Here is a 55,757-nt window from a genome sequence, read left to right as displayed (position 1 = left end):
GCTGCGTTATCGGTCGGGTACACATTGTCACCAGTCTGCATCCAGGGACCAGAACTGCCTCCGGCATCCTGCCAGAGGGTACCATTCCACACCTGCACCCGGTCCTGGGTGGTGTTGTAGATCAGCATACCGCGCTCGGTGGCGGTAAGGCTCATGCCGTCGCGGGCGGCTTCGTTCATGCGCGGCAGCAGCAGGCCTCGGGCGGTGGTGCCTATGTTTAGCTCCAGCAAGGCCTTGGCATTGGGCGTAGTGGTACCTATGCCCACCTGGGCCTGAGCCGAATGAAACAGGAACACCAAGAGCACAAGAAAGAGCACGCGGGCAAACAGAGCTGAACATCCGTGGCGGGCAAAGTGCTTTACCATATACACATCGGTTGGTTTGGATTGGTTGGCGTTAATCGAAAAAAAGGCATACTCCGCCACGTCTACCAGTATACGCACCAGCTAGCCGGATTGGTTGCCTTACAAAGGTAGTTATGAAAAAAATACCGTCGTACGATCCGGCACCGCCCCAAATTGACTCAATAAGTAAAAAGTGTGCGCGCGGCCCATACCTATAGCAGCTCCCGGAGGATCATGACACAGGCCATGCAGAGAATAAACCAGGCAAACCAAACTTTTAGTCGCTTGCCGGATATGCGGTGCGAAAGCCGGGTGCCCAGGTACACGCCCAAGAGTGCAAAGAGCGTGAATGCCACCAAAAAGGGCCAGTCTATGGCCAGATCGGGCCGCAATACGTCGCCAGTAAAGCCCAGGATGGACTTGAAGGCGATGATGAGCAGACTGGTGCCTATGGCCTGCTTCATGGGGATGCGGGCCAGCAGGAAAAGTGCGGGCACAATCAAAAAACCACCGCCGGCACCCACGATGCCAGTAATGCAACCCTCTACCAGCCCTACCAGGATAATGAGCAAGGATGAGTAGGGGCGAATAGGTGCCACATCTATATGGCCCGTGCGCGAGGCGAGCATGCGCAGGGCGCTGAGCAGCATGATGAGCGAAAAGAAAACCAGAATAGCCGTATCCTTGGGGATGACCACCGTGGGAGAGAGGTACAGCTGGGCTGGCACAGCGGGCATTACCCACCTGCGTATGCTGAAAACAGCCACAAGCGAGGGCAGGGCAAACAGGACGGCAACCCGTATGGGGATCCGCTCAACCCTGAGGTAGCGAAGCCCCCCCACAAACGAGGCCCAGCCCACCACAAAGAGGGAATAGGCGGTGGCCACCTCGGCCCCTATACCCAGTAGGTAAACCAGAATGGGCACAGTGAGTATACTGCCCCCACCCCCAAGCATACCCAGCGTGATGCCCACCAGGATGGCACCTATGTATCCGATTATCTCCATTTACCTCGAAACATCAACCTTGGGGCATGAATATATGAAAAATAATTCATATCCCCTGAGATGGGGAGGCAAAGATAGATTATTTGTTTATGCATGCCTGTATGCAGGGAATAATGGCGGTAATCCTCCGCTCGGCCAGCGTATAGCGCACATGCTGGCCCTCCCGCCGGGTTTTCACAATCCGTTGTTCGCGCAGTTTGGCTAGGTGGTGGCTCAGCAGGCTCTGCTCTACCGAAAGGATGCCGCACAGCTCGCCCACCGATATGCTATCGCGCTGGTCCAGCACGTCTATAATGGCAAGACGAATGGGGTGCGAAACCGCGCGGAGCACATACGCCACATCGTCCAGGCGTTCCAAGCGGAGGCGGGGTTCTGGTTTTAGGTCTGTAATTGTCATGTTTTATGCGTTTAGTGATTTATGATTTTCTCGTTATCAATCGCTTACAAAAGTCAATATACTAAATTATTGACCACAATTCTACCAAATTTATTTTCTTTTGGCGGTATTCATTAAAGAATGACGACCAAAGTCTAATTCGTAAAAAAGAGCTAATTTTGCACTGCGATGTAGTACCGTCTCCCATTTGCCCCGCCTGTCAGCCGCATGATTGCCCTCTACGACCAAAAAGCTAGCCTGGTAGAAGACCCTGGGGCAAACCGGGTTACTTGGGTAAGCATGACAAACCCCAGCCATACGGAGCTAGCTGAGGTAGAAGGCCGGTACGAGCTGCCGCTCGACTTCCTGACGGCCGCACTGGACCCCGAAGAGCGTGCCCGCTTTGAGGTAGAGGACAACGTAATGCTCATACTCCTGCGGATACCCATCCGCAGCGAAGACCTGGAAGACGGGGTGCCCTACATTACCCGCCCTTTGGGCATCATCCTGGCCCCGCACATACTGGTTACCATCTGCACACGGCCAAACAGCATACTGGACGAAGTGCAAAACATGAGGCGGGTAGCCGCAGACCCCAGCGATCGTATTCAGTTTGTGCTGAATATCTTCGACCGTGCCACGCTGAAGTACCTGCGGTTTTTGAAAGACCTGGACCTGCACAGCCAGGAGATAGAAGACCGCCTGCGGGCCAACCAGAAGAATACGGAACTGCTGAAGCTGCTGAACACGGAAAAGAGCTTGGTGTTCTTTCGCACCAGCCTGCAGACCAATCAGTTTATGCTGGAGCGCATCAAGCGCACCAGCTTCTTCCGCACCGCTAGCGACGAGCACCTGGAGCTGCTGGAGGACGTGATTATCGACAATGCCCAGGCCATAGAGATGGCAAACATCTATACCAGCATCCTGGAGAGCACGGCCAACACCTTTGCCAGCGTTATCAATAACAACCTGAGCCGGGTAATGAAGGGCCTTACCCAGATCACCATCATCCTGATGCTCCCTACCCTGCTGGCCTCCATCTATGGCATGAACATCCACCTGCCCCTGGAGGATGACCCGAACGCGTTTGTATATGTGAGTGTGGGAGGCCTGCTGCTCAGCCTGATCGGCATTATGGTGTTCCGCATTAACCGAAACCTGTAGGTTTGTATTCCGATTTTTGCCAGTACTTGCACTCATTCGAAGCTTTTAGCACGTCTGAGCTCGCCACCATCCAGGATGCCCTCAGCTTATTGGAAGTACCCGCCCAGCACAATCTGGTGGCACATGGCCAACCTGCTACCCATATCTATTTCATCCGGCAGGGCCTGGTGCGTATATTCTACATAGTAGATGGCGAGGAAAAGACCCTCTTTGTTGCACCAGAGTATCATTTCATTGGCTCGCTAGAGAGCATGGTAGCCCAGCAACCCTCGATGCAGTATGTACAAACCCTAGAACCATCGGTACTGCTGGCACTCCCCTATACGGCGCTCCTGGAGCTATATGAGCGGGTACCTCGGCTAAATGCATTCGTAAGAAAGCTGCTAGAGCAGCGGATGATCCATGTACAGCAGCTGCTATACACACACATTACCCACACACATGAGCAGCGATATAGGTGGCTACTGAGCACACAGGCTGAGCTACTACAGCGCGTACCGCTGCATATATTGGCCACCTTTTTAGGGATAACCCCTGTGTCGTTGAGCCGAATCCGCAGAAGATTGGCAGAAAGGCCGGATACCGATCACTAGCTAGCACTACTTAACAATTGTAAAGGAAGGGGGGATATGGGCTGGGTACCTTTGTACATGTATGGCATACCCATCGCTCTATTCGCTATATCGCTTACCTTCACACTGGTGGGTGCTGCACAAGCCCAGTCCAATGTACACCCTATGAAAAAGATTCGCACCGAAATTCTAATTGATGCCCCAATTGAAACCGTCTGGAACGTATTGATCGACCGAGAAGCTTGGCCCACTTGGAACCCCTTTATCATCGAAAGTACCCAACCCCTGATCCTAGGCAAAAGGATCAGAAATGTAATGCGAAATGGGGCGAGAACCCTCGTTTTTAAGCCAAAAATCACAGACTTTCAACCTTACAAACGACTAGAATGGTTGGGCCATCTGGGCATCCCCGGCCTCTTTGACGGACGCCACTCTTTTGAACTTCAAAAGCTAAACGGGCAAACCCTACTTGTGCAAGGCGAGTACTTTGGTGGGATGCTACGCAAGCCAATTATGAAAAAGATTGGCCAGCAAACCCTGGAAAACTTTATGGCTATGAACCAAGCCCTAAAGGCACGCTGCGAAACCCGCTAGTACTAGTTACTTAAGTTCCGGGTTGAAACGCAAAGCTCGAGCAATCCAAAAGTCGAGGTGGGCTTCCATTTCAAAGGCCCTGTAGAGAGGAAATACGCTTTTATTCCGCCTGGACTGCACATGCTCTACAAGTTATTCCGGGTAAACTATACAGCACTACTACAACCCTTGAGGGTAAATAAAGCAAGGTTCCTCTTACCAGGAGGCCTCTGGATCTAACCGAAAAACTTCGGTCATTTCATCCAGCAGGGGCTGCAGGTGCTCGGTGTGTAGGCCCGTGCGCCCCCCCATGTGGGCCTGTGCCGCCGCTGCCGTAACCGTAGGGAGCACCAGCCCCGCCTGCTGGCATACCGCTGCCAGCTGCTGCAGCCAGTGGTCCAGCAGCACATCCTCATGGGCTTGCAGGCCCGCATCTGCTATGGCTTGTGTGTGTGCTGTTACCTCAAATATGCTATAGGCCATGGGCAAGGTTTCATCCAGGCTGCGCTGCAGGCGGTCCCGGCCCTCGGCAGTGCCCTGTGCCAGCTGCTGCACCCAGGTGCGGGCATGCAGGGTGTGGTACTTGGTTTCGCGTGCCAGGCGTGCAGCCAGGGCCGCCACGGGAGCATAGCTGCTACCCTTCAGTGCCTCCAGGCGGGTGGCATAGGCTAGGTCGAACAGCAGATGGCGGATGAGGCTGAAATCATACGCACCGATGGGATACTCCACCAGCTGGCAACTGTAGAACTGTGCGGCCTTCCGGTTGAAGGCAATCATATCTGCCGGTGGCTCGCCCAGCGCATGCAGCAGCTCATAGAAGGCCAGGCTGTGGCCCAGCTTGTCCTGTGCCATGCTGCTAAAGGCAATGTCTTCTTCCAGCACGGGGCCTAGCCCGGTCCATTCGCTGTTTCGGTGGCCCATGATCAGCAGATCGTCAGCCAGGGGGTATAGCAGGTGCTTAAGGGCTTCGCTCATTTTTTCTTACCTATTACAATGCCGGGTTTGCCCGTGATGATGGTGCGCTTTCTGGGTACCGCCTCGGTTTCGCCAGTAGGGGTAGGTTCCGTTTGCTGTCCGGTGCGCGTTTTCCAGTCGTCTATCAGGTGGCGCACGCGGTTATAGCCGTGGCTTTCGCGGTAGTTTTTGTCAAAAGCCGGATCGAACATATCCGAATCCTCGTAGGAGGTGGCTTGCACATCGGCTGTTTTTACCACCCAGATATTTACGCACTGCAGGCGGCGGGCATATTGCTCCTTAGCAAACAGAATGGCCAGCTCTGCGGTGGGGGCATGCACAATGCCCACATGCTGGTGCTGGTCTCCCCTACTCTGCTGCACAAACACCTCATAGGTTTGCCATTGGTCCATGGCCTGTTTGGGGTCGGCCTGCTGGGGCATGGCGATGCGGTTTACCCGGGGGTCCAGTGATTTCTCAGTCATTTTCTTGCTTTTTTGCACCATACGGAAACACCTGGTCTTCCAGGCGTGTGATACACTTTTCGTACTTCAATACCTGCGGAATGTGGTCGGACAGGCGCAGCTCTCCGATCGCCAAGTTGGTCTTCTGCTGCTCTTGCTTCATGTATTCCACATCCACGCGCAGCTCTTGCACGTCGGTACGCAGACCGTTTAGCTCGCCCCGCATGCCTTTCAGCTCTATCAGCATGTCTGCCTGTACCTCATATATGCGGTCGTCGTTCTGCATAGGGCTACACTAGGCCAGGGGGGTAATGTATACTTCTTCCTGGCGGCGTAGGGCCTGGCGTACCCAGGCACCCTGCTGCTCGGCATAGCGGCGCACAGCCAGGCGCTCGGCATTGCAGGGGCCGTTGCCATTTATTACTTGCATAAACACGTTCCAGTCTGGCTCTGTGTACAGCCATTTTTGGGTATCGGGGTCCTTCCGCAGGTTCGGATCGGGTAGGCTTAGGCCCAGCTCCCATATTTTCGGTACATACATGTCCAGAAACTGCTGGCGCATGTCGTCATTGCTGGCCATTTTCACCTTCCAGCGCATCAGGGTCTGGGTGTGCTGGCTTACCGTATCTGGCGGCCCATGAAAGTGCATGATGGGTTCCCACCAGCGGTTCAGGGCTTCCTGTAGCATCTGGCGCTGGGTGGGGGTGCCGGTGGCCATGTGCACGCATAGGTCGTACCCATAGCGCAGGTGGAAGCTTTCTTCGGCACAAATACGTTCCAGCGCCCGGCAGTAGGGGCCATAGCTACCCTTGCTGTTGGCTACCTGGTTTATAATTGCGCCAGCGTCTATCAGCCAGGCAATTACACATATATCGGCCCAGGTTTCGGCGGGATAGTTAAATACATTGCTGTATTTACTTTTTCCGCTTAGCAGGTCGTCTATCATTTCTTCTCGGGTTTTGCCCAAGGTCTCTGCGGCGGCGTATAGCAGCTGGGCATGTCCCACCTCATCCTGTACCTTGGCAATGAGGGCCAGCTTTCGCTTAAAACTAGGTGCACGGGTTATCCACGTACCCTCTGGTAGTGCCCCAATGATCTCGCTATGGGCATGCTGCTCGATCATGCGGATCAGCTGGCGCCGATACTCGTAGGGCATCCAGTCCTGGGGTTCTATCTTTTCACCACGCACGATCCGGGCTTCAAACGCGGCCAGCCGCTCCGGATCTTCGTCCTGTATCTTTTTGCCGTAGTTCTCTACGTCGGTTATGGTTAAGCTTCCGTACATGGTAGGTTTGGGTTGGGTTCTCTTTATTATCCGGGCCTATTCGGACTTACTTGCTTATTTTCTAGCTAACGCAGAAAGCTGGTATCGGGTTTATTGGCCGTATCTAAAAGCTTTTTAATAATCCCTGTAGTAGCATGCTTGCCAGTATTTCACCCAGCTCCTGGGGCGATTTTTCGCCCTCGGGCCTATACCATTGCGGCATGAAGTTCAGGGCACTCAGCAGCGTAAGGGCGGCAAACTTTTCGTCCATGGGCTTAAACAGGTGCTGGGCGATCCCCTGGCGAATCACCGCCCGATACATGCCTTCATAATTATCCCGCAGCCGTGCATACTCAGCCTTCGCCTCCGGCTCCAGGTGCTGCCATTCGCGGTTAAATACAGGTGCCTGCTCCAGGTTGCGTATCAAAACCTCTACGTGCAGCTCGATCATGCGCTGCAGCTTGCTGCGCGTGTTCAGCTCGCTTTCATACACGGGCCTCAGGGTGGCAGCAAAGTCATCCGCACACTGCCAGGCCAGCACCTGCAGGATCTCGCCCTTCGACCTAAAGTGACTATATACGCTGGCCGGCTCTATACCCACCAGGTCTGCCAGCTGGCGCATGCCAGCCCCATGGTAGCCTACCTCGCCAAACAGACGGGCGGCTACCGACAAAATAACGGCCCGTGTGCCAGATTGGCCTCCTTTCTGCGTATCTTGCCGCTGGCTAGTGCCTATATGAACGGGTAGATCTGCCATTGCCTAGTAAAGCTAACGATCGTTAGGCAAAAACGCAAGCCTTTCGCAGATAAACTGCAAGCTACTTTTCGTACTACCCCAAAAGCGCCGCCAAACTTGCCGCAATTATAGCCTCAGCACCCAGCCGTCCGCGCCGATAGGTACCGAATAAGCCCTGCCAAGCAAACAGGTATCGGCCTACCTAGGCTTAATGGGGTAGACCCGGTATAGCAAATGTTAGCAGCCAGTCCTATCTTGCCCCCAGATGAGAAGCGTACATGAATGGGCCTGGTTTATCGGGCTTGCCGTCTTGGGAGCTGCCGCAGAGTGGCTGCTGCCCGTTTGGCCGGGCATGGGCTTTGCCTTGGGGCTTACAGCGGGCTTGTGCCGCTACTTTGTTTACCGCTTTGTTGCCCTGTTTTATGTGCCTGTCTGCCTTATTTTCCTTTATCTGGCGCTCTATCTGCCGGCAACCATCCTGGCGGAAGACCAAGCCACCCCCCAACTGGGCATGCAGCAGGCACCCTTTAGCAATCTGTCTTTTCTTTTTGTAGTAGGAGGCTTCTCCGCTGCATTCTTCCTGTTTTACATTACGCTCTTTCTGGTGAATGTGGCAGAATACCCAGGCTGTATCACGGCCCTGGCAGCAGGTGGATGTGGAGCTGCAGGCGGCCTGCTTATCCTGCTGGTAGGCCCGCAGGTTGCGCCCAAAGGCTGGATACCAGGCATAGGGCCATTCTGGGCTTTGGCCTGGCAGCTACCCGTGGGGGCGTATCTACTTTTTCTGTTTCGGCGAATAGGCACCACCAGACCCACAACCGGATAGATTTTTTTCAATCCAGCATATTGGTTATTACTTATTAAATTCAAACACATGAACACAGTAAAGGTTGGGCTAACGGGCATGTCTTTTTTTGCCACGCATGGCGTATATGCAGAGGAGCATACACTCGGCAATCGATACGAAGTTTCGGTAGAAATGGCGTGCCAGGTAAAGCCCGGAGACCGCCTGGATCATACGGTAGACTATGCCGAGGCGTACCTGCTTATCTCACAACGCATGGCACAGCCCACCCTGCTGCTCGAGACCCTAACCCTGGAAATAGCCGAGGCACTGCTGGGCCTGCCAGATGTGCAGCGCGCTACGGTGCGGGTAGCCAAGGCGAATCCGCCCATTGGGGGTATTTGTGCCACAGCCTATGCCGAGATTAGCTTACCCTAAGCGCATACGCCAGGGGTGGATAATTGTCTATCTGGCGGCATCTCTGGCCGGGGTGGCCTGCACAGATGCAGGGCGGGTAGTAGTCTACTGCGATCCGTACAGCAGGCAGATGGCACAACCCCTGCTAGACTCGCTGGCAGATGCCGGTGCACAGCCCAAGCTGGTGGTGGGACCGGGTCATTTTCTTGCAAAAAAAATAGCCCTGGGTGCTCCCTGCCACTGGCTTATCCTACCCGACGCCCCCATCGTATGGCTAGCATACCGGCATACCTATACCCTGGCCGACACCCTGATACGGGTGTATAATCCGGCCAAAACCCCCGATATACTCTGCCTGGCAGAGGCAAGAAGCCCCATGCGACACTGGCAAGATATGTATCGGGAAAAAGTCTGGGGCCACTCAGCCACAACCTGCATAGAAATAGCTGAATTGAACTGCACCGACTACCTGGGCGCCAACATGATACGACATACCCTCCTGCCCCGCAGCATGCTAAAAAACTTGCCAGCCCAAAGCGAAGAGCAGCCCGGTTACCCCATGCGGCACCGGGTATTCAGTTTTTAGCTGAGGCTACCCCGCACAGGTAGCAGCGACTTTGTAAGCAGCGCGTTCATGCGCTTCTCATAAAATTCAAACGAGAGGATGCTGAGAATTAATGTAATTATAAAGCATAGAATAGCCAGCTCGGCCTCCAATCCAGCAAATGGTATTCCTAATAAAGGAAATAATTTTAGTGCTAAGGAGGACGTAAAACGAATTACAAGAAAATGAAGCAAGTAGAAAGCAAATGAAATCTCTCCTAAGTATACCAGTATCCTATTCTTCAGAGTATATGCAAAAAATCCATTCGAGAAGCTAAATGAAAAAATAATAGCTAACATCGGTATCCAGTAATAAACGGAATACCTGAATGTGACATCAACAATGAGATGAAAGCTAAAGAACAAAGAAAAAAGCACAATAGATGATATTTGAATTAGAGAAGAATTCCGCTGAATAAATGTAATTCTTTTGCCCTCATAATATAATTTACATAACAACATGCCAAGAATAAAATCCATGAACCTAAAGAAAGGATTAACGTAAACAATTGCATGATTTATGCCCCTATGAAAATCCAGACTCAAGAACAGTGAAACAAAAATAAACCCCAATATTATAACGAATAAGAAAAGGAAAAATATAATATTTTTAGAGATTCCATTCAGAATTCGAATGGCTTTGGGTGCTAAAGAATAAAAAAATAGTTCATTAGAAATACTCCAAGAAACATTATTTAAACTAAAGTAAAATGCCGAACTTGGTATGAAACTATGCAAAAGAAAAATATTTAGAACAAAATGAATATAAAAAAATTCATGATGCTTATCGCTATTTATAAATGAGATTAAAGATAGAATCAATGTAAGAAAATGAAGTGGATAAACACGGAATAATCTTCTCAGAAAAAAGACTCTATAGCTTATTCTTTTTTCTACTATTTTATCAAAATAATTGTATGTAATAATAAAGCCAGATAGAATAAAAAAGAAGCTTACCCCCAGAAAGCCTTCCTCAAAATAATTGTCATAGATTTCTTTGTATGCTTCATTGGCGCGAAGAAATCTCAAATGCGAAAGAAATACTACGAACGCAAAGAAGAAGCGCAAAGAGGTGAGTGCTGGCAGCAGGGGTGGTCTGGTTTCTCTGTGCGCTTCTCTGGAAGATTCGCCGATAGAAGGATGCAACAGGTCCATATTTCGTTCCAGGTCTCGCTGGTTACTCAACGGTTACGCTCTTTGCCAGATTTCGGGGCTGGTCTACATTGCAGCCGCGCAGTACGGCTATGTAGTAGCTGAGTAGCTGGAGCGGAATCACGGCGATGATGGGGTTCAATACTTCATCTATCCGGGGTATCTCTAGCACATGCTCTGCCACGGTGGGCAGCATGGTATCCCCTTCCGTAACTACAGCAATCACAATACCCTTTCGTGCCTTTACCTCCTGTATGTTCGATACTACCTTGTCATAGCTCTTATCTCGCGTAGCAATGAAGACGACTGGCATGTTTTCGTCGATCAGTGCAATGGGGCCATGCTTCATTTCGGCAGCCGGGTAACCCTCGGCATGGATATAGGATATTTCCTTCAGCTTCAGCGCACCCTCCAGCGCCACCGGAAAGTTGAAGCCCCGGCCGAGGTAAAGGAAATTACCTGCGTCCTTGTACAGCGCGCTGATCTCTTGCACCTGCGCATCCAGGCTGTGTAGCACATGGTGAATCAACTCTGGCAGGCGAATCAGCTCCTTGATTAGGGTATGGAATCGATTGTCAGACAGCGTCTGCCTACGCTGTCCAATGCGGATGGCAATCAGGGCCAGGGCTGTTACCTGGGCCGTAAAGGCCTTGGTGCTAGCTACGCCAATCTCTGGCCCGGCGTGTATATACACCCCTCCATCCGTTTCGCGGGGTATGGAGCTGCCTACTACATTGCACACACCCAGCACTGTGCAGCCGTAAGACTTGGCCAGCTTTACAGCGGCCAGTGTATCGGCTGTCTCGCCACTTTGGCTGATGGCAATCACAATGTCATCCGGATAGAGGACGGGGTCGCGGTATCGAAATTCGCTGGCATACTCCACCTCTACCGGTATACGGGCCAGGTCTTCGATAATATACTCTCCCACCAGGCCCGCGTGCCAGCTGGTGCCACAGGCCACAATAATGATGCGCTTGGCTCCTGCCAGCTGGTCGTCCATGTGGTCTAGCCCACCGAGGCGTACCTCGCTCATGTCGTGCGCTATGCGCCCACGCAGGCTGTCGGTTATGCTCTTGGGCTGCTCAAATATCTCCTTAAGCATAAAGTGGGCATAGCCCGATTTTTCAATCGCACTTAGCTCGATATCCAGGGTTTTGATCTCGGGGGTTACCTGGTCATTCTTTATCGTCTTGATCGTCAGCTCGTCTCGGCGAATAACGGCTATATCATTGTCATTCAGGTAAATAACACTCTTGGTAAATTCCACGATCGGCGTAGCATCTGAGGCAACAAAGTACTCGCCCTGGCCAATGCCGATCACCAGCGGGCTGGCGCGGCGGGCCGCTATCAGCATATCCGGCTCATCCTTGCACAGCACCACGATGCCAAAGGCACCCTCTACCTTGGATAGGGCCATGCGTACTGCATCCTGTGGGCTTACATGGCCTACCCGGTATACCTCCTCTATCAGCTGAACCAGTACCTCGGTGTCCGTGTCGCTCTTAAAGGTATAGCCCCTGTCGATGAGGCGCCTTTTCAGATGCTGGTAGTTTTCAATAATGCCATTGTGTATAATGGCAAATTTTCTGGACTCGCTGTAGTGCGGATGGGCGTTCTCGTCATTGGGTTCGCCGTGTGTAGCCCAGCGGGTATGGCCCATACCGATGGTGGCACGTGGATACTGGCCATCTATGTAGGCCTCCAGGTCTGCCACCTTACCCTTCTTCTTGAATACCTGAATGTCGCGATCCAGCAGGGCAATACCCGCAGAGTCATATCCCCTATACTCCAGCCGCTTGAGTCCATTTATCAGAATCGGGTATGCCTCCTGAAATCCGATGTATCCTACAATTCCACACATGATATGATCCTATTATTCAACGAAAAGAACCCGAACAGGGCTAAACAGGCAAAGATACACCACTCACGGCAGATTTGTGTAATACACGCGTACGCGCGGCCTGCGCGTTGGGTGGTCTATATTGCCCAGTACAGAGCGGGCGGCACTGGCAAAAGTGGGCAGCCCACTACTGGTGAACACCAGGGCAAGCGAGTTTGGTACCAGTAGCAGGTCATTTATCACACCGTCCTGCTCATAATACTGGTTCAAATAGCTGGTTATATTAAATTCGTACCGATCGGTTGCGGGCAAAAAGTCGCTCTGATTCAGGATGGCAGACTTTCGATCAATCTTCTCTCCGGTCTCGTCGGCCTGGTAGAGCTGTAGCGACCTGGGGATAGGGCGGTAATACAGGAAGGGATTGCTGTCCACATAGGTGGTATCCACCGGCAGCTCCAGTATGGCACGATTGATGGCAATCCGGTTGGCTGGCAGCTTGCTGATTTTGGCACGCACCTGAACCGGAAAAATGGACTGTAGTATAGCCACTTGTCGGCCAATCGGTGCGGCATCGCCCACCAGTTGGCCCAGTAGGGTGCCACTTATATCCCCGCGTTCCAGGTAGTTGGTGCGCTGTGTTACGCCACTCTGCACCGTTAGGGTATACACTTTGTTTTCGCCGGTGCCCCGGTAATAGATCTTCAGCGAGGCAGGTGCCGCACTCCCCACCAGTACATTTCGGAGGGCTACGGTGTACACCACCCCCACATCGCCCACCACAGGCTGGGTCTTGATGTGCAAACCCTTGAAAAACTGGTGGAAGTTCGTGTTATTGGCCAGCTGATCGCTTGTAGCGTCTAGTATACGCTGGGCCAGGCTTACATTCAGTTTGATCTTGATTGTGTCAGAACCAAGCTTATCGGCAGCCAGGGCAAAGCTGGCACCGCCGCCCAGCTCGGTTGTGCCTGTGGCAAAGCGGCTGGTGGCATAGTAGTTCGTGCCATCCGCAATACTCTCTGTCAGTTCATATACCTCCAGATTCAGCCTGCTGCTGGGCTTGCCATAGTAGTCCACCAGTGGCAGAAACAGGACGATAGAGTCGGCCACGGCATCGGCTTCGAAGGCTACGTTGGCCCCGGGGAGGCTAATCTGGGTGTAAATTTCAGCATTCACGCGGCCCAGCACGGGGTCGGTATAGTTGCCTAGCACGGCAGCCGTCACATTTTTGGTAAAGAGCGAATCCAGCGTGGGTATAAACGTATCCAGTTCTACTGTTGCACTATCCAGGTAGCCCACATTAGCCGGGGTATTCAGGCCCACATCCACAATGTCGGGCTCCCTACAGCCCACCAGGCCATACGCACATAGTACTACTGCGATAGCGAGAATGAGCCGCTGATGCGGAGCCTGCCTACCGGAGGCCGTATGCGCAAAACGATGAATGCGCCTAGTTGAGGATTTTCTTGTAGATGTCATTGTAGGAGTCCACCCCGTCTGCGTGGTCGGCGGTGATGGTTGCAAATCTATCTTGTTTTTCCACTTCTGCCAGGGTGCTGTGCAGCTCGCTGTGCACGGTGGTGCTGCCCTGGGTTACAAAATCTGCCAGCTTGATGCCGCCCCGGCTTACACCCAGGTAGGTATCTCCTCGATATTCATTTAGCAGATCCTCGGGCGTACCGTCCAGACGGGCCTTTTCGGCAAAATTATCAGGTAATTTCTCGCTCACCTCATTGTCATACACCGTATACAGCGTTTTGCTATCACGAAAAATGGGATCCTCGCGAAAGTGCGTTTTCAGGTAGAGGGGGATGAGTGCAGTCATCCAGCCATGGCAGTGGATGATGTTGGGTGTCCAGCCCAGCTTGCGCACGGTTTCGATCACTCCTTTGCAGAAGAAGATGGAACGCTCGTGGTTGTCTTCGTGAAAAGTCTTGCTCTTCGGGTCCGTAAGTACGCTCTTGCGCTGAAAGTAGTCCTCGTTATCCAGGAAATATACCTGCAGGCGAGCGTTGGGTATGGTAGCTACCTTGATGGTGAGGGGTTTCTCTTCATTTCCTACCCGGATGTTTATGCCCGACAGGCGTACTACCTCGTGCAACCGGTTTCTTCTTTCGTTGATAACACCGAAGCGCGGCATCAGGATTCGGATTTCGTGGCCCTTTTCCTGTAGCCCCTGTGGGAGAGAACGGATAAAATTTGCGGAATCGGACAGTACCAGAAATGGGTCAATCTCCATGGTGGCGTACAGGATCCGAAGTTTTTCCATAAGAGGTGAGTTAGTGGAACTGGATCGCAAAGGTACGGAATCCACCCGAATTTATCAAGTTGCGGCAACTTACTGTCTTTTTTTTATAACTCGCAATTTTTTCTCCACTATTTTTGGCCGCTTATGAAAATACTCTCTTCCGTCTCGGCTTTTCGGGCTTGGCGTGCCCAGGTACCCACCGGCCATCGGGTGGGCTTTATTCCCACCATGGGGGCCCTGCATGCCGGCCACCTGGCCCTGGTGAAAGCCGCGCGGGAAGAATGCGACACCGTAGTAGCCAGCATCTTTGTAAACCCCACGCAGTTTGACCGGGCCGAAGACCTGAGCAGCTACCCGCGCATGCCCGCTGAAGATGCGGCCCTGCTAAGCCACACTGGCTGCCACAGCCTGCTGCTGCCCACGGCAGAGGACATGTATCCGAATGGCCCAAGTGCCGTGAAGCTACATGTAGCAGGCGTATCCGAGGTGCTGGAGGGGGCCGCGCGGCCCGGCCACTTTGACGGAGTAGCCCTGGTAGTAACCAAGCTGCTGAACTTGGTGCAGCCCACCTACCTATACATGGGTGCCAAAGACCTGCAGCAGACCCGCGTAGTAGGCCGGATGCTCTCAGACCTATTTAGCCCAATCGTGCTGCGTATGTGCCCACCCTGCGCGAGGCCGATGGCCTGGCCATGAGCAGCCGAAACCGAAACCTGAGTGCCGCCCAGCGGGCTGCCGCGCCGGTGGTGTATCGGGCACTACAGCATAGCCTGGCCCAGTGGGAGGCCGGCGCAAGCAGGGAGGAGGCGCTGGCGGCAGGCTCCGGCATCCTGGCTACAGAACCCCAGGCCCGGATAGACTACCTGACCCTGGTAGACCATGATACCCTGCACCCCCCCACGGGGGGGCAGCGGCCCCCACGGGTAGCCATTCTGGCAGCTGTTTACTTTGGCCCCGTACGCCTGATAGACAATGTGGTGTCTGCTTGAAACGAATTTGTACTTTTGTCCCTCTTTTCCCCTGGCCCATGCTGGTAACAATGATGAAATCCAAGATTCACCGCGTGCGGGTGAATCAGCTAGAACTAAACTACGTAGGATCCATAACCCTGGATATGGATCTGGTAGATGCTGCCCAAATGCTGCCCAATGAGCGCGTGCAAATTGTAAACCTGAACAATGGAGCCCGGCTGGAGACCTACATCATAGCCGGAGAACGGGGCAGTGGCATTGTGGGGCTAAACGGCCCGGCTGCGCGCCTGGCTGCACCGGGCGATATCCTGATCATCATCTCCTACGCCCTGATGGAGGTGCAAGCAGCCAGAAGCTACGAGCCTATCGTGGTGTTTCCCGACCTGCATAACCGCCTGGCCCAATGAACAAGCGGCTAAAGGCTATACTGCTGTATGTGGGTGGATTTGGCCTGGGGGGCGGGCTGCTATACCTCGCACTGCGAAACATATCCTTTGCAGCCCTGTGGCATAACCTGCAGGCGGCAGATACTGGCCTCATCGTGCTGGCCCTGGTGGCTAGCCTGGCCGCCCACTACGCACGTGGCCTGCGCTGGAGCATGCTACTGGGCGCAGCCGGGCACCCCGTGAGTAGCCTGCGCACCTCGGCAGCAGTAATGGTGGGCTATATGGTAAACTATGCCGTGCCGCGCCTGGGCGAGGTAACCCGCTGTAGCCTGCTGATCAAGACCAACCGCATACCCCTGCTGGTAAGTGGCGGAACCGTGGTAACAGAGCGGGTAGTAGACGTGCTGCTACTGGGCCTGCTGCTGCTGACGGTGCTGCTGGGAGACTACGAGCGGATAACCGGCTATTTCCAGCTGGCACAAAACCCCCTGGATACCCTACCCCTCTGGGCAGTTCTGCTTGCCGTGGGGGTTATGCTCATCATCGGCCTGCTGCTGCTCCGCCTACGCAGGCGTATAGCCCGCATACCGGTACTGGCCAGCCTGTGGGGCTTTGTGCGCAGGCTGCTAAATGGCATGCTGAGTATTTTGCACCTTAGGCATCCCTGGGTGTTTGTCTTGCTTAGCCTGCTTATCTGGGTGGGCTACTGGGCCACCACCTATTTTTTTGTAGAGTCTCTGCCCATCGGCAGGGGGCATGGTCTCTGGTTTTCGCTGGTGCTCACTACCATGGGGGGCGTGGGCATGACCCTGCCCGTGCCAGGGGGCATTGGTCCCTTTCACCAGGCCATAGCCACCACCTTTTTGCTGTATGGCCTGGGGCAAGATACGGGCGTAATGGTAGCCCTGGTGCTACACACGCCCCAGCTGCTGCTGAATGTAGTGGTGGGTGGGCTTAGCTACGTATACCTGCTGTTTCAGCAGCCAACTGCCGAAAGCGCAGAGCCTGCTGCTGCGCAAGCTGCAGCCGATCAAACTGGGCAGTAGCCAATTGCCGTGCATTTGCCCGCATAGTGCGCAGCGCGTCGGGGTCAGCCGCCAGGTCGTCCAGTCGTCGCAGCCACTCCTTCCAGTCGCCCTGGGGGCACCCATAGCCACAGCGGTGCTGCTCCACCAGCTCGGCCTGCCAGCCACGGTAGTTTAGCAGCACCGGCAGGCCTGCGGCCAGGTAGTCATAAAACTTGTTCGCACTATTGGCCTCCAGCACAGCATGGGGCGCAAAGCAAACCAGACCCAGGTGGGCCTGCTGCAGCCGCTCATTCAGCATAGCCTTGGTCACAGGGGCATGCAGCCGTACCTGATCGGCCAGCCTGTATTCCTGTATCAGCTGGGCTATCAGTCCCGCCTCCTTTCCCCAGCCGTATAGGTCCAGGCTCCAGTGCGTATGCCCGGCAGTTTTCCATACATACAGTGCCAGGATCATCTCGTGCACCGCATTGGCCTGCCCCAGGGCACCGGTATACACCATGCGCAGGGGGGGCGGCCCCCCTACCGGGCCTGCGCTTCGGGGCACAAATTGTGCCAGGTCTGTGCCATTCAGGCTAACCGATAGGGAGATATGCGCCGGTAGCCGGTAGGGCTGCAGCTGGGCTGCCATGCCGGGGCTAAGTACGTATACCTGGCGGGCCTGCAGGTAGGTCCAGCGTGCCAGCCGCTTTAGCAGCCACAGCAGGGGGCCATCCTGCAGCAGGCCCATGCCCTGGGGCACCTCGGGCCACACATCCACCACCTCCAGCACCAGGGGCACCCCCATCAGGCGCCGTAGCAGGCCGCCCACCCAGCCCAGTGGCGGCGGGGTAATGCTTACCCACAGCACATCGGGCCGCTCTTGCAGGGCAGCCAGGCCTGCCCAGGCGGCAAACCGGAGGTAGGCCCAGATCTTCCGAACCCGCGAGTAGGACTGCTGGTAGGCCACTGGCAAGATAAGCACCTCCACCTGCCCATACCGCCGCCACTCGGGCCTGCGGATGTCATCGGCATCCGGAAAATAAGCCTTACTGGTAATACAGCGAATCCCGAGACCCGCATCGGCCCAATGCTGCATCAGCTGATACGACCGATCGTTTCCCCAGCCTGTGGGCGGGCAAAAATACTGATGCAGACAGAGGATGCGCATTAACGCGCCGAGACCGCCAAGGCTGCCTGGCGTGGTTCATCCTTGCCCAGGCTAACAATGGGCGCATGCGCTTTCATTTGGCGCACTTTGCTCTTAGCCAATCCCCTTTGGTAGATGTATAGAAAGATACCGAACACAGTAATGGGAACCGAGAGAAGCATAAGCGCATCGGTGATATTAAACAGGCTGGCCCATATCATCAGGAGTGCAGCCCCGCCCCCAATGCTGCCAGCCAGGCCAAAGACAAGCGGCACCCAAGCCTGTGGCACCCCAAAGTGGCACAAATGGTGGGTTGTGTGATCTCGCCCCCCTACAAAGGGGCTCTGCCCCCGGCGCAGGCGGGCTACACTTACAAAGGCGGTGTCCAGTATCGGCATCAAAAAAACCAGCAGCGGCAACACCACCTGGGGCACACCCGCAGCCGCAGGCACCACCTGGTGGATATTCCAGAAATACACAATACCGGCATAGGCCAGTATGGCACCCAGAAACTGACTTCCCGTATCGCCCATATACAGCTTGCTGGGGTGCCAGTTTAGAATCAGGAAACCTGCCAGGCTGCCAGCTATCCCCACAAAAAGGTAGAAAAACACATTACTGGTCTGGCCCGTAAGGTACATGGCCATTAGCGTGAAAAACACAATGACCAGAGAGGTGCTGCCCGTAACGCCATCCATATTGTCCAGCATGTTTATGCTGTTCATTAGCCCCACTACCCACAGCATCGTTAGCATACCGTCTGCCAGCGCATGGTTGAACAGGTGGATTTGGATGCCAAAGCCGAGCAAAATGAAGCCACAGCCCAGCTGGCCGATAAACTTAAGCAGGGGCCTTGTAGTGTACGCATCGTCTGCCAACCCAACCAGGAAGCCGAGGGTAACTGCCAGCAGAAAGGGCAGGTAGTTTTCGGAGGCCTCATAGGCCGCAGTATGCGGGATAAGGGTGTACACAACCGCACCAATGAGAAAAAGGATGAAAAAGGCAATGCCCCCCACCAGGGGCTTGCTCGTACTGGCCCAGCGAACCTGGGTGGTTACACCCTGCGACAGCTGACCGAGCCTGCCCGCGTAATTTATGAGTACGGCATTGAGCACATAAGAAAAAGCAAGCGTAAGCAAGAACAATGAAATCAGGATCATTCCCTTATTTATTTAGGCTGGTTCTTTATTGTTGTTAAACAACTTGTACGCAACAAATGTACGCTAATCCATCGTACAAGTGTTTTAGTCCCCCCTAAACGGTGAATTTTCTTCTTTGAACTGCACATTTGCCGTGCTAAATGGACCATTTTACGTACTCAACAAACCGATAGCAGCTAGCCGAGACTTCGAGACTTTATGGATAGTTGCTACCTTTGCCCGGTGATGGTGAAAATAACAAAAGAAGCCAAAGTAGCCATACTGGTGGTAGTAGCCGGGGCCATGCTTATTTTTGGCCTCAGCTACCTGAACGGCCGCTCTGTGCTGGGTACCAACCATACTTTTTACGTTTACTTCCCCAGTGCCGATGGCCTGAACCGTGGGGACAAGGTAAGCCTGCGGGGCGTGGACGTGGGAACCGTTCGGGCCAGAGAGATTGTGGGAGACGGCCAGGATGCCGTGCGGATAGAGCTGGAGATACAGTCTCAGATCAAGGTGCCATCCGACAGCTACCTGCTACTTACCGAAACCAGCCCCGTCTTTGGCCAGAAGCTGCTGGAGCTGCACCCAGGCACCTCGGGGCAGCTGCTAGAGGATGGAGCCACCATACGCGACAGTGTGGGCACTGGCCTGGCCGACAAGCTGGGCCGTACGGTAAACCCCACACTGGACCGCATAAACAACCTGTCGGACAACCTGATAGAAATGACTGGGCTGATCAATAAAATCATGCGCCGGGAAGATGCTAGGGCCAACGTAAGCATCCAAAACCTGGAACAGACCCTGGCCAATATCGCCTTTATCAGCAACCAGCTGAAGGGCACGGTGGCCAGCATCCAGCGCCTGAGCGATAATGCCAACCAGAACTTTATTGACCATCCGGACTTCAAAAAGATGCTGGGCAACACCCGGCAGGCTACAGATAGCCTGGCAGCCACCCTGGCAGAGGTGCGGGGGCTGGCCACCGAAACAACCCGCCTGGCCCAGGACCTGAAGCAGATAACCCATAACCTAAAGCAGGGGGATGGCACACTGGGAAAACTGCTCTACGACGAAGCCCTGTATGCCAACCTGACGGCCACTACGGCCTCGCTAAACGCCCTGCTGCAAGACATGACAAAGCACCCCAAACGCTATGTGCACTTCTCGGTCTTTGGCCGAAGGGATAAGGATAAAAAGGATAAGGAACAGAAGTAGCGGACTGCGGATGAACCCAAAACTGCCGATTTTAGCGCACATGGGCGGGCAAAAACCTGCCAGCTCTGCCGAAACAGCCGAGACAGGTAAAACAAGCCAAAAGTAATACTGGAACTAGCCGGGCAGCTACTCGGCGTAGTGGGTTACCTGCGCATCTCCCCACAGTTCCTCCAGGCCATAAAACTCGCGGGCACGGGGCAGCATCACGTGTACTACCACCGTTACAAAGTCTACCAGGATCCACTCCCCCTTCCGCTCGCCCTCCACATGCCAGGCGCGCTCTTTCAGGTTCTTCTTCACCTCATACTCCACACTGTCTGCAATAGCCCCTACCTGGGTATCGCTATTGCCTGAGCAAATCACGAAAAAATCGGCCACGGCATTCTTCAGGCCGCGCATATCCAGCACGCTGATGTCGAATCCCTTCTTCTCGCGTATGCCCCGCAGCACTTCTTCTACCAATACCGGAGCGGCAACCTGTGTATGTGTCATTCAAAAAAATGGGGAAGAAAAACAGACCGATTGTAGCATTAAATTAAAGGACGCAAGGTACACAAATAAAACAGCAAGAGACAACTACCTTTGTGCATGCAGCTCATTGGCAGCCAGCTTCTTTTTCTGGATACGGTAGATTCTACCAACACTTGGCTCCGGCTTAGCCAGCCGCATAGGCCCTGGCCAGATGGCACGGTGGTGGTGGCCGAGCACCAGCGGGCAGGCCGGGGCCAGCAGGGCAACCGCTGGGAGGCACCCGCCGGAGACAACCTGACCCTGAGTGTGCTGATCTACCCACGCAGGCTACAGGCCACCCACAGCTTTATGCTAAACAAGATGACGGCCCTGGCGGTAGCGGGGGCACTACAGGCGCTGGATATACCAGACGTGCAAGTGAAGTGGCCCAACGACGTACTGATTGGCGGGCGAAAAGCAGCAGGCATCCTGATAGAGAACAGCGTGCAGGGCAGCCTGGTGCAGCACAGCATACTGGGCATTGGGCTGAATGTGCAGAGCAGCCCCGCAGGCCTGCCGGCCACACACACACAGCTACACCATCCGGCTGGCAAAAGCGAGCTGCTGGAGCTGCTGCTGCAGCAGCTGAATGCCTGGTACCTGAAGCTACAGCAGCTGCAATATGCAGCGCTGGACGAAGCCTACTGGTCGCAGCTGTGGCTGCGCGAACGCCCACATACCTTTTGGCAGGCCGACACAGCGGGCAATGAGGTGCAGATTACGGGCCGGATAGTAGGCATATCGCCCCAGGGCCTGCTCAACCTTGAAACCGAGGCCGGCATCCGGCAGTTCGATCTGAAGCAAATCCGATTTGGATGAAACTGGTACTAGACATAGGCAATAGCCGGATAAAATGGGGCCTATGGGATGGCAGCAGCCTGACGGAGGTGCATGACTATGCCGGCACCCCAGATAGCCTGCCCACCCGGCTTCCGGTAGCCTATGCGGCTGTGGGCAGCTGCCCAGCCGACCTGAGCAGCTGGCTACAAGCCCGGCAGGCTACCGCGCTGGACGGGCTAAGCCCTGGGCTACTGCACAGCCTGTACCAAAGCCCACACACCCTGGGGGCCGACCGCTGGTGTGCCATACATGCCGCCTGGCTGAGGGCCGACAGGCGGGCCTGCCTGGTGCTGGATGTTGGTACGGCTGTAACTACCGACCTGGCAGACAACCAGGGGCGCTACCTGGGGGGCAGCATATCGCCCGGGCTGCACCTGCGCTACCAGTCCCTGCACACCTACACCCACCGGCTACCCCTCCTGCAGCCGGTAGAACCCTGGCCCGCCCTGGGCACCGACACCCGCACAGCCATACAGCAGGGGGTACAGCAGGGCCTGCTGTACGAGCTGGAGGGGCACATGGCACAGGCGCGGGCGCAATTTCCACAGCTTTCGGTCTTTTTAACAGGCGGGCAGGCCCAGCTATTTGCAAAACCCCTGGAAAGCCGCAACTTTGCACCCCTGCAGCTATGCCCAAGTTTGGTTCTGGAGGGGGTGGGCATTCTGTCTGCCCTGTAGAAAATGCCTATGAAACGCCTGCTGTTTGCCCTTTCACTGCTCTCTGCCAGCCAGGTAGGCCTGGCCCAGCAGCAGACGTTCAGTCCGTACTCAGAGTTTGGGGTGGGCGAACTGCAGCAGCCCGGACTGCTAAACCAGATTGGCATGGGTGGCGTGGGCATTGCCCTATATGACCGCTATCACATCCATGGCATAAACCCCGCAGGAAACGCCGTAGTACAATTTACTACGCTGGACTTCAGCGTACAGATACGCCAGCAAGCATTTACTAGCGACCTAAGCAGTGCCACCTTCAAGGCTGGCGGCCTGAACCAGCTGGCCTTTCTCTTTACCAAGCCCAACCTAAATTTTGCCATCACAGGCGGCCTGGCACCCTATAGCCGTACAGGCTACGAGGTGCGGCGCCTGGTTACCCTGACCAACGACCCGGACGGGCGTACCCTGCTGAGCGAGGCACAGGGCAATGGTGGCCTCAATCGCTTCTACCTGGGCACCGGCCTGCGGCTAAGTCGCCAGCTAAATGCTGGCCTGGAAGTATCCTACCTCTTCGGGCAGGTAGAGCGTAACTTTAATACTGCCTTTGCCAATCTATCCAGCGATGGCAGATATCTGGGTATACAGGACGGCACACAGACCCAGATAACGGAAACCAATAAGCCGCAAAACCTGCGCACACGGCTAGGCCTACAGTTTGGCGATACCCTGTACAGGGTGAGTACCCGGATGGAACGGATGCGTGAACGGGTGGTAGGCCAAGACAGTGCCCGATATGCCCACAAGCTGAACCAAATGCGTAAGGAGCAACGCAGCTACACGGAATACCGCCTGGGGCTGATAGCTGACCTGCCAGTATGGGCTGGCGTAAGCAGAGATGTGGTGCTGAGAAACAATGGGGGAGGCTCTACCCAGCGGTCCATTAGCGATACCCTGTCGCGCGGCAAAATAGCCGGCGCAACCTTCCCCTACACCCTGGGGGTGGGGATAGGCCTCCAGCGAGACTTGCGCTACCAGCTGGGGCTAGACGTTAGCCTACAAAACTGGAGCCAGTATGAGCTGGATGGGGTGAAACAAGGCCTGGAAGACCGCCTGCAGGTAGGCCTGGGCGGAGAATGGTATCCCAATAGAGAAACCGGCAACTTCAGTGCACCTTTCTACAGCCGCATAGCCTACCGGGCCGGTGTGTTTTATGAGCAGACCTACCTGAAGTTCGGCAGCGACCGCATCCAGGCCTACGGGGCATCGGTAGGGCTGGGCATACCCATTATACGCGGCTCTGCCAATAAACTGGACATAGCCGCACAGTGGGCGCAGCAGGGCACCACCCGAAATAGCCTGGTGCGCGAGAATAACCTGCGGCTAATGGTAGGCATCAGCTTTACCGAGCGCTGGCTTACCCAACGCAAGTACCGATAATACCACCACCGTCCATGTCTGCCGCCGCTCGTATCTTCACCCGCCTCTGGAGCCTGTGGTTTGCCTTTGGCTGGCTGAGTGTGTACCCACTGGTGTGGCTAGTGCAGATGCTGGGGCTTAGCTTCAAAACCCCCTGGGGAGACCGGATAGCCCACTACGCCAACACCGTGTGGGGCTACTATGGCATGCTGATAGGCCTGTGCTGGGTAACCCCCATACGGCACGGCAGGCTGCCCCGTGGCCATACCTATATCTACATGAGCGACCACCGCAGCTATATGGATATACCCGCCTGCCACGTAGCTTTCTTCCGCTTCTTCCGCTACATAGGCAAGGCCGAGCTGGGCAAGATTCCCCTTTTCGGGCTCATGTACCGGCGGCTACACATTATGCTGGACCGCAGCTCGCCCGTGGCGCGCGCCCGCAGCCTGCAGCTGGCTGCCCAGGCACTCAAGCAGGGCGACTCGCTCTTCATCTTCCCCGAGGGCACCACCCGCCACCCCGACCCCAAAACGCTCCTGCCCTTTCAGGAGGGCGCATTCGCCCTGGCTATCAAGACAAAAACCCCCATCGTGCCGGTGGCATGGATTGGCAACCGAAAGATGCTGAGCGGGGATGGAAGCTTCCGGATGCGGCCCTTCGTGCACATCCGGGCCCATATTCATCCGCCCATTCCTACAAAAGACCTGGATTTGAGCCAGGTAACCGCCCTGCAGGAGCAGGTGCGCGGCTGGATTCAACATCAGATTACAACCCATGAAAATTGATGATGCGCTGATAAACAAACTGGGCGACCTGGCCAAGCTCTCTTTTCCGGATGAGCGGCGCGAAGCCCTGAAGGCCGACCTGACCAGGATGCTGGACTTTGTAGAGAAAATAAAGGAGCTGGACACAGAGGGCATAGCCCCCCTCATCCACATCTCCGAGGCTACCAATGTGTGGCGAGCCGACAGCGTGTACCAGGAGCTAAGCCACGAGGAGGCACTCCGAAACGCCCCAAAGAAAGACTCGGACTACTTCCGTGTACCCAAAGTATTGAAATCCTGAACCCGGAACACGTGGAACGGAAACAAGCGGACCTGCCGACTAGCCCACCACGCGTGCCGCTGTCCTTCTTCTACCACCGGCTGAGCCCGGGCGGCAAGCAGCTGTTTCGCATAGCCTGGCTTACGCTGGCGCTGGCGGTAGCCCTGCTGGTGCTGGCCGACCAATACCCGGCCCAGTGGGCCGTGCCGGTGCAGCCCGACAGCCTGCACAAAAGCGAACCAGTGGTGCTGGAAACAGTAGAGCACAACTACCGGGCCATCAATATCCTGGCCAATGCCACGTACAGCTTCACCACCTATGGGGCAGGCATGCTAAGCCCCCAGCCCTGGATGATCTGGGTGCTGGCCGGCTTTCTGCTTATCGGCTGGAGCCTGCTACTGGTGGCCAGCACGCGCCTGGAGGGGCTGGCGCTCTATGCCTTCTACTTCTTCTACATCCTCTACACATATGGCAGCGGCACCAGCGAGCGCCTATTGGGCAATCCATCGCCCTACCTGTCTCTGGTTCCGGCTTTTCTCTTTCTGGGGCCGGCCTATTACTTCAAGCTCAAGCCTTTCAAAATCAATGTATTGGGCCAGTTTCTTATCTTCGTTGGCCTACATATTTTTCTGTTCACCTTCCACTACATCCGGCTAGGGCTGGGCGGTGTGCATGCCCAGGCCACCACGGGTCATGCAGTGCTGCTCATCCTGGCCTTCGTGTTCATGCTGCTGTGCAGCAAGGACCTGATGGCCGCCTACGTCTACCTGGCTACCAATGCTGCTACGCCCAAACGGCGCCTGGCCCCCAGGTGGCTATTTCTCATTGGGCTAGGCCTGCTGGTGCTGCAGCTGCCCCCCGCACTGGCACTGATGGGTGTACTGCCTGGGCACTGGCTGTGGGTCAGCCCCATGCTGCTGCTAGGCCTAGCTGCCCTGCTCACTGTCTTTACCAGCCAGAACGCCTATCACCAGGTGCAAGACCTGGTGCGCGACAACCTGCACTACTGCCTGCTCATCCTGGGGCTGGGCATCCTGGGCACCGCTACCCTGGCCTACGACTTTATGCTAGGCGAAATGAGCCTGCGCCTGGCCTTCTACCGCCTTACGGCCGTAGCCTTTGTAGCCACGGGCCTAGGCTACCTGTTCTACCTGTGGGCCAATTTTGGCGACCTGCTGCTGCACCGTGTGCCCCTGTACTACCTGCTGATGAAGCCCCGGCGCGTGCGTTTTGCCGCAGTATGGTTTATGGCCGTGGTCTTTCTGGTTATGCTGGAGGGGATGGGCAACTGGTATGGCTACCGCGCAGTGCGGGCCACGCAGCTAAACAAGCGGGCCGATCAGGCCCTGCTGGCAGGCCAGATCCAGGATGAAGTTGTATCGTACCGGGGCATACCCCTACCCGGTCAGTCGGGCGCCATATCGCTATACGAGGCGGCCATGAGCCAGGTGGGGAGCGACCCCAAGGCCAACCTGAACCTGGCTGCACTCAAGATAGGCCTGCTGCAAGAGATAACCCCCGGCGACGAAGCCAATGAGATCCTGCGCCACTACGAGCTGGCCGGCCACGCCAGAGACTTTCGGTTTACCGCGCTGAACTATGGCCGCCTGCTGGCACAGCTGGGGTACATAGACCGGGCCAAAGCGCAACTAAAAACCTATACGACACACATAGCCGATGAGCGGGTGTATGCAAACCTGGCTGCCCTATACTACTACACCGGCGACCCGGACAGCACCCTCTACTACCTGAAAAAAGGGCTGGAAACCAATATGAACAATGCCCTGCTGTATGCCAACATGGCGGCAGTGTACCACGACTGGAATCGCCCGGAGCAGGCCCTGCGCTTTGCCGAGGCGGGCTACAAGGCAGCCCCACAGAACCCGGCCGCGCAGCAGAACCACCTGTTTATGCTACTGCGCTATGGCAAGAAACCCGGCCCACCCGAACCCCTGGACACAGAGCTGGCTGCAGCCTACCCGGCGCAGGCGTACCTGAACCAGGCCCTGGCCCTGTACCGAGCCGGCAAACTGGCTGCAGCAGACCAGGCCACAGACCAGCTGAACCGGAGCCTGGCACAGCAGGACCAGAGCCTGCCCGATGCCCAGCTGATGCGGCTGATAACCCGGGCCCGGATGGATAGCCTGGAGCAGGTACGATCGCACTACCAATACATCGAGCAGTTTCACCCCAAACTGAAGGGCGCAGCGGCCCATGTGATGGGCGTATTTGCCTACCGGCACAATGCCCTGCCCACCGCCCGGCACTACTTTCTGGAGGCTGCCAGCGAGGGGCAGGATGCGGATAGCCTGATGGCAGCCTTCACCCTACTGGATGAGGGCTACCACGAGGAGGGCTACCAGATGCTGCAAAGCCTGAACCTGCAGAGCCCGGCCTACCGCGTACCCATCCAGCAGGAAATGGCCGTGCTAGACTCCGTGTACGGCATACCGGCCGCATTTATCCCCTGGAACTTTGAAAACATGACGGAGGACCTGGCCCTGCGCATGGCACACTATGCGGGTATAAGGCATAAGCCCCACATAGCCGTACAGGCGCTGCAGCCCCTGGTGGAGCAGAACCCCAAGGGTGCCCTACCCTACCTGGAGATGGGCTGGGTGTATGCCCAGCTGGGCGAGCAGGCCAGCGCCCGCGAGCAGTACCAGGCCGGCCTGAAACAACAGCCCGGTCACCCGGGCCTACAGCTGGCTATGGCCAATAGCTGGCTGGCAGATAGCCAGGCTGCCAAGGCCGACCCTATCCTGCAGCGGCTGAAGCCCGTGCCAGACGTGTGGGCAGCACGGGCCAGGATGCACCTGCTGCGGGCAGACACGGCCCAGGCAATACAATGCTACCAGCAGGCACTGAAACAAGACACCCTGAACCTGGCCTGGCACCAGGCCCTGGCAGAGCTGTATGCCGCGCGCGGCCTGCCACTGGAGTGCTATCGCCACTGGAGTGCCTGCATCCGCCTGGATGCACAAAACCCAAAATTGCTGGAGCGCTATGCCTGGGCCGCCTGGGGGATCGGTTTCGAAAAAGACAGCCGCCTAAGCCTGGAGCTGGCCATAGCCCAGGCCGTTACACCGGCCGAGCGCACAAGGCTGGAGACCTCGCTGAAAAAACTGGAGGCCGAAATCCATGCCCAAAATTTCAAACCCATTGAATGATTAGCCTAGCCATTTTTGCCTCTGGCAATGGCAGCAATGCCCAGGCAATGATCGACTATTTTGCCGGGCACAGCCTGGTAGAGGTGGCACTAATAGTAAGTGACAACCCCCAGGCCTATGTGCTGGAACGGGCCAGGCTGGCGGCCATCCCGGCCATAACCCTAAGCCAGGAAGTGTGGCGATCGGGCACCCAGCTGGTGCACCTAATGCAGCACCACCGCATCCACTGCATCGTGCTGGCAGGCTACCTGAAGCTGATACCAGCGGAGCTAGTGCGGGCCTACCCCCGGCGTATCCTGAACATCCACCCAGCCCTGCTGCCCAAGTACGGCGGAAAGGGCATGTACGGCGCACGGGTACACCAGGCTGTGATAGAGGCCGGAGAACGGGAAAGCGGCATAAGCATACACTATGTGAATGAGCGATACGATGAGGGCGAGCTGATAACCCAGCAGCGCCTGGAGATACTGCCCGGCTGGACCGCCACAGACCTGCAGCAGGCCATTCATGCACTGGAACACCGCTGGTACCCACCCACCGTGGAAAAGATTTGCACGGCTTTTAACAAAATTTAGGGTTAACTTGCCATTCAAACCGATTTTGCAGCTTCAGTTTACAGTACGGTGGAAGTAAAACCTATTCGCTCGGCCCTGCTCTCTGTGTTTCACAAGCAGGGGCTTGACCGCATTGCACAGAGCCTGCATGCAGCAGGCGTACAGCTTTACAGCACAGGCGGCACAGCTTCCTATCTGCAGGGGCTGGGCTGTAGCGTGCATGAGATTTCCGACATTACGGGCTACCCCAGCATACTGGGTGGGCGGGTAAAGACGCTGCACCCCGCTGTATTTGGCGGCATACTGGCTCGGCAGTCCGACCCCGCACACCTACAGGACATGGAGGCCCACGGCCTGCCCTTTTTTGACTTGGTGGTGGTAGACCTCTACCCATTCGAAAAAACCCTGGAAGAAACCGACGACGAGGCCACCATCATTGAGAAAATAGACATCGGTGGCGTAAGCCTGATACGCGCTGGTGCCAAAAACTATCGCGATGTAGCCATAGTGGCTAGCCAGGCCGAGTATGACTACCTGGCCCAAACGCTAGAGGCCAATGGAGCCGCCACCAGCCTGGCAGACCGTAGATACCTGGCCGGACGTGCCTTTGCCGAAACCATGCGCTACGATACGGCCATAGCAGGCTACATGGCCGGTGCCCCCCTGCGCTATGGCGAGAACCCCCACCAGCAGGCACACTACATAGGCAATGCAGACGAACTGTATGAGCTACTGGGCGGCAAGGCGCTGAGCTACAACAACCTGCTGGATATGGATGCTGCCCTGCGGGCCATCCGAGACTTTGACCCCGGCACCTTCGTCATCATCAAGCACACCAATGCCTGCGGCATAGCCACGGGCAACAGCGCTGCCGAAGCCTATAGCCGCGCACTGGCCTGCGACCCCGTAAGTGCTTTTGGCGGCATCCTGATAACCAACCTGCCGGTGGATCTGGCTGCGGCACAGGCCATGCACAGCCAGTTTTTTGAGGTACTGCTCGCCCCACAGATCAGCACTGAGGCCCTGGCCCTGCTGCAGCAAAAGGCCAATCGGCGAATCATCCGCTACAAACACCTGAACCTGCCCCGCCGCGAGCAGCGCAGCATACTGAATGGGCTGCTGGTGCAGGAAACCGACCGTGCCGTATCCACCCCGGAAACACTGGAGATCGTAACCGGCCCCCAGCCCGATGCCCGCAGAACGGCCGACCTGCTGATGGGCGAGCGCTGCGCTAAGCAGCTGAAAAGCAACGCCATTGCCATTGTAAAAGATGGCCAGATGATCGGGGCTGGCTGCGGCCAGACTAGCCGGATAGATGCCCTGAACCAGGCCATAGACAAGGCCCGGCGCATGGGCTTCGACCTGAAAGACGCCATTCTGGCTTCCGACGGCTTCTTCCCATTCTCAGACGGGGTGGCGGCCGCGCATGCAGCAGGCATCCGCTACATCCTGCAGCCAGGCGGCAGTGTGCGAGACCAAGAGACCATAGACTACTGCAACCAACAGGGCCTGACCATGGCCATAACCGGAACCCGACACTTTAGACATTAAATCCGCATGGGACTGTTTGATTTCCTGACCCGAGAGATTGCCATTGACCTGGGTACTGCCAATACCCTGATCATGTATAACGACAAGGTGGTGGTAGATGAGCCCTCCATCGTGGCCATAGACCGGAACAACAACAACAAGGTAATAGCCGTGGGCAAAGAAGCCCTCATGATGCACGAAAAGACCCATGAGAACATCAAGACCGTGCGGCCGCTGCGCGATGGGGTGATTGCAGACTTTACCAACGCCGAGGCCATGATTCGGGAGTTCATCAAGAAGATTAACACCGAAAGAGGCTTCTTTGCCACCAGCCACCGTATGGTTATCTGCATCCCCTCGGGCATTACCGAGGTGGAGAAACGCGCCGTGCGAGACAGTGCCGAGCATGCCGGGGCCAAGGAAGTGCACATGCTGCACGAGCCCATGGCTGCCGCCATTGGCATAGGCATAGATGTGCAGGCACCCGTAGGCCACATGGTGGTAGACATTGGGGGGGGCACTACCGAGATTGCCGTTATTGCCCTCAATGGCATCATCTGCGACCAGAGCATCCGCACCGCAGGCGACGAGCTGACCAATGACATACTGGAGTACGTACGCCGGCAGCACAACCTGCAGATAGGCGAAAAAACTGCCGAACGAATCAAGATAGAGGTGGGAGCAGCCATACCCGAGCTGGACAACCCACCCGAAAATGTGGAGATAAAGGGCCGAGACATTATGACCGGTATCCCCAAGAAGATCTCCATCAGCTACAAGGAAGTAGCCCATGCCATCAACAAATCGATTGTCAAGATAGAGGATGCCATCCTGAAAGCCCTGGAGATGACCCCGCCAGAACTGTCGGCAGACATCTATGAGCATGGCATACACCTTACCGGGGGCGGTGCCCTGCTGCGCGGCCTGGATATCCGCATCAAAGAAAAAACCAAACTCCCCATCCACGTGGCCGACGACCCCCTGCGGGCGGTGGTGCGTGGTACTGGTATCGCACTCAAGGAATTTAAAAAATACAAATACCTGATGCAGTAGTCCACTATGGGCAGGCTTCTGGCTTTTCTCTACGCCTACCGGAATCTTATTTGGTTTATAGCCATACAGGCTATTTCTGTATGGCTGCTAGCCAGCTACAATAACGCCCATACCCTTGTGTTCAATAGCTGGGGAGATAGCCTGGCTAATGCCGTGGCCAGCACCAATGCCGCTGTTAGCGGATATTTTAACCTGGCAGAGGACAATGAAAAGCTATTGGCAGAAAACATTGCGCTGCGGCAGAGCCTGCTGCACACCAGCCAGGAGCTGGAAGCCTACAAGTACCGTGAGCCCCTCAGCACAGCCTACAACACCCTGCCCGATAGCCTGATACCGGACGAGCAGTACCGCTTCATACCGGCGCGGGCCCTGCATAGTGGTACCCTGGGTGAGTATAACTACCTGAAGCTGGATGTAGGCCGAAAAGATGGAGCCGAGGTAGGCATGGGGGTCATCAGCGAGAACGGCGTAGCCGGGCTGCTGGTAGAGGTAGCAGAGCACTACTCCCTGGCCATGAGCCTGCTAAACAGCAAGATGCGGGTAAATGCACGCATACTGGAGGATGATGTGCTGGGCAGCTTTCGCTGGACCGGTGGCAACCCCCGCTACGGTTATCTGGAGCATGTACCCCTGCACTTCCACGTTAAGCCCGGCCAAACGGTGGTAACTAGCAGCCAGAGCAACATCTTTCCGCCCGGATACCGACTGGGTACTATAGACTACGTAGATGAGGAGCAACCCGAGGGGTTCTATAACATCCGGGTAAAGATTGCCACAGACTTTTATCGCACACACTATCTCTATCTGGTAAAGAATATCCGCCAGGCAGAGATAGACTCACTCCGTACAGACCAGCCATGAACCAGCTACTGCGCATCCTGGGACTGTCTTTGTTGATCCTGTTCATACAGGCTTTTCTGCTGAAGGACCTGCTGGCCCTGCCCGAGTGGCATGCGTACCCCAAGCTCTATCCCCTTATCGTACTCATGCTGCCCCTCTCGCTATCCCCCTGGGTGCTGTATATGGTCGCTTTTGTTACCGGGCTGCTAACGGACGTACTACTGGGCTGGCCACTGGGGGGCAGTAGCTTCTGCCTGGTGCTACTGGTAGTACTCCGCACCCGCTGGATCCTGATGATCAGCCGTCAATCATCTGCCGAGCTGCTGGATGACTTCGATATCGAACGGAATCAACTTAGCTGGCAGCTAGGCTACCTGCTACCCCTGCTGGTATTTTATGAGCTGATCTATAACTTACTCATTGATTTTGGTATGCACCTCAGCACCCTGTATACCATTGTGACCAGTAGCCTAATGAGTGTCTTCTGGGCCTTTGTGTTTGTAATCATGGTCTTCCACAGGGCACAAAGAAGATAAGTATGCAGAACAAAGAGCGTAGACTCCTGCTGCTGGCCATGTTCGGCCTGGTAAGCCTGGTATTCATCGTCCGGCTTTTCTACCTGCAGGTGGTGAGCGACGACTATGCCGCAAAAGCCAAAAATAACGTGATCAAGCAGCAGGTGCTGCTACCCTCCAGGGGCATCATATACGATCGAAACGGGAAGATCTATGTAACCAACGATCCAATTTTCAACATCTACATAGTACCCAGCGAGCTGTATATACCCGACACGGCAGCCCTGTGCCAGATGCTGAAGATGCCCAGGCGAAAGCTGCTGGAGACCCTGGCACATGCCGAGGCGTACAACCGATTCAAAAAGAGCCTGCTCAAGGGCTTTGTAAGCACCGACACCTACTATGGCCTGCAAGAGCAGCTGTGGAAGTACAAGGGCATCTATATAGATGTACGCAATACCCGAAACTACACCTACCCAGTGGGGGCCAACTACCTGGGCTATATATCCGAGGTGAATGAGGGAGACCTGGCAGCAGACGGCTACTACAAGTCGGGCGACCTGATAGGAAAAACCGGCATAGAACGCCGATACGAAAAACTACTGCGGGGCAAAAAAGGGGTAAAGCATATTATATACGATGTGCACCAGCGGGAGGTAGGTGCCTTCCGGAACGGAGAGCTGGACACCATCCCGCAGAAGGGCGAAGACCTGATGATCTCCGTAGATGTGAAGCTGCAGCAGCTGGGCGAAGAGATTATGGCCAACAAGCTGGGCTCCATTGTGGCCATTGAGCCGAGCTCGGGCGAGATTCTCGCCTTTGTGAGTGCCCCCACCTACAACCCCAACTACCTGGTGGGCAAGCAGAAACTCATCCACTACTTCCGCCTGCTGCGCCAGGATACGCTAAACCCCCTCTTTAATCGCCCCCTGCAGGCCAAGTACCCCCCGGGTTCTATCTTCAAGGTACTGAATGCCCTCATTGCCCTGAATGAAGAGACCCTTACACCCCAGATGCGATACCCCTGCGCGGGCTACTTTGCCCGTAGCCCCATAGGCAGGCCCAAGTGCCACGCACACCCCGGACCCCTGAGTGTGGATGGTGCCATACAGTATAGCTGCAATGCCTTTTTTGCAGGCGTGTATGTGGACTATATGCAGAATGACCATTTCCAGAATGTATATCGGGCCTACGATACCTGGTACGACTACATGCAGCGTTTCGGTGCAGGCATCCACACCGGGATAGACATACCCAATGAGACGCGGGGAAACATACCCAGCAGCAAGCTGTATGACAAATGGTACAGGCACAACCGCTGGAATGGGATGACCATCGTATCCAACGCCATCGGGCAGGGAGAGGTGCTGATGACCCCGCTGCAAATGGCCAATGCCATGGCTACCATTGCCAATCGGGGCTACTACATAGAGCCTCATTTCTTCCGGAAACTACTGGACCCCAATACCCGCCAGACCGCGCCCCAGTTTCGGCGGCACGAAACCGGCATAGCCCGAAAACACTTTGACCTGGTGGCAGATGCGATGGCGAAGGTCGTATCGGCAGGTACGGGCGTGTGGGCACAGGTGGAGGGCATAGAGGTGGCGGGCAAAACCGGCACGGCAGAAAACCCGCATGGCGAAGACCACTCGGTCTTCATTGCCTTTGCCCCAAAAGACAACCCCAAGATCGCCATTGCGGTGATCGTAGAGAATGCGGGCTTTGGCGGAGAAATGGCAGCCCCTATCACCAAGCTGATGCTGGAGCAATACCTAAAGGGAGCAGTAAAAGACAAGGCCCTGCTGACCTACCTGAAGGAGAAGGACTATATGGCACCCTACAAGCGGCCCGATTATTCCGAAGCCTACTACCAGCGCCAGGCCGAGGAGAAAGCACGCAACAAACGCTAACTTGGCCGCGCACACCTCTAGCCTAGCTCCTTCCCAGCGCGGAGGCCAGGTAGGCGTGGTCGATGTGGTGCTGGTAGGCCCACTGCAGGCTATCAGGATTTATCTCATCTAGCTGGGGCACCCTGCCCAGCGGCCGGTAGCCACTGTACTGCAGGATGTACGACTCCATAGACGCACTGGCCGGGCCGGTAAAGAGCATGCCCAGCACAGGCACGTTTCGGATCTTCAGCACTTCCACACTCAGCAGGCTGTGGTTTATGGCCCCCAGGTACAGGCTGGCCACCAGCACCACGGGCTGCTGCCACTGCACAATCACGTCCAGGTAAACGCTTTCTTCATTCAGGGGCACCATCAGCCCCCCCGCACCCTCTATCACCAGCGGCCCCGCCAGGTCGGCGGGCAGCTTCAGCCGGCCCGTGTCCAGGCGGATGCCCTCCTTCTCCGCACTGCTGTGTGGGCTCTCTGGGGCCTGCAGGCAGTAGGCCTCGGGCAATATGCGCCCGGGCGCACAGCCAGCCCATGCTGCTACCCGCTGGCTGTCTGTCATAGGCTCGGTACCGGCCTGCACAGGCTTCCAATAGCTGGCACCCAGGCCACGCACCAGCGCGGCACTCACCACGGTTTTTCCCACATCCGTGCCTATTCCGGCTACTACAATCGCTTGCATCACGCAAAACTAGCAGATACCTCGTATTTTTGTACCAATCATGCACACCAAGCCCACCCAAAGCCGCGCTGGCACACGTACGGCCGAGATCAATGTCATCACCCTGGGATGCAGCAAAAACCTGGTGGACACAGAGGTAATGCTGGGCCAGCTGCAGGCCAGTGGCCTGGCAGCCGTGCACGAGGGGGCTACAGATGCGGCCAGCACCGTGGTGATCAATACCTGTGGCTTTATAGACAATGCCAAGGAGGAAAGCATACAGACGATACTGGACTATGTACGCCGAAAGGAAGCAGGTGAGGTAGAGCGCGTATACGTAACCGGCTGCCTGAGCGAACGCTACCGCGACGAGCTGAAGGTGGAGATACCCGAAGTGGACGGCTACTTTGGCACCCAGGACCTGCCCGACCTGCTAAGCACGCTGGGTGCCGACTACCGCCGGGAGCTGGTAGGCGAGCGAAAGCTGACCGGCACCGGGCACTATGCCTACCTGAAAATATCGGAGGGCTGCGACCGCCCCTGCTCCTTCTGCGCCATCCCCCTCATGCGGGGCAAGCACCGGAGCCGCAGCCTGGAGAGCCTGGTAGAGGAAGCCCACTTCCTGGCACAGCGGGGGGTGAAGGAGCTGATCCTGATTGCGCAAGACCTGACCTACTATGGGCTGGACCTGTACAAAAAGCGCCGCCTGTACGACCTGCTGGATGCCCTGAGCCAGGTAGCCGGCATAGAGTGGGTGCGCCTGCACTATGCCTATCCCAGCGGCTTCCCCACCGAGATCCTGCCCCTGGTGGCCGAGCGCCCCACCTTGTGCAACTACCTGGATATCCCCCTACAGCACATAGCCGACCCGGTGCTGAAGGCCATGCGGCGGGGTATAACAGAGGCTAAGACACGCGAGCTGATCCACCACATCCGCCAGCAAGTGCCTGGCATAGCCCTGCGCACCACCCTACTGGTGGGCCACCCCGGCGAAACCGAGGCCGACCACCGAGCCCTGATGCGCTTTGTAGAAGAAATGCGCTTCGAACGCCTGGGGGTCTTCACCTACAGCCACGAAGAGGGTACGCACGCCCACCAGTATGCAGACAGCCTGCCCCAAGACGCAAAAGAGGCCCGGGCCGAAGAGGTGATGGCCCTACAGCAGCAGATATCGGCAGAACTGAACCAGCAGCGCATAGGCCAGCAGCTGCGGGTGCTGATAGACCGGCAAGAGGGAGAATGGTACATAGGCCGCACCGAATACGATAGCCCCGAGGTAGACAATGAGGTGCTGATAACAGGTGCCAACCTGCAGGCAGGTTCTTTTTATCTGGCAGATATCTATGATGCTACGGAGTTCGATCTGTTTGCTACTGTGCCTGGGCACCCTGCACGCACGGCCTAGCCTGGAGCTAGCCTGTGTGCAGCGCCTGAGCGAAACCGGGCAGGCCCGGCTATGGGCCCTCATCCGAATACCGGCCCAGCTGCTGCGCTACCAGGAGGTGCAGCACCAGTGCCAAAATCGATCCGAAATAACCTACACCCTGTGGCAGCACCACCGGCGGGTAGCCGAGTGGAAAACACAGGCCACCAGCCTGCTGCATACCGTGGAGCCCCTGCCACCGGCACAGCAGGCCTACTACTACGAGCAGCTGCTGCTAGCCCCACCCGGGCCCTACCTGCTGCTAGTAAGCTGGAAGGACCAGACCGGCACCTACTATGCCAGCCAGCTGCTGCCCTGCAGCATCCCCTACCCGGGCTCGGACGGCCTGCGCGGCTCAGACCTGATCCTGAGCGAACGCTACTCGTACCAGGCCAGCCAGCTGCTGCCCATCCTGGGCTACACTGTGCCCAACCAATATGAGCGCCTGGCCTACTATGCCCAGCTATACAGCCCCTCCAGCGGGCCCGTTACCCTGCGCACCATCCTCTACAAAAAACAGCCCCTGGCAAGCAGTAGCCCCGCGCAGCAGTACCACAGCCAAGAGCAGTATGCCGAAACCATCTACCTGAAACAGGGGCTGAATACCCTGGCCGATGAGCTGCAAACAGCCAGCCTGCCCAGTGGCGAGTACCTGCTAGAGCTGGTGGTACTCTCCGATGCACAGGTGCTGTGGCGCAAGCATAAGCCCTTGCTACTCATCTGGCCGGGCCTGGATAGTGCCCTGGCCGCAAACCCGGCACACAGGCCCATCTGGTGGGGCAGCCTGCCCACCAGGCCCGACCCCTGGCAGCAGCTGGCTACCCGCTGGGGCGGCGGCTACCTGGCCCTGCAGGCCGCCTACTACCAGCGGCTACACCAGGCCGAACAGCTGCTGGGCTCCCACCATAGCCAACAGGCACAGTACTACATCCAGCTGCAAGACCCCGTAACCCCCAAGCCAAACCAGTGGCTGTACCCCCACTGGAATATGGTGCTGCTATTTGGCCCGGATGGACAGCTAAAGGAAAACCTCTACGAAGGCCTGTAGACTGGCGGGCAAAAAGCCGCTGGAGTAAGCAGAAAAACTAAGCGGGTAGGCCACAGCACTCCGTAAAGAAAGCCCTTTTGGCGGATTGAAAGCAGGGGGCTTCCTTTGTGGCATGCAAGCAAACAACCGTCAAACCACCGACTGGGCGCAGCTGGCTGCCCTGGACGAGCGCCTGACTGAAGCCCTGGCCGAGCCGGAAACTGCACTCAAAGAGCTGGACATCCTGACCCGGATGAAAGACCGGCTGCACCGCTGCGCCCTGCGCACAGATCATATTCAGCAGCACCCGGAGCTGATTCGCCATGCGTGCAGGCACCTAATGGCGCAGATTATTCAGACAGACGAATCCCTGTCTCTGGAGCTGAAAGAGGCGCTGGACCGGTTGATCATCCAGCTGGCATGACCACCGCCCAGGCACAGCGGATACAGAAAGAGCTGGCGGCCTACCGGCAGAACCTGCTGGACAAGCAGCGACAGACCCAGCAAAACCACGGCCTGAAAAAGCGCCTCCAGCAGTTTGAAACCGACTTTGCGGGCTTCTGCGCCCACTACTTCCCGCACATAGCTACGGCCGAAATGGCCCCTTTCCAGCTACAGATGGCGCATAGCCTGCTGGCCGATCCAGCAGCCTTCATCGTGTGCCAATGGGCGCGCGGGCTGAGCAAAACCAGCACCGCCCGCATGGCCATCCTGTGGCTACTCTGCCTGGGCAAGCTACGCTTCGGCCTACTGGCCAGCAGCAGCCGGGAGAAAGCTCTGAAGCTGATGGGCGAACTGCAAATAGAACTGGAGGAGAACCGGGCGCTGTGCGAAGACTATGGGCTGAAAGTGCAGCAGGGGCACTGGCGTAGGGGCGACTTCAGCCTACAGGGAGGCCGGGGTTTCCGGGCATACGGGAAGGGGCAGAACCCGCGCGGGGAGCAGCTGAAAGGAAAGCGGCCCGACTTTATCTGGCTGGATGACATAGACGACGACCACGAATGCCGAAACCCGAAACGCGTGGAGCAGAGCCACCGCTGGGTAATGGAGAGCCTGTATATGGCGGGCAGCCCAGGGGCCACACGCCTGCTGGCCCTGAACAACGTGATAGCCCCACACAGCATCATCACAAAACTGGCACAGGTAGCGGGGGCCTGCCTGCAGCGGGTGAACATACTGAACGAAGCCGGAGAATCGGCCTGGCCGGGCAAGTACAGCCTGGCCGACATCCAGCTGATGATCCGCCGGCTGGGATACCGCAGCAGCCAGCAGGAGTACTTCAACAACCCGGTGGCCACCGGCACGCTCTTTCGGGCCGAGCACATCCGCTACGAGGCCCTGTACAGCCCCGGCCCCGCACTGGCCTACATAGACCCCAGCTGGACCGAGACCGGCGACTACAAGGCCGCAGTAGTGCTGTGTGCACACCAGCAGCGCTACTGGGTGCTCGCCTGCTTCTGCCGCCAGTGCCGCATGGAGGAGCTGGTGCACTGGTGCTACAGCCGCCAGGCCGAGCTGCCCATTACCCGCTGGTATATGGAGGCAAACTTCCACCAGAAAACACTCCTGCAGCCCTTCTACACCCAAGGCCTGGAGGCAGGTAGCCCCCTACCCATACTGGCCGACAATAGGAAGAAGGAGCCTAAGCTAACCCGCATTGGCCGCATGGCCACACTCTTTGAGCAGGGACTGGTGTACTGGGCAGCGGGCCTGCAACAAGACCCGGATACCCAAACCCTGCTGGCACAGCTGATGGCCCTGGAGGCGGGCAGCCGCGCGCACGACGACGGACCCGATGCCCTGGAGGGTGCCCTGGCACTGCTAATGAAGCAGAACCAGCAGACCCCGGGGCCGGTGTACCGGGTCCGGCCCAAACAAGATTTCTAACAACCGTCCTTCAATCACACTCATTTCCCCCACAACATGATTTTTTTGACCCAAACTGACCTGAACCGGCTGCTGAAGCCGGAACTGCTGCTACAGATAACCGGCGGAGATGCCACCCTGCTGGACGAGGCCGAGCGGGCAGCCCTGGCCGAGGTGCGCAGCTACCTGGATGGACTGTATGATACGGATGTCATTTTTGGCCAAGCTGGTATCCTCCGCCATGCCATGGTGGTGCAGGCCGTGGCCGATACGCTGCTGTATCACCTCTTTGCACGTGTAAACCCGCACAGCATACCCGACCTACGGCAGCAGCGCTACCGCCAGGCTACAGACTGGGTGCGTGCCGTGGTGAATGGCGAGCGCAGTGCAGACCTGCCAGCCCGTATACGCAATGCCGAACAGCCCGAAACCGACATCCGCTACGGGGGCCTGCCCAAGGAAGACCTGAGCGCATTTTAGCCCCCACCCCGAACCACTCGATTTTTTTCCAACCACTTTCCCCCCCATAGCCTTATGCCCAAGCTGATAGATGCCCTGCGTGGCCGGCTGCGTAGTAGCCAGGCCCCCACCCCGCCCACACCCATACACGCTGCCTACCGTGGCAGCAGCCCGCTGCACCAGCAGCTGATGCAGCGAACCCTGCACCGCATGAACGAGGACATAGGCAGCTGGCGAAGCGCCCTGCGGCATGCCGAAAGCCGAGAACACCCCCAGCGGCGAGAGCTGGCACGGGTATACCAGGAGATACGTCTGGATGCCCACCTCTCGGCCCTGATCCGAAACCGGCAGGAGGCTGTGCTGGCGCAAGACTTCAGCCTGCTGAGTAGCCGGGGGCGCGAGGATGCACTGGCCAAAAAATGGCTGAACCAGCCCTGGCTGGAGGATGCAATCCGCGCCATACTGGAGAGCCGACTGGAGGGCCATGTGCTGATAGAGCTAGGCCCGCTGGAACAGGGGAAACTAAGCGGGGTGTATAAATTTCCGATGCAGTATGTGGAGCCTATATCTGGCAACCTGCTGGCCGATGGCCACCTGGCAGGCAGGCAAATACCCTACCGGGGCGTGGAGCAGTGGCAAACGCAGCTGATAGAGGTAGGCCAGCCGGAAGACCTGGGGCTGCTGTACAAGGCCGCCCCGCACGTGCTGTGGAAACGGGCTGCCACCAAGTTTTGGGCCGAATACTGCCAACTATTCGGCATGCCGGTGGCCATAGCCAAAACGGAGGCCCTGGACCCCGACCGAAAACAGGCCCTGAGCGATATGCTGAGCGATATGCGGGCTGCCTACCACATTGTGATGGACAAGCAGGAGGAACTGGACTTTGTAGAAAGTGCCCGCAGCGATGGCAGCCCCGTGTATGACAAACTGGTGGAGCGCTGTAATACCGAACTGAGCAAGCTGATACTGGGCCAAACCATGACCACCGATAGCGGCAGCAGCCGGTCTCAGGCCGAGGTGCACCTGGCCATGCAGGAGCAGCTGGTGCAGGCAGACCTGCGCTTTGTAGAGCGGGTGCTGAACAGCGAGCTGCTGCCCCGGCTCAGCCAGCTGGGGGCTCCCTTGGCCCGGCTACAGTTCCGTTTCAGCCGCTATGAGCAGCTGAGCCCTGCCGACCTGCTGAAACTGGCCGAACGCTACCCCATAGACCCCCAGTATCTGTCCCATCGCTTCGGCCTGCCCCTGCTAGCTGCCGGGCTACCGGCCAGCGAGGCCGAGCAGGCCTAGGCCCATGCCCCGCAAACACCTGAACACCCCAGGGCGGCCTGGTAGGCCGCCCTTTCTTTTTTGGCCCCCTGCCCACCGGCTACTCCTTCAGCCGGATAATACCCCGAATCTTGAAGATGCGGTAGTTCTGCATATTGTTGGTGCTCTCCATGCTATCCGCCAGGATAATCTCGCCCGGGCGGGTAATTTTTACAAACTGGTTGGTATACACCCGCTGCTGGTTGGCCAGGTACACCAGGTGCTCGGTCTCCAGGATGTCCCCGTTTGCCGTTGTTACCACCACTTCGTCAAAAGCTTCCATTTTGTTCTCCTGCTGGTACAGGATGGCCCGGTCGCTGGTCAGGCTAGCCTCCTGGGCACCCTGCCGGTTGTAGAAGATCATGTGCACACTGGTCTGCGCCCGGTAGATGGGCTGGTTTTGCGCATCCAGCTCTTCATACATGTATCGGGCCTTGATGCGGGCCTTGATGCGGGCCGAATCCGAATACATAATTTCGGGGCTGAAGCCTGTGGCCAGGGGCTCCTTCTTGCGCAGCGATGCCAAGTCCTGTGGCACATCCTTGCTGCCACCACAGGCTATGCCCAGTGCAATCAGGCAGAAGATCGCTGCGCCCATCCCGAGTCTATTCATGGGCCTAAGATACCAAATTAGTGCCGTGCTGTGCGCTGGTGCGCGGCCACCAGCTGCTGGCAGCTATCCAGGAATCTGCGGGCACCCGGCAGAATGTCTGCATGCTCCTCGGCCCAGGCCTGGTTGCGCTGCCTTAGCCGGGCATAGGCCGCTGGGCCATCCTGGGTGCGGGCCAGCACCTCGGCCAGCGTGGCCGCCAATCGGCTGGGCGTAAAGGGGGCAATAAAAAGGCCGGTTTCATCCGGTATCAGCTCCTCGCGGTAGGCAGGCAGGTCACTCACAAGGGGGATAGCCCCCACCGTACGCCCCTCGGCCACCGTGGCCGAATAGCCGTCGTAAAGCGGGGCGCTGATAAAGGCGGTGGTCTGGCTCCAGAGTGCGCCCATCTCTGCCGCACTCAGCTGCCCCTCGTAGAAGCGGAATGCCGGATAGCGCTGCATAAGGCGGTGTGCCTGCCGCCGTATGTCGGCCCCCACGGCATAGCCAGCACTGAGCAGTACCAGCTGGTGCCCATAGCTGCCACTCGGCCCCTGCAAGATCTGCTCAAAGGCATGCAGGATGACATCGGCCTGATAAAACCCATTGGCTCCCCGGGGTGCCAGGATGAGCGGGTGGCCGGGCTGCAGGCCTAGCCGGGCATACAGGGCGGGCAGCAGGCTGGCATCAGGCCTCCGGATGGCGCTGGCCACCCCCCAGGGCAGCAGCATGACGCGCTGCGCAGCTACACCAAAGTGCTGCTGCAGCTGCCGGGCCAGGTGCTGGTTGTCTGCCGTTAGCAGGTCGGCCCGGGCCAGCACCTGCTGCACAATGCGGCGATAATAGGCGCGCTTGTGCCGCTGCAGCCACCCCCCAGGGCGCGAGGCATTGTAGCCCAGGGCCGGTGCACCGGGCACATACTCCAGCACATCGGCCCCCAGGGCCGATGCCACCAGGGGCCTGTGGCCAGCCTGCAGCCCCCACCAGCCGAAGGGGGTAAGGTGCAGGGCCTGCACCAGCTCTACCCGGTCCTGCTCCAGCGCGGCACGCAGGCGGCGGGCCGAATGCCCATAGCTGGGAAAGCGGTAGCGCCCGCGCCAGCTATAGGCCGGGCGGATGTGTACGCTACGAAGCCCCGGCACCTGGGCCGCCTCCAGGCTATAGATGCTCACACGCGCACCTGCCTGCTGCAGGGCATGAGCCCACTTCTGGCAGTGAAAGTTTCCGGGGATAGACAGTAGCGCAATGTGCATGCGTAAAAATCTGCATTTTGCAGCTATGAAACTAAACATCCTGCTGGTAGCCGCCACAGCGGGCGAGGCAGCAGGCCTGGCCGATCGGCTGGGCCTGGGCGCACAAGCGGAGGATGCTGCCTGCCGCGAGGGAGAGCTGGGTGGGCATGCGCTAAGCCTGCTGGTTACAGGCATCGGGATGGTGAATACCGCTGCCCACCTGGCCCAGCTGCTGGCCCGCAGGCCCTACCACCTGGCCATCAACCTGGGCATATGTGGCAGCTATGTGGGGCACGCCCCCGGCACGGTGGTGGAGATAGCCGAAGAGCTGTATGGAGACCTGGGTGCCACAGACGCAGCAGGCAGGTTTCTCGACCTGGGGCAGCTGGGTTTTCCGCTGGGCACCCTGGGCGGTAGCCCCTACTACAACCAGCTGGTAAACCCCCGGCCCAGCCGCCTGCCTGTGCCCAAGGTGCGGGGCCTGACAGCCAACACCGTAGCCGGAGATGCAGCACTGATTGCCCAACGCCAGCAGCGCTGGCAGCCCGAGGTGGAAACAATGGAGTCTGCCGCATTCTTCCAGCTCTGCCTGGAGCACCGCTTGCGCTTCTATGCCTTCCGTGCTGTGAGCAATGCTGTGGCGGGCCGAGACCGAAACAAGTGGGAAATACCCCTGGCTATCAAGAAGCTGGAGGAATTCATTTTTGCACACCTCATGTTACTGGCAGATGAAGCTGAAGCTGGCCTATAGCCCCTGCCCCAACGACACCTTCATGTTTGGCGCACTGGTGCTGGGGCTTATCCCCCACGCCTACGACTTTGAGGTGGTGCTGGAAGACATCAAGGACCTGAATAGCCTGGCCCGGCAGCAGCAGGCCGATGTATGCAAGGTATCCTTCTACGCCTACACGCAGCTACAGGGCTGGAGCCTACTAGACAGCGGGGCGGCACTGGGCCAGGGGGTAGGCCCACTGCTAGTGGCGCGCCAGCCCATCCAGGACCTGGCGCAGGCCCATATTGCCATACCAGGCGCCGATACGACAGCCAACCTGCTGCTGGCATTCTACGCACCCCAGGCCCGGCACAAGACCGTGCGGCTGTTTAGCGAGATTATGCCAGCCGTGGCGGCTGGCGAGTACGATGCAGGTCTTATCATCCACGAAAGCCGCTTCACCTATCCGCAGTATGGGCTACTACAGCTAGCCGACCTGGGTAGCTATTGGGAGCAGCAGACACAGCTGCCCATCCCCCTGGGGGGCATTGTGGCCCGGGAAAGCCTGCGGCCAGACGTGCGGGCCGACCTGGCCAGACTGATCCGGGCGAGCATTGCCTATGCCCGGCAGCAGCCCGAGGCTGTGCTACCCTATGTACGCGCCCACGCGCAAGAGATGGAGGAGACCGTGATGCTGCAGCATATAGCCCTGTATGTAAATGACTATAGCCTGGAACTGGGGCAGAAAGGACGGGCTGCCGTAGAAAAGCTGCGGGCCGTGGCCGAACAGCTGAAAAAAGACAACTGATTTTTGTACTTTTTTCCGCAGCTCCCCCTTACGCTGAAGCCAAAGATGTGTATCTTTGCCCTCCCCAAGCGTGCTTGGCAGGATTGGGAACATGGAGGATGTAGCTCAGTTGGTTAGAGCGTTGGATTGTGGTTCCAAAGGTCGCGGGTTCGAACCCCGTCTTCCTCCCGATATTGAAACAAGAGCCTACTCGGCCCTTTTTTAATGCCACGCGCGGCGCATCCTGCCCGAAACGGGCAAAGACAACTTGCACTCCCCCACCCCGCTTCCGGCAGCCTGCGGGCAAAAGATGACTTTCGTCAGTGCATGTTTCCGCCCATACATGCTACCTTACGGCCAGAATGGTAGAAGAAATGGAAGCACACGAACTGTATGAACGGCTGCAAGCCGAGCTGCCCGAAATGATAGCGCGCCTGCGGGGCGAGGAACTGGAGGCGACAACAGCGGCACACCAAACCCGCTGGGCAGACGGCTATGGCTGGGCCCTGGAGCTGGCCCTGGAGGGGGAACAGCTGCGGCTATGCGTGATGGAAGATCAGCAGGTGCTTTTCCGCCTGGAGGGGGTAGGCAGTGGTAGCCTGAAGCTGGTAGAAAACCGGCTGGAGCCACTAACGCGCAATCGGATAGAGCGCTTTGTAGAAGAGGTGGCCGGAAGCGCTTCCTAGGCTGCCGTATCGGCGATGGAGGGTATTGCCTGCGCCTAAGTGGCCGTGCCGGTAGTGGCCGTGCCGGATGCCTGAGGCCTTGGCAGATTGCCAGGATGCCGGGATGGTGCCGTACGCACCGTACGCCAAAGAATAAAGCCCCCGATCAGGATGGAAAACAGCATCCACACAGCGCCCCAGAATGTGCTGCTCAGGCCAGTAAGATCCGCAAAGAGCCCCGCATCTGAAGTGTCAAACCGGCGGGCGATGGTATCGTCGTACACATCAATGACAGCATAGAGCATACTGGTAAGGCCTACGTACTGCAGCAATAGTTCATTGAGCACCATGCTCCCCCAGATACCCAGCAGGATGAGCCCACTGCCGCCCAGAAAACCGAACACCTGGCCGTAGTCATTGGCCACATAGCGTATAGTGAGCCATAGCAGAATAGAACCTAGCACAATGGAAATAGGCTTATCCAGTCTGGTCTTGCTGGCTAGCAGTAGCAGCAGGGCACCCACCAGCATGCTACCGGTGTAGCCCGCCGACAGGATGATCCACCAGATGCCCCCATAGGTGTAGCACACCCCGCCAAGCGAGGGTTCAATCTCGATGTGTGAGATGCCCCCACCCGTAGCCAGGGCCGCCACGCCATGGCTTAGCTCATGTACCATCACCACAAACACCTTGAAGGGATGGATAATAACCGTATCCCACAGAAAGAGGGTGACAAGAAACATCGCCACCAGGATGGAGATGTACCGAAAGTCGAACCCGATGAGGTACCTGCGAAAAAAGCGTGTAACCCAGTCCTGCATACGTGGGTGAAAATTAAAACGGGACTCGCTGGCAAGCAACGACTCCCGTTTAACTTAGAGGTTAATATTCTGTGCTATTTACCTGAAGAAGCAGCCTCTTGGCGCAGGGTACGAGTCAGCTCAACCGAGGCAATGGGCACATCGCCATTCTCGGCAATAATGAAGGTATCGTACTTCAGGTCGCGCACCTTCAGGCTATGGCCCAGGCGCAGCTCGCTAATGTCTACGGTTAGTAGCTCGGGCAGGTGCTGTGCCATACCGCGCACTTTCAGTTTGCGCGACTTCTGCACCAGGCGGCCACCAGCCAGTACACCGGGGGAGTTGCCCTTCAGCTGTACGGGCAGCTTCACCTGTATGGGCCTATCGGCATGCACCAGCTGAAACTCCACGTCCAGCACATTGTCATGCAGGGGGTGGAAGCTGGCATGCTTTACAATCGTGGTGAAAGTTTTGCCTGCCACATCCAGGTGGATCAGGTAAGTATCGGGGGTGAAGAGTACCTTAATCACCTCCTTGGTCTCCACCTTTATGTGATGAGGACCCTCGGGGGTATAGATAACGGCGGGGGTCATACCTGCACCGCGTACTTTCTTTACGCTGCTTTTGCCGATTTCCTCGCGCTTTTGTGCTTTTAATTGTATCGTTTTCATGGTGGTCTATACCAAAAACAGTGAACTGACAGATTCGTAATGATGGATTTTCTTCAGTGCCTCAGCAAAAATGGGGGCAATGGAGAGCACCTTGATTTTATCGCTTTTTTGCCTGAGCGGCAGCGTATTGGTTACCAGTAGTTCGTCGATTACGGAGGCGTTTATCCGCTCGTAGGCCGGGCCGCTGAGGATTGGGTGAGTAATGGCGGCACGCACACTGCGGGCACCCTGCTCCATGATGTACTCGGCAGACTTGGTAAGGGTACCGGCTGTGTCGATGATGTCATCCACAATCAATACATTCCGGTCTTTCACATCGCCAATGAGGCGCATACTGGATACCTGATTTGCCCGCTCGCGGTATTTGTCTACCATCACCAGCTCAGCCTTCAGGTGCTTGGCATAGGTGCGGGCGCGTGCCACACCGCCCATATCGGGGCTGGCTATGGTCAGGTCTTCCAGGGCCAGTGCCTCCATGTAGGGTATGAAGACGGAGGTAGCCTCCAGGTTGTCTACCGGAATATCAAAAAAGCCTTGGATCTGCCCGGCGTGGAGGTCCATGGTTACTACCCGTGTGGCACCAGAGGATACCAGCAGGTTTGCCATCAGCTTGGCCCCTATGCTCACGCGGGGCTTGTCTTTACGGTCCTGGCGTGCGTAGCCAAAGTAGGGAATCACTACGGTAACGGCGCTGGCACTGCTGCGCTTGGCAGCATCCATCATCAGCAGCAGCTCCATCATATTGTCTGCTGGCGGCAGGGTACTCTGTATGATGTATACATCGTTCCCTCTTGTGCTTACCTTGAAGGTAGGCTGCATCTCTCCGTCCGAGAATCGCTGTATCTCTACCTCGCCCAAGGTGCAGCCGTACTCGGTTGCTATTTCCTCTGCCAAATACTGGGAGGCGGAACCGGAGAAGAGCTGGAACTGGCGCATGCAGTGTAAAGAGGTAGTTGCCCCGGGAGGATTCGAACCCCCACATATTGAACCAAAATCAACTGTCCTACCTTTAGACGACGGGGCAATGGGGATGCAAATATAGATACGTTTCGGTTAAATGCCAGTATGGAGCCGTAATTTTTTGCAAAAAAATTGGCCGCACCTGCGCTGTTTTTCAGGCGGTGGTTCCCATCTGTGTGCGCACACGCGCCAGTACGGCGCCAGCTATGGCCCGGGCTTTTTGTTCGCCCAGCTGTAGGGCTTGTTCTATTACCTGCGGGTTTGCCATCAGCTCGGCATGGCGTGCCCGCTGGGTGGCAAAGCGCTGTAGTAGCGCCTCGTATAGGGCCTGCTTGGCATGGCCGTAGCCATAGTTTCCGGCTCGGTAGCTTTGCTCCATGCTGGCTATCTGATCGGGCTCTGCCACCAGGCGGTACAGGGCCACTACATTGCAGCTATCCGGGTCTTTGGGCGCCTCCATGGGGGTGCTGTCGGTTACTATTTTCATCACCACCTTTCGCAGCTCGCGCTCGGGCAGAAAGATATCGATGTAGTTTTGGTAGCTCTTGCTCATCTTGCGCCCGTCTATGCCGGGTATGGTCATTACCTCCTCGCTTATCTTCGCTTCGGGTAGCCGAAAGGTGTCGCCCAGCTGGCGGTTGAAGGCACCGGCTATGTCTCGGGTCATCTCCAGGTGCTGCTGCTGGTCTTTGCCCACAGGTATCAGCTCGGCCTCATACAGCAGGATGTCTGCCGCCATAAGCACCGGATAGGTAAACAAGCCCGCATTCACGTCGGCCAGCTGGGCTTGCTTGTCCTTGAAGCTGTGGGCATTTGCCAGCATGGGATAGGGGGTGAAGCAGCTGAGGTACCAGGCCAGCTCCGTAACCTCGGGTATCTCGCTCTGCCGGTAGAATACATCTTTCTCTACATCCAGGCCACAGGCCAGCCAGGCGGCGGCCACAGCCTGTGTATTGCGGCGTACGGCGGCGGCATCCTTCAGGCTGGTGAGGGCGTGCAGGTTGGCGATGAAGAAGAAGCTGGGGCTAGGCTCTGCCTGGCTAAGGGCCAGGGCGGGCAGGATGGCCCCCAGCAGGTTGCCCATATGGGGGCTACCAGAGGCCTGTATACCAGTAAGGATGCGGGGCATAAAGGGGTGTATGAAATGCGTGTGATAACGGGCTGCCTAGTGGCGTGTGCCAGGCTGGGCCCCCTTGAGGGTGCGGTCGAGGAATTCGGTCATCTGGCGGTACAGATGCAGGCGGGTGTAGCCCCCGTAGATGCCGTGGTTTTTGTTTGGGTAGAAAAACATTTCGAAGTCCCGGTTATTTTCCACCAGGGCAGCGGCCATTTCGGCGGCATTCTGCAGGTGGACGTTGTCGTCGGCCATGCCGTGTATCAGCAGGTAGCTGCCCTTCAGCTTATCCGCGTGGTTGATGGGGCTATTGTCGTCATAGCCGTCGGGGTTTTCCTGGGGGGTGGCCATGTAGCGCTCGGTGTAGATGGTGTCGTAGAAGCGCCAGTTGGTAACCGGGGCCACGGCTATGGCCGTGCGGAAGCGGTGTGCCCCCTTGGTAATGCACAGGCTGCTCATGTAGCCGCCGTAGCTCCAGCCCCATACCCCGATCCGCGCGGGGTCTATATAGGATTTGGTGGCCAGGTAGTCGGCCGTGGCTATCAGGTCTTCGGTTTCATACTTGCCCAGCTGGCGGTAGGTAGCAGCCCGGAAGTCGCGGCCCCTGGCCCCGGTACCTCGGGGGTCTACGCACACCACCACATAGCCCTGTGTGCACAGGTACTGGTACCACCAGTAGTCCAGCGGGTTGTATTCCCGGCTTACCTGCTGGCTGCCTGGGCCACTGTAGCTGTATAGCAGGAGCGGGTACTTTTGGGCTGGCTCCAGGCTGGCAGGGCGCATCTCCCAGCCGTACAGCTCCACACCCGCTTCGTTTTTGAAGGTGAAAAAGCGCTTCTCCACCGGCTTATAGCTTTGTATGCGTTCCTTTAGGGCGGCATTGTCTTCCAGCACCCGCACTACTTTTCCCTTGGCATTTCGCAGGCGGATAAGGGGGGGGTATCTACACTGCTGTAGGTGTGCACCCAGTAGCTATGGCCTGGGCTAAAGTCGGCCTCGTGTGTGCCTGGCTCATCGGTCAGCCGCTTCTTATTCTTTCCGCTCAGGTCTGCCTGATAGATGTGGCGCTCCAGGGGGCTTTCCTCCGTGCTCTGGTAGTAGATGAGGCCGGCTTTTTCGTCTACACCGTAGAAGTGGGTAATCTCCCAGTCTCCCTTAGTCAGCTGTATCTCTTTGCTGCTGTTTATTTCGCGCAGATAGGCGTGCTGAAAGCCCTCCTTTTCGCTCAGGTAGATGTAGCGCCTGCCATCGGCAAGGAAGGTGAGGGTTTGCTCGCTGATTTCGCGTATGTAGGTTTCGCTCTTTTCCTGTAGCAGGATGGCTGTGCTGCCATTTTCGGGGCTGGCCAGCAGTAGGTCCAGCTGGTTTTGCAGTCGGTTCATGCGGGCCACCACCAGCTGGTCTCCGGCTGCCCACCAGATGCGGGGGTAGTACACATCGGGCGAGGCGGGGCTTTGCACGTCCGTGTGCTTTCCGGTTTGGGTATCATACACGTGCAGGCTTACGGCAGCATTCAGCTCTCCGGCCTTGGGGTATTTGAAGGTATAAGGCTCGGGGTAGAGGCTGCCGTAGCGGTCCAGGCTATACTGCTTTACCGCAGTTTCGTCAAAGCGGTAGTAGGCCAGGTAGCGGCCCGTGGGCGACCACTCGTAGGCACGCACCAGGGTAAACTCCTCCTCGTACACCCAGTCGCTGGCGCCGTAGATAAGCTGGTTTCGCTGCCCATCGGTGGTGATGGCTTTTGCCTCCTGGCCCAGGGGCTGGATGTACAGGTTGTTTTCATACACAAAGGCTACCCGGTCCTCCTGTGGGCTGAAGGTGGGGTGCATAATAGGCTTGGCATCGAAAACAGGCTGTAGCTGCTGAGCCTGCCGGTCGTACACATAGCACTGATCGGTAGCGCTGTGGCGATAGATGGGCTTATGTTCCGTTCTGAAGAGCAGCTTTCCGCCACCGGTGCTCAGGGTATAGGCGGTGCCACTCAGGCTCTTTTTTTCATTCAGGCTCAGGGCTTTGGCCTCTACCAGCATCTGCTGCTGGTCTTCGTGCTCCACGGCCTGCTGCACCAGGTCTCCGGCCTCGGTATAGGTGGTGTAGTAGCGGTCGTCTTTCATCCAGGCAAAGCCATCGGTACCCGCCGGATAGAAGCGATAGTACAGCCAGATATCTTCCAGGCTCAGGGGTTTGGGGGTGGGCTGTGCCAGCCCAACCAGGGGTAGCAGCAGGGCCAGTAGCAGGCAGGTTCTTCTCATGTGTATCAGAAAATAGCCCACGAATATAGGGGCTAGCAGCCAGCCGATCAATCTGCCCTTGGCCACAGGCACACACGGCGACTTTGAGCGGGTAGCGGGTGCGAAGAAAGGGTGCCGGCGTGCCCCGGAGGATCCCACCAGCAGCGCGCTAGCCTACGGGTAGGGGCTGCAGTTGCAGGATGTGGTCTAGCCGAATGCAGACTCCGTTGGTGGTGCGTAGCCACTCTGCCCCATCCTGGGTATATACATCAGCAATTGTATCCTCTAGCTGATACGTGGAGGTAACCTCAGGTAGCTGGTACACCAGGCGTATGGGGCTACGCAGGGTAGCCAGGGCCAGGTAGCGGTCGTACAGGTTGCAATCTATGGGGAGATAAGACTGGCTCATAGGCATAATAACCCGGCAAGCAAGCAAATAGTTTGGTATGCGCCGGGGCACTAGGGGATGTCGATAAAGGTATCGCGCCAGTCTCTTCGCTTGGTTATCTTCAGGTCCTTCAGGGTAGAGGCCTTTACATTCAGGGTAATGAGATAGCTCTGTCGGATGCCAATGGGGATCCAGCTGAGGGTCATCTGCCAGCAGTGCAGGTCTCGGCTTATGTTCACCTGGGTAAAGGCAAATTCTTCGTTCTCCAGGTCGTAGTTCGTGTTCAGGCTCAGGTCCCAGTTGGGGGTAGGCTTCAGGCCGGCAGTCAGGTTCAGGCTATGGCGTATCTGCTCGGTAGCCACGTCAAAGGGTCGGCTATAATTTAGGGTATAGTTGGCCCCGAAGCGCCAGTCGAAGTTGATGGGCTGATAGAGGCTTCGGTAGGCCTGCTGGGCAGGGCTCAGCCGTGCAGCCCTTCTGGCCTGGTTGTCCTTTCGGCTATCCGAGTCGAACTGGCCCCTGCGCACCGTGGCCCCCAGGGCAAAGCTGGCATTCACCAGGCGGAGAAGCTTGCCATTTTTCACCCCAAACTCATTCAGGCGGCGGTAGCTCGCTACCCGGGTTGTTTCGTTTACGGTGGTCACAAAGTCGTAGGGGTCATAGTTGGCCGATACGTTCAGGTTCAGCAGGTCGCGATACAGCACCGTGCGTAGCGATGCATTGATGAGGGAAAGCTGAAAGCTGTCCGCAGCAAAGTTGTAGTTTCCTGCCAGGCCCAGGTTATCTATCAGCTTCAGGTAGGTATACTGGCGCTTGCCGGTCAGGCTGTCTACTTTTGCATCTCGGGCATAGTACTTGGCCTCCCACAGGTTGTTCAGGCTCAGGCTTAGCTGCTGCTGCTCGCCCCTGGGTGGCCCGCCATACAGCAGGCCCTCGAAGCGGCTGTAGGTAAGCTGCGTCATCAGGCTGTCTGTACTGGTAATGGTGCGGTAGGACTGGGTCTGGCTAAAGTCTGGCCGATAGGTATAGCCCAGGTTGGGCTGCAGTACGTGGCGTACCTGTAGCTGGTTTCGGCCAAATTTTCGGCTGGTGCCATACACGTTGGTGGTCAGGTTCAGGCTTAGGCTCCAGTCTCCGCCGCGCTGAAATCCGTTCTGTACCTGCTTGGTAGCCAGGCTATCCAGCTGCTTTTCGCCACGGGCTATGTGCCTGCGCTGCACCTCCTCCAGGTACCAGTACTCATTGTAGTTCAGGCTGGGCGTAAGGTTGAAGTATTGCAGTAGCTTCAGGTTGGTATTAATGCCCACGCGCTGCACCATGCCGCTGTTTAGCCTGTCAAAGGCCTCGGGGGTGAAGAGCAGGCTATCGGGTATGCGTAGCTGGTTCTGCACCTCGGCATTGTAGGTTATGCCTATGTTTTCATACCATCTGCGGCTAGCAGCCCCCACAAGGGGCCGGAATGGATACATCCGGTCTTTGTTAAAGGCCACCCTGGGGAGGGTAAGGCTTAGCATGCGTGCCAGGCCAAAGGTGGGGTCTTGTACGGCATTCAGGTTCTGCTGGTGGTCCAGGTTGGCCGTCAGGCTGGCCTTCAGCCTCGGAAAGCGCGTTTGGTACGAGATGCTGGAACGCAAGTCATTGCGCAGGATGTCTTGGCCAAACCCATTACGCCGCAGGTAGTTGCTGCTGCCTGCATGCACATTAGCATTCAGGCTGCTCTGGGGTGTTAGGGTCTGGCTGTGGGTCCAGTCTACAAAAAAGTTTGTCTCTTGCCGATAGTTGAAGGCGGGATCCGCAAACCCCTCATCCTCCGGGAAGTTTACGCTTATTTGGCTGTACTCAAAACTGAACGACCCATTGAAGCCATAGCGCTTCCGGTAGTTCATGCGGGGGTTGATGCGATAGCCACCCCGAGAGTAGATGTCTCCCAATATGGCCAGATCCCAGTACTCACTGGCTGCCCAGTAGAAGCCCAGGTTGCGGAGGAAGTAGCCCCGGTCTCGGGCCTCGCCAAACTCGGGAAACAGCAGGCCGCTCGAGCGACTTTTCTGAAAAGGGAAGAAGCCGAATGGCAGCAGGATGGGCAGGGGTACATCGGCTATGCTGAGGAAGAGTGGCCCGCTGATGATTCGGTCGTTGGGGATCATCTTCAGCCTGCGGGCACCTATGTAGAAGTGCGGATGCGGGTGCGTGCAGGTGGTGAAGCGCCCATTCTCTATATAGAAGGTTTTGTCCGGATTCCTCCGGGCCCGCTCGCCCAGGATCTGCTCGTTGTTCTGGGTGGTGTAGGCATAGGTAACCTGCCCCTTCTCGGTGGCGTAGTTGTAGCGGATGGACTCGGTTTCGTATTTATCCTCGCCCTGCACAAAGGTGGGGGTGCCCTGTAGCTGGCCCAGGCTATCGGCCACCCCTTGGGCTGCCATGGTCTTCTGAGCCATGTCTATCTGGATTCGTTTGGCGCTCAGGCTCATATCCGTATAGTCTACCTTGCTCTGCTCATACAGCAGCAGGCGCTGGCTGCTGAAGTCAAAGACAACACTGTCTGCCGCCTCATAGCGCACGCTGGCCTTCAGGGTAGCATTTTGCTCCAGGCTATCCAGCAGCAGGCTATCAGCCTGTAGCACCCGCACTTTGGATAGGCTGTCGGCCTCACGGGTTGTATCCGTAGCAGCCTGCTGCAGGGTACGCAGGCTGTCTGTGGCCGTGCCGGCCTGCGTGTTGGTGGGCTGGCCTCCGGCGTCCACCTGCGCCCATAGCGGGCTTATCCACCCCCCCACTAGGAGCAGAACCGCACAACTGTGGAGCAGTAGGTATGTTATTTTTGACAATTAGGTGCGAAATTTGCAATAAGCGCGTACTGGCAAGGGCAGCGCCACAAAAGTAAAAAGTAAGTGCTATGCGACCTCTCTCCCTCTGTATTTTTAGTCTGCTGTTTGCATTTTCCTCCTTCACCTGGGTGGCACCCAGGCCCGTTCGGCAGGTACGCCTCATTGTACTGGATGCCGGCCATGGTGGCAAGGATGCAGGTGCCATAGGTGCCAGCAAGCGTAACTATGAAAAGAACGTAACACTGGCCATATCCAATAAGCTGAGCCAGATGCTAACGGCCAATGACCCGAACATCAAGGTAGTGCGCACACGCAGCACCGATGCCTTTGTGGGCCTGTACGAGCGGGCAGATGAGGCAAACGACAAGCACGCAGACCTTTTTATCAGCATCCATTGCAACAGCAACAGCGACCCCAGCGCCCACGGGATAGAAACCTATGCGGTGGGCATGCACAAGAGCGAGGCCCAGCTGGACGTGATTATGCAAGAAAACAGTTCCATCCTGATGGAGGACAACCACACCCAGAAGTATGATGGGTTTAACCCCAAAAGCCCCGAGGCCTACATTATGTTCCGCCTAACGCAGCATGCACACCACCAGGAGAGCCTAAGCCTGGCACAGAAGATACAGAAGAGCATAGTAACCACCACCCGGCGCTATGACCGGGGTGTAAAGCAGGCCGGCTTCCTGGTGCTGTGGCGTACCAGCATGCCAAGTGTGCTGGTGGAAACCGGCTTTATCTCAAACCCCAATGAGGAGAAGTTTCTGACCAGTAACGAGGGACAAGACCACATTTCCAGCTCCATTTATCAGGCCATCAAGGCGTATAGAGGTATCTAGTATTCAGGGTTTTCGTATCTTGCCGTGCATATGAATGAGCCCGCCGGCATAGCTCCGTTTCACAGATCTCCCAGCGAAAGCAGTCCTGAGATTCACTATGATGCTGAAACAAATGTTCTCAGCTTCTCGGGTGCCTGCTATCCCGCCAACGCGCTGGAAGTGTTTGATCCCGTGCTGGAATGGCTGGAAAAGCACAAAGAAATGCTGAGAACAGAGCCCTTTAAGCTTGTTTCGGCTCTACATTACATCAATACCAGCTCCACCAAGCAGCTGTTTATGCTGGTAGATAAGCTGAAAGGCTATGAAAAATCGGGGATCCTCCCGCGTGTTGACCTCGTATGGGTGTACGAGAGAGACGACGAGGACAACCTGCAGATCGGGAAGGACCTGGGATCGATATTCGAGGTGAATATCTCGCTGGTGTGCCTGAATAAGGGTTCGGAGTAGAAGCCGGCTGCAAGGAACGATAACCTTACGATTAAAACCGGACTCCTCCTTAAAAACTGCGTTGGCGCGAAATCCTGCTGGGGACAGATCTGTAAGATAGAAAGCTTACAAGCGGCAAGGTGCTGAACCTACCCTAGGGGCAGAAAGGGTTTCGCAGACAAAGAAAGCCAGTAAATGCACAGACTGCTGCAAGGTGGCTGATTTCCGAAGTTCCCTTAGGCGAAAATGATAGCTTTTGTACTCCATAAATAAGTCGCGAGGCACCTTTAGCATGCTAAATAGGGATATTTTGCTTCCCCCCATATGCAACCAAGTTTTCAATGGATGCTCGTATAGAGTCTGTCCTATTTTTGTGTACCCT

Annotated in this window: 59 protein-coding genes and 2 tRNA genes; 35 read left to right on the top strand and 26 right to left on the bottom strand. The window is 56.9% G+C overall.

Annotation, left to right across the window (positions count from 1 at the left end; translation table 11 throughout):
- The 3 genes from LW884_09285 to LW884_09275 all read right to left on the bottom strand — a co-directional run.
- Positions 1-443: hypothetical protein (locus tag LW884_09285; protein ID MCE3008518.1), on the bottom strand; the 443-nt coding region annotated here is incomplete at its 3' end.
- 113 nt (positions 444-556) lie between these two features.
- Complete coding sequence (locus tag LW884_09280) at positions 557-1,351, bottom strand: sulfite exporter TauE/SafE family protein (GenBank protein ID MCE3008517.1); 795 nt, start codon at positions 1,349-1,351, stop codon at positions 557-559.
- A 79-nt stretch (positions 1,352-1,430) separates the two neighbouring features.
- Positions 1,431-1,748, bottom strand: coding sequence for a metalloregulator ArsR/SmtB family transcription factor (locus LW884_09275; protein MCE3008516.1), 318 nt, complete (start codon positions 1,746-1,748; stop codon positions 1,431-1,433).
- Between the two features lie 207 nt (positions 1,749-1,955).
- Here LW884_09275 and LW884_09270 point away from each other — a divergent pair, with 207 nt between their 5' ends.
- Genes LW884_09270 through LW884_09260 form a run of 3 tightly spaced genes read left to right on the top strand, consistent with a single transcriptional unit; the run spans position 1,956 to position 4,057 of the window.
- A complete protein-coding gene (locus LW884_09270; GenBank protein MCE3008515.1) occupies positions 1,956-2,891 on the top strand; it encodes a magnesium transporter CorA family protein in 936 nt (311 codons plus the stop codon).
- 26 nt (positions 2,892-2,917) lie between these two features.
- On the top strand, positions 2,918-3,484 hold the full coding sequence (locus LW884_09265) for a Crp/Fnr family transcriptional regulator (GenBank protein MCE3008514.1): 567 nt from the start codon (positions 2,918-2,920) through the stop codon (positions 3,482-3,484).
- 57 nt (positions 3,485-3,541) lie between these two features.
- Positions 3,542-4,057 (top strand): SRPBCC domain-containing protein, encoded by a 516-nt coding sequence (locus tag LW884_09260; protein MCE3008513.1) that lies wholly within the window; start codon positions 3,542-3,544, stop codon positions 4,055-4,057.
- Between the two features lie 195 nt (positions 4,058-4,252).
- Here LW884_09260 and paaC read toward each other — a convergent pair whose 3' ends face one another.
- The 5 genes from paaC to LW884_09235 form a co-directional block, all read right to left on the bottom strand.
- Positions 4,253-5,011 carry a phenylacetate-CoA oxygenase subunit PaaC gene (gene paaC / locus LW884_09255; GenBank protein MCE3008512.1) on the bottom strand — a complete coding sequence of 253 codons (759 nt, stop codon included), beginning with the start codon at positions 5,009-5,011 and terminating at the stop codon, positions 4,253-4,255.
- Positions 5,008-5,475, bottom strand: a complete 468-nt coding sequence (locus LW884_09250) for a hypothetical protein (protein ID MCE3008511.1) — start codon at positions 5,473-5,475, stop codon at positions 5,008-5,010. The genes paaC and LW884_09250 overlap by 4 nt, the downstream gene beginning before the upstream one ends.
- Positions 5,468-5,740: a hypothetical protein gene (locus LW884_09245; protein MCE3008510.1), complete on the bottom strand. Its 273-nt coding sequence runs from the start codon at positions 5,738-5,740 to the stop codon at positions 5,468-5,470. The genes LW884_09250 and LW884_09245 overlap by 8 nt, the downstream gene beginning before the upstream one ends.
- Positions 5,741-5,749: 9 nt before the next feature.
- Positions 5,750-6,739 (bottom strand): 1,2-phenylacetyl-CoA epoxidase subunit A, encoded by a 990-nt coding sequence (gene paaA, locus LW884_09240; protein ID MCE3008509.1) that lies wholly within the window; start codon positions 6,737-6,739, stop codon positions 5,750-5,752.
- Positions 6,740-6,842: 103 nt separating this feature from the next.
- Positions 6,843-7,475: a TetR/AcrR family transcriptional regulator gene (locus tag LW884_09235; GenBank protein ID MCE3008508.1), complete on the bottom strand. Its 633-nt coding sequence runs from the start codon at positions 7,473-7,475 to the stop codon at positions 6,843-6,845.
- A 244-nt stretch (positions 7,476-7,719) separates the two neighbouring features.
- Here LW884_09235 and LW884_09230 point away from each other — a divergent pair, with 244 nt between their 5' ends.
- From LW884_09230 to LW884_09220, 3 genes are all read left to right on the top strand, one after another.
- On the top strand, positions 7,720-8,280 hold the full coding sequence (locus tag LW884_09230) for a hypothetical protein (GenBank protein ID MCE3008507.1): 561 nt from the start codon (positions 7,720-7,722) through the stop codon (positions 8,278-8,280).
- Between the two features lie 48 nt (positions 8,281-8,328).
- Positions 8,329-8,676 carry a dihydroneopterin aldolase gene (folB, locus tag LW884_09225; GenBank protein MCE3008506.1) on the top strand — a complete coding sequence of 116 codons (348 nt, stop codon included), beginning with the start codon at positions 8,329-8,331 and terminating at the stop codon, positions 8,674-8,676.
- A 109-nt stretch (positions 8,677-8,785) separates the two neighbouring features.
- Positions 8,786-9,241, top strand: a complete 456-nt coding sequence (locus LW884_09220; GenBank protein ID MCE3008505.1) for a hypothetical protein — start codon at positions 8,786-8,788, stop codon at positions 9,239-9,241.
- A 1,194-nt stretch (positions 9,242-10,435) separates the two neighbouring features.
- Here the strand turns inward: LW884_09220 and glmS are convergent.
- From glmS to LW884_09205, 3 genes are all read right to left on the bottom strand, one after another.
- Positions 10,436-12,274, bottom strand: coding sequence for a glutamine--fructose-6-phosphate transaminase (isomerizing) (gene glmS, locus LW884_09215; GenBank protein MCE3008504.1), 1,839 nt, complete (start codon positions 12,272-12,274; stop codon positions 10,436-10,438).
- Positions 12,275-12,337: 63 nt separating this feature from the next.
- Positions 12,338-13,603 (bottom strand): DUF4270 domain-containing protein, encoded by a 1,266-nt coding sequence (locus LW884_09210; protein MCE3008503.1) that lies wholly within the window; start codon positions 13,601-13,603, stop codon positions 12,338-12,340.
- 97 nt (positions 13,604-13,700) lie between these two features.
- Positions 13,701-14,519: a glycogen/starch synthase gene (locus tag LW884_09205; GenBank protein MCE3008502.1), complete on the bottom strand. Its 819-nt coding sequence runs from the start codon at positions 14,517-14,519 to the stop codon at positions 13,701-13,703.
- Between the two features lie 123 nt (positions 14,520-14,642).
- On the opposite strand from LW884_09205, the gene LW884_09200 reads away from it, so the two are divergent.
- Genes LW884_09200 through LW884_09185 form a run of 4 tightly spaced genes read left to right on the top strand, consistent with a single transcriptional unit; the run spans position 14,643 to position 16,901 of the window.
- Positions 14,643-15,194 carry a pantoate--beta-alanine ligase gene (locus tag LW884_09200; protein ID MCE3008501.1) on the top strand — a complete coding sequence of 184 codons (552 nt, stop codon included), beginning with the start codon at positions 14,643-14,645 and terminating at the stop codon, positions 15,192-15,194.
- Positions 15,158-15,487, top strand: a complete 330-nt coding sequence (locus tag LW884_09195) for a pantoate--beta-alanine ligase (protein ID MCE3008500.1) — start codon at positions 15,158-15,160, stop codon at positions 15,485-15,487. Before LW884_09200 ends, LW884_09195 begins: the two co-directional genes overlap by 37 nt.
- A 38-nt stretch (positions 15,488-15,525) precedes the next feature.
- Positions 15,526-15,876 carry an aspartate 1-decarboxylase gene (locus LW884_09190; GenBank protein ID MCE3008499.1) on the top strand — a complete coding sequence of 117 codons (351 nt, stop codon included), beginning with the start codon at positions 15,526-15,528 and terminating at the stop codon, positions 15,874-15,876.
- Entirely contained in the window at positions 15,873-16,901 is a 1,029-nt protein-coding gene (locus tag LW884_09185) for a flippase-like domain-containing protein (GenBank protein MCE3008498.1), read from the top strand. The genes LW884_09190 and LW884_09185 overlap by 4 nt, the downstream gene beginning before the upstream one ends.
- Here the strand turns inward: LW884_09185 and LW884_09180 are convergent.
- On the bottom strand, positions 16,810-18,030 hold the full coding sequence (locus LW884_09180) for a glycosyltransferase family 4 protein (protein MCE3008497.1): 1,221 nt from the start codon (positions 18,028-18,030) through the stop codon (positions 16,810-16,812). The two genes, LW884_09185 and LW884_09180, sit on opposite strands and share 92 nt — an antisense overlap.
- Entirely contained in the window at positions 18,030-19,169 is a 1,140-nt protein-coding gene (locus LW884_09175) for an undecaprenyl/decaprenyl-phosphate alpha-N-acetylglucosaminyl 1-phosphate transferase (protein MCE3008496.1), read from the bottom strand. Before LW884_09175 ends, LW884_09180 begins: the two co-directional genes overlap by 1 nt.
- 225 nt (positions 19,170-19,394) lie before the next feature.
- Here LW884_09175 and LW884_09170 point away from each other — a divergent pair, with 225 nt between their 5' ends.
- The gene (locus tag LW884_09170; GenBank protein MCE3008495.1) at positions 19,395-20,366 is read left to right on the top strand and encodes an MlaD family protein; all 972 of its coding nucleotides are present in this window, start codon (positions 19,395-19,397) and stop codon (positions 20,364-20,366) included.
- A 126-nt stretch (positions 20,367-20,492) separates the two neighbouring features.
- On the opposite strand, the gene rsfS is transcribed toward LW884_09170, so the two are convergent.
- The gene (gene rsfS / locus LW884_09165; protein MCE3008494.1) at positions 20,493-20,858 is read right to left on the bottom strand and encodes a ribosome silencing factor; all 366 of its coding nucleotides are present in this window, start codon (positions 20,856-20,858) and stop codon (positions 20,493-20,495) included.
- 96 nt (positions 20,859-20,954) lie between these two features.
- Here rsfS and LW884_09160 point away from each other — a divergent pair, with 96 nt between their 5' ends.
- From LW884_09160 to mrdA, 12 genes are read left to right on the top strand one after another with little or no spacing between them, the layout of a single operon-like run.
- Positions 20,955-21,695, top strand: coding sequence for a biotin--[acetyl-CoA-carboxylase] ligase (locus LW884_09160; GenBank protein ID MCE3008493.1), 741 nt, complete (start codon positions 20,955-20,957; stop codon positions 21,693-21,695).
- The gene (locus LW884_09155; protein MCE3008492.1) at positions 21,692-22,393 is read left to right on the top strand and encodes a type III pantothenate kinase; all 702 of its coding nucleotides are present in this window, start codon (positions 21,692-21,694) and stop codon (positions 22,391-22,393) included. The genes LW884_09160 and LW884_09155 overlap by 4 nt, the downstream gene beginning before the upstream one ends.
- Positions 22,394-22,402: 9 nt before the next feature.
- Positions 22,403-23,806, top strand: coding sequence for a hypothetical protein (locus LW884_09150; protein MCE3008491.1), 1,404 nt, complete (start codon positions 22,403-22,405; stop codon positions 23,804-23,806).
- 14 nt (positions 23,807-23,820) lie between these two features.
- The gene (locus tag LW884_09145; protein MCE3008490.1) at positions 23,821-24,573 is read left to right on the top strand and encodes a 1-acyl-sn-glycerol-3-phosphate acyltransferase; all 753 of its coding nucleotides are present in this window, start codon (positions 23,821-23,823) and stop codon (positions 24,571-24,573) included.
- The gene (gatC, locus tag LW884_09140) at positions 24,563-24,853 is read left to right on the top strand and encodes an Asp-tRNA(Asn)/Glu-tRNA(Gln) amidotransferase subunit GatC (protein ID MCE3008489.1); all 291 of its coding nucleotides are present in this window, start codon (positions 24,563-24,565) and stop codon (positions 24,851-24,853) included. Before LW884_09145 ends, gatC begins: the two co-directional genes overlap by 11 nt.
- 11 nt (positions 24,854-24,864) lie before the next feature.
- Positions 24,865-28,002 (top strand): hypothetical protein, encoded by a 3,138-nt coding sequence (locus LW884_09135; protein MCE3008488.1) that lies wholly within the window; start codon positions 24,865-24,867, stop codon positions 28,000-28,002.
- A complete protein-coding gene (gene purN, locus LW884_09130) occupies positions 27,999-28,577 on the top strand; it encodes a phosphoribosylglycinamide formyltransferase (protein ID MCE3008487.1) in 579 nt (192 codons plus the stop codon). Before LW884_09135 ends, purN begins: the two co-directional genes overlap by 4 nt.
- A gap of 48 nt (positions 28,578-28,625) precedes the next feature.
- The gene (gene purH, locus LW884_09125; protein MCE3008486.1) at positions 28,626-30,107 is read left to right on the top strand and encodes a bifunctional phosphoribosylaminoimidazolecarboxamide formyltransferase/IMP cyclohydrolase; all 1,482 of its coding nucleotides are present in this window, start codon (positions 28,626-28,628) and stop codon (positions 30,105-30,107) included.
- Positions 30,108-30,113: 6 nt separating this feature from the next.
- A complete protein-coding gene (locus tag LW884_09120; protein MCE3008485.1) occupies positions 30,114-31,139 on the top strand; it encodes a rod shape-determining protein in 1,026 nt (341 codons plus the stop codon).
- 6 nt (positions 31,140-31,145) lie between these two features.
- Positions 31,146-32,000 (top strand): rod shape-determining protein MreC, encoded by an 855-nt coding sequence (locus LW884_09115; protein MCE3008484.1) that lies wholly within the window; start codon positions 31,146-31,148, stop codon positions 31,998-32,000.
- The gene (locus tag LW884_09110; GenBank protein MCE3008483.1) at positions 31,997-32,515 is read left to right on the top strand and encodes a hypothetical protein; all 519 of its coding nucleotides are present in this window, start codon (positions 31,997-31,999) and stop codon (positions 32,513-32,515) included. The genes LW884_09115 and LW884_09110 overlap by 4 nt, the downstream gene beginning before the upstream one ends.
- Positions 32,516-32,517: 2 nt before the next feature.
- Entirely contained in the window at positions 32,518-34,404 is a 1,887-nt protein-coding gene (mrdA, locus tag LW884_09105; GenBank protein ID MCE3008482.1) for a penicillin-binding protein 2, read from the top strand.
- A gap of 22 nt (positions 34,405-34,426) precedes the next feature.
- Here mrdA and bioD read toward each other — a convergent pair whose 3' ends face one another.
- Positions 34,427-35,074, bottom strand: a complete 648-nt coding sequence (gene bioD / locus LW884_09100; GenBank protein ID MCE3008481.1) for a dethiobiotin synthase — start codon at positions 35,072-35,074, stop codon at positions 34,427-34,429.
- Between the two features lie 37 nt (positions 35,075-35,111).
- Here bioD and rimO point away from each other — a divergent pair, with 37 nt between their 5' ends.
- From rimO to LW884_09070, 6 genes are all read left to right on the top strand, one after another.
- Entirely contained in the window at positions 35,112-36,455 is a 1,344-nt protein-coding gene (gene rimO / locus LW884_09095; protein MCE3008480.1) for a 30S ribosomal protein S12 methylthiotransferase RimO, read from the top strand.
- Positions 36,394-37,521, top strand: a complete 1,128-nt coding sequence (locus LW884_09090) for a hypothetical protein (GenBank protein MCE3008479.1) — start codon at positions 36,394-36,396, stop codon at positions 37,519-37,521. The genes rimO and LW884_09090 overlap by 62 nt, the downstream gene beginning before the upstream one ends.
- Positions 37,522-37,633: 112 nt before the next feature.
- The gene (locus LW884_09085) at positions 37,634-37,924 is read left to right on the top strand and encodes a hypothetical protein (GenBank protein MCE3008478.1); all 291 of its coding nucleotides are present in this window, start codon (positions 37,634-37,636) and stop codon (positions 37,922-37,924) included.
- Positions 37,921-39,387, top strand: coding sequence for a hypothetical protein (locus LW884_09080; protein MCE3008477.1), 1,467 nt, complete (start codon positions 37,921-37,923; stop codon positions 39,385-39,387). The genes LW884_09085 and LW884_09080 overlap by 4 nt, the downstream gene beginning before the upstream one ends.
- Positions 39,388-39,423: 36 nt before the next feature.
- Positions 39,424-39,846: a DUF1320 domain-containing protein gene (locus tag LW884_09075; protein ID MCE3008476.1), complete on the top strand. Its 423-nt coding sequence runs from the start codon at positions 39,424-39,426 to the stop codon at positions 39,844-39,846.
- A gap of 54 nt (positions 39,847-39,900) precedes the next feature.
- On the top strand, positions 39,901-41,112 hold the full coding sequence (locus LW884_09070) for a DUF935 domain-containing protein (protein MCE3008475.1): 1,212 nt from the start codon (positions 39,901-39,903) through the stop codon (positions 41,110-41,112).
- Between the two features lie 79 nt (positions 41,113-41,191).
- On the opposite strand, the gene lptC is transcribed toward LW884_09070, so the two are convergent.
- Both lptC and LW884_09060 read right to left on the bottom strand, forming a co-directional pair.
- Positions 41,192-41,743: an LPS export ABC transporter periplasmic protein LptC gene (gene lptC / locus LW884_09065; protein MCE3008474.1), complete on the bottom strand. Its 552-nt coding sequence runs from the start codon at positions 41,741-41,743 to the stop codon at positions 41,192-41,194.
- 17 nt (positions 41,744-41,760) lie between these two features.
- Positions 41,761-42,972, bottom strand: coding sequence for a glycosyltransferase family 4 protein (locus LW884_09060; GenBank protein ID MCE3008473.1), 1,212 nt, complete (start codon positions 42,970-42,972; stop codon positions 41,761-41,763).
- A gap of 25 nt (positions 42,973-42,997) precedes the next feature.
- On the opposite strand from LW884_09060, the gene mqnB reads away from it, so the two are divergent.
- From mqnB to LW884_09040, 4 genes are all read left to right on the top strand, one after another.
- Complete coding sequence (mqnB, locus tag LW884_09055; protein MCE3008472.1) at positions 42,998-43,702, top strand: futalosine hydrolase; 705 nt, start codon at positions 42,998-43,000, stop codon at positions 43,700-43,702.
- Positions 43,680-44,471, top strand: a complete 792-nt coding sequence (locus tag LW884_09050) for a 1,4-dihydroxy-6-naphthoate synthase (protein ID MCE3008471.1) — start codon at positions 43,680-43,682, stop codon at positions 44,469-44,471. Before mqnB ends, LW884_09050 begins: the two co-directional genes overlap by 23 nt.
- Positions 44,472-44,564: 93 nt before the next feature.
- Positions 44,565-44,640 (top strand) — tRNA-His (locus LW884_09045).
- A 172-nt stretch (positions 44,641-44,812) separates the two neighbouring features.
- The gene (locus LW884_09040) at positions 44,813-45,136 is read left to right on the top strand and encodes a hypothetical protein (GenBank protein MCE3008470.1); all 324 of its coding nucleotides are present in this window, start codon (positions 44,813-44,815) and stop codon (positions 45,134-45,136) included.
- A gap of 35 nt (positions 45,137-45,171) precedes the next feature.
- Here LW884_09040 and LW884_09035 read toward each other — a convergent pair whose 3' ends face one another.
- The 9 genes from LW884_09035 to LW884_08995 all read right to left on the bottom strand — a co-directional run bounded on the left by LW884_09035 (position 45,172) and on the right by LW884_08995 (position 54,107).
- Positions 45,172-45,936 carry a M50 family metallopeptidase gene (locus tag LW884_09035; GenBank protein MCE3008469.1) on the bottom strand — a complete coding sequence of 255 codons (765 nt, stop codon included), beginning with the start codon at positions 45,934-45,936 and terminating at the stop codon, positions 45,172-45,174.
- Positions 45,937-46,010: 74 nt separating this feature from the next.
- Positions 46,011-46,586, bottom strand: coding sequence for a 50S ribosomal protein L25 (locus LW884_09030; GenBank protein MCE3008468.1), 576 nt, complete (start codon positions 46,584-46,586; stop codon positions 46,011-46,013).
- A gap of 6 nt (positions 46,587-46,592) precedes the next feature.
- The gene (locus LW884_09025) at positions 46,593-47,522 is read right to left on the bottom strand and encodes a ribose-phosphate pyrophosphokinase (protein MCE3008467.1); all 930 of its coding nucleotides are present in this window, start codon (positions 47,520-47,522) and stop codon (positions 46,593-46,595) included.
- Between the two features lie 17 nt (positions 47,523-47,539).
- A tRNA-Gln gene (locus tag LW884_09020) sits at positions 47,540-47,610 on the bottom strand.
- Positions 47,611-47,700: 90 nt separating this feature from the next.
- A complete protein-coding gene (gene trpS, locus LW884_09015; protein MCE3008466.1) occupies positions 47,701-48,675 on the bottom strand; it encodes a tryptophan--tRNA ligase in 975 nt (324 codons plus the stop codon).
- Positions 48,676-48,711: 36 nt separating this feature from the next.
- Positions 48,712-49,554, bottom strand: coding sequence for an alpha/beta fold hydrolase (locus LW884_09010; GenBank protein ID MCE3008465.1), 843 nt, complete (start codon positions 49,552-49,554; stop codon positions 48,712-48,714).
- A 5-nt stretch (positions 49,555-49,559) separates the two neighbouring features.
- The gene (locus tag LW884_09005) at positions 49,560-50,912 is read right to left on the bottom strand and encodes a DPP IV N-terminal domain-containing protein (GenBank protein ID MCE3008464.1); all 1,353 of its coding nucleotides are present in this window, start codon (positions 50,910-50,912) and stop codon (positions 49,560-49,562) included.
- 148 nt (positions 50,913-51,060) lie between these two features.
- The gene (locus LW884_09000; protein MCE3008463.1) at positions 51,061-51,300 is read right to left on the bottom strand and encodes a Rho-binding antiterminator; all 240 of its coding nucleotides are present in this window, start codon (positions 51,298-51,300) and stop codon (positions 51,061-51,063) included.
- 50 nt (positions 51,301-51,350) lie between these two features.
- Positions 51,351-54,107 (bottom strand): hypothetical protein, encoded by a 2,757-nt coding sequence (locus tag LW884_08995; protein MCE3008462.1) that lies wholly within the window; start codon positions 54,105-54,107, stop codon positions 51,351-51,353.
- Positions 54,108-54,175: 68 nt separating this feature from the next.
- Here LW884_08995 and LW884_08990 point away from each other — a divergent pair, with 68 nt between their 5' ends.
- Positions 54,176-54,949: an N-acetylmuramoyl-L-alanine amidase gene (locus tag LW884_08990; GenBank protein MCE3008461.1), complete on the top strand. Its 774-nt coding sequence runs from the start codon at positions 54,176-54,178 to the stop codon at positions 54,947-54,949.
- A 30-nt stretch (positions 54,950-54,979) separates the two neighbouring features.
- Positions 54,980-55,396, top strand: coding sequence for a DUF1987 domain-containing protein (locus tag LW884_08985; GenBank protein ID MCE3008460.1), 417 nt, complete (start codon positions 54,980-54,982; stop codon positions 55,394-55,396).
- The last annotated feature ends 361 nt before the right edge of the window (positions 55,397-55,757 follow it).

This window comes from Bacteroidota bacterium (assembly GCA_021300195.1).
Taxonomy (GTDB): Bacteria; Bacteroidota; Bacteroidia; order J057; family JAJTIE01; genus JAJTIE01.
The sequence above is the reverse complement of the archived record's forward strand: the minus strand, read 5'-3'. Positions and strand labels throughout refer to the sequence as shown.

Coding starts and splice junctions, on each gene's coding strand:
- LW884_09115 (MCE3008484.1), top strand. CDS start 31,146: ATGGGCAGGCTTCTGGCTTTTCTCTACGCCTACCGGAATCTTATTTGG.
- LW884_09005 (MCE3008464.1), bottom strand. CDS start 50,912: ATGAGAAGAACCTGCCTGCTACTGGCCCTGCTGCTACCCCTGGTTGGG.
- LW884_08990 (MCE3008461.1), top strand. CDS start 54,176: ATGCGACCTCTCTCCCTCTGTATTTTTAGTCTGCTGTTTGCATTTTCC.
- LW884_09040 (MCE3008470.1), top strand. CDS start 44,813: ATGGTAGAAGAAATGGAAGCACACGAACTGTATGAACGGCTGCAAGCC.
- LW884_09050 (MCE3008471.1), top strand. CDS start 43,680: ATGAAGCTGAAGCTGGCCTATAGCCCCTGCCCCAACGACACCTTCATG.
- mqnB (MCE3008472.1), top strand. CDS start 42,998: ATGAAACTAAACATCCTGCTGGTAGCCGCCACAGCGGGCGAGGCAGCA.
- LW884_09245 (MCE3008510.1), bottom strand. CDS start 5,740: ATGCAGAACGACGACCGCATATATGAGGTACAGGCAGACATGCTGATA.
- LW884_09260 (MCE3008513.1), top strand. CDS start 3,542: ATGTATGGCATACCCATCGCTCTATTCGCTATATCGCTTACCTTCACA.
- glmS (MCE3008504.1), bottom strand. CDS start 12,274: ATGTGTGGAATTGTAGGATACATCGGATTTCAGGAGGCATACCCGATT.
- LW884_09270 (MCE3008515.1), top strand. CDS start 1,956: ATGATTGCCCTCTACGACCAAAAAGCTAGCCTGGTAGAAGACCCTGGG.
- LW884_09190 (MCE3008499.1), top strand. CDS start 15,526: ATGCTGGTAACAATGATGAAATCCAAGATTCACCGCGTGCGGGTGAAT.
- LW884_09120 (MCE3008485.1), top strand. CDS start 30,114: ATGGGACTGTTTGATTTCCTGACCCGAGAGATTGCCATTGACCTGGGT.
- LW884_09185 (MCE3008498.1), top strand. CDS start 15,873: ATGAACAAGCGGCTAAAGGCTATACTGCTGTATGTGGGTGGATTTGGC.
- LW884_09110 (MCE3008483.1), top strand. CDS start 31,997: ATGAACCAGCTACTGCGCATCCTGGGACTGTCTTTGTTGATCCTGTTC.
- LW884_09280 (MCE3008517.1), bottom strand. CDS start 1,351: ATGGAGATAATCGGATACATAGGTGCCATCCTGGTGGGCATCACGCTG.
- lptC (MCE3008474.1), bottom strand. CDS start 41,743: ATGAATAGACTCGGGATGGGCGCAGCGATCTTCTGCCTGATTGCACTG.
- paaC (MCE3008512.1), bottom strand. CDS start 5,011: ATGAGCGAAGCCCTTAAGCACCTGCTATACCCCCTGGCTGACGATCTG.
- LW884_09025 (MCE3008467.1), bottom strand. CDS start 47,522: ATGCGCCAGTTCCAGCTCTTCTCCGGTTCCGCCTCCCAGTATTTGGCA.
- LW884_09230 (MCE3008507.1), top strand. CDS start 7,720: ATGAGAAGCGTACATGAATGGGCCTGGTTTATCGGGCTTGCCGTCTTG.
- LW884_09070 (MCE3008475.1), top strand. CDS start 39,901: ATGCCCAAGCTGATAGATGCCCTGCGTGGCCGGCTGCGTAGTAGCCAG.
- gatC (MCE3008489.1), top strand. CDS start 24,563: ATGAAAATTGATGATGCGCTGATAAACAAACTGGGCGACCTGGCCAAG.
- mrdA (MCE3008482.1), top strand. CDS start 32,518: ATGCAGAACAAAGAGCGTAGACTCCTGCTGCTGGCCATGTTCGGCCTG.
- LW884_09235 (MCE3008508.1), bottom strand. CDS start 7,475: ATGGCAGATCTACCCGTTCATATAGGCACTAGCCAGCGGCAAGATACG.
- LW884_09200 (MCE3008501.1), top strand. CDS start 14,643: ATGAAAATACTCTCTTCCGTCTCGGCTTTTCGGGCTTGGCGTGCCCAG.
- LW884_09030 (MCE3008468.1), bottom strand. CDS start 46,586: ATGAAAACGATACAATTAAAAGCACAAAAGCGCGAGGAAATCGGCAAA.
- LW884_09170 (MCE3008495.1), top strand. CDS start 19,395: ATGGTGAAAATAACAAAAGAAGCCAAAGTAGCCATACTGGTGGTAGTA.
- rimO (MCE3008480.1), top strand. CDS start 35,112: ATGCACACCAAGCCCACCCAAAGCCGCGCTGGCACACGTACGGCCGAG.
- trpS (MCE3008466.1), bottom strand. CDS start 48,675: ATGCCCCGCATCCTTACTGGTATACAGGCCTCTGGTAGCCCCCATATG.
- rsfS (MCE3008494.1), bottom strand. CDS start 20,858: ATGACACATACACAGGTTGCCGCTCCGGTATTGGTAGAAGAAGTGCTG.
- LW884_09220 (MCE3008505.1), top strand. CDS start 8,786: ATGGCACAACCCCTGCTAGACTCGCTGGCAGATGCCGGTGCACAGCCC.
- LW884_09275 (MCE3008516.1), bottom strand. CDS start 1,748: ATGACAATTACAGACCTAAAACCAGAACCCCGCCTCCGCTTGGAACGC.
- LW884_09175 (MCE3008496.1), bottom strand. CDS start 19,169: ATGATCCTGATTTCATTGTTCTTGCTTACGCTTGCTTTTTCTTATGTG.
- LW884_09060 (MCE3008473.1), bottom strand. CDS start 42,972: ATGCACATTGCGCTACTGTCTATCCCCGGAAACTTTCACTGCCAGAAG.
- LW884_09000 (MCE3008463.1), bottom strand. CDS start 51,300: ATGAGCCAGTCTTATCTCCCCATAGATTGCAACCTGTACGACCGCTAC.
- LW884_09250 (MCE3008511.1), bottom strand. CDS start 5,475: ATGACTGAGAAATCACTGGACCCCCGGGTAAACCGCATCGCCATGCCC.
- purN (MCE3008487.1), top strand. CDS start 27,999: ATGATTAGCCTAGCCATTTTTGCCTCTGGCAATGGCAGCAATGCCCAG.
- LW884_09145 (MCE3008490.1), top strand. CDS start 23,821: ATGTCTGCCGCCGCTCGTATCTTCACCCGCCTCTGGAGCCTGTGGTTT.
- LW884_09080 (MCE3008477.1), top strand. CDS start 37,921: ATGACCACCGCCCAGGCACAGCGGATACAGAAAGAGCTGGCGGCCTAC.
- LW884_09155 (MCE3008492.1), top strand. CDS start 21,692: ATGAAACTGGTACTAGACATAGGCAATAGCCGGATAAAATGGGGCCTA.
- folB (MCE3008506.1), top strand. CDS start 8,329: ATGAACACAGTAAAGGTTGGGCTAACGGGCATGTCTTTTTTTGCCACG.
- LW884_09075 (MCE3008476.1), top strand. CDS start 39,424: ATGATTTTTTTGACCCAAACTGACCTGAACCGGCTGCTGAAGCCGGAA.
- paaA (MCE3008509.1), bottom strand. CDS start 6,739: ATGTACGGAAGCTTAACCATAACCGACGTAGAGAACTACGGCAAAAAG.
- LW884_09035 (MCE3008469.1), bottom strand. CDS start 45,936: ATGCAGGACTGGGTTACACGCTTTTTTCGCAGGTACCTCATCGGGTTC.
- LW884_09160 (MCE3008493.1), top strand. CDS start 20,955: ATGCAGCTCATTGGCAGCCAGCTTCTTTTTCTGGATACGGTAGATTCT.
- LW884_08985 (MCE3008460.1), top strand. CDS start 54,980: ATGAATGAGCCCGCCGGCATAGCTCCGTTTCACAGATCTCCCAGCGAA.
- LW884_09085 (MCE3008478.1), top strand. CDS start 37,634: ATGCAAGCAAACAACCGTCAAACCACCGACTGGGCGCAGCTGGCTGCC.
- LW884_09150 (MCE3008491.1), top strand. CDS start 22,403: ATGAAACGCCTGCTGTTTGCCCTTTCACTGCTCTCTGCCAGCCAGGTA.
- LW884_09090 (MCE3008479.1), top strand. CDS start 36,394: ATGATGCTACGGAGTTCGATCTGTTTGCTACTGTGCCTGGGCACCCTG.
- LW884_09180 (MCE3008497.1), bottom strand. CDS start 18,030: ATGCGCATCCTCTGTCTGCATCAGTATTTTTGCCCGCCCACAGGCTGG.
- LW884_09205 (MCE3008502.1), bottom strand. CDS start 14,519: ATGGAAAAACTTCGGATCCTGTACGCCACCATGGAGATTGACCCATTT.